Raw genomic sequence first — 56,104 nt, forward strand, 5'->3', positions numbered from 1 at the left:
CGCCTGTTCCGTCCGCGACGTACCGCGACGCCGCGCGCAGGTCGCCGCGCCGTAGCGCCACGGTGGCGAGGACGGCGTTGGCCACCGTGGCGGGCAGCGGGGTGCCCAAGGTGGTGGCCAGGTCCAGGGCTCTCTCCGCCTCGGTGACGGCGTCGGCGAAACGGCCCGCTGCGAGCTCGGCCCGGGCCTCCAGAGCGGAGGCGTCCGCGGTCCAGGTCAGATGGTTGTCGGCGGACATGTCCGCACGAGCCTCCCGGAGGATCGCGCGGGCCTCGTCGAGCCGGTGGATGTTCATGAGCAGCGCGGCGGAGACGAGCAGGGAGTCGTAGCGATGCACGTGCGACTCGTCCGTCCCGGCCAGCCGCCTGGCGTCCTCGGCGAACGCCAGCGCCTCGGAGAGCCGGCCCTCTTCCCACTCGGTGACCGCGAGCACCACCAGGGCAGCGACCTGAGCCGCCGAACCGTAGCGGGCGCCGCCTTCCAGGACCTCGTACGCGTACTCCCGGGCGGACGTGCCCGACTCCCGCAGGCGTGTCAGGGCGTACAGCCGGATCAGGATCGCCCGATCGCGCACGTGGCTGGCCAGGTCGGGTACGGCCAGCACCGTCTCGGCCTGCCGCAGGGCCTCGTCGATCCGGCCGGTCAGATACATGATGTCGGACAGGAGGCAGCGCAGTTCGGCCGCGTCGTCCGCCGGGTCACGATCGGCCAAACCCCCGTTGACCAGCCGCTCAGCCTCCTGCAGCCGCCCCCCGGCGATGGCCGCGTCGATGAGGGCGACCAGGTGGCCGGGGCCGGGGCCGGAGACCTCCGGTGACCGACTCGCCGGTCCGGCGTGGACGTCCGGTGGCCGGCTCGCGAGTTCGGTGTGGGTGCGGACGCCGAGCTGGTCCCGCAGCGCGTGCCGTACCGGCTGCGGGACCCGCGTGGCGACCACGAGCCTGACCAGCTCGTGGCGGAAGGTGAGACCATCGGCGTCGGCGGCCAGGATGCCCGCCGCCATGCACTCCTCGACCAGGGGAAGCAGCGCGGCCGGTGTGGTGCCCAGCAATGAAGCGGCCTGCTCCGGCGAGAACGACCGGCCGAGCACGGCGACGGTCTCCACCAGGTTTCTGGCGCCGGTGCTGAGGGCCTCGATCCAGTGCCGCACGACCAGCCGCAGCCGGTGGGGAATGTGCGCGTTCGGCGGGCAGGCACCGTCGATCACGGTTCCCAGCAGCCCTTCGGCTCGGAGACCGGCGAGGAGTTCGCTGATCAACAGCGGATTGCCGCCGGCGTCGCCCGCCGATGCCAGCGTCGCCGGATCGGGCGGCATCCCGAGCGTCTCCGTCATCAGCCCGATGGCCGCCTCGGGAGAGAGCGGTCCGAGTTCGACCCTGGCGGCCCCTTCCCGCTCCAAGAGGTCGAACAGGAAGGCGGCCTGGCCGTGCTCCCGGGCTGTCGAGCGGCTCAGCAGCCAGCCGATGGGCCGGGGTGCGAGCATGTGGTGGAGGGCGCGCAGCACCATGAGCGTCATCGGGTCCGCCCTGTGCAGATCGTCCAGCACGGCCAGCACCGGCTCGGCGGCCCGCTCCTCGAAGCCCGCCTTCAGGCGTTCGAGGGTACGCGCCCGAGAGGCGCCGGGATCAGCGTAGGCGGCCGGGTCGAATCGCAGATCGAGCGCCTGGAACAGCATGCCGCACGGGAGCAGCTCGCCCAGTTCCTCCGGGTTGCCCCGGAGCACGCTGATGTGGCGCTCGCCCGCGGCTGTTGCGGCTTCGTCGAGCAGCCGGGTCCGGCCCGCCCCGGGTTCACCGTCCACCAGCAGGGTCCCGCCCGCGCCTCCTTCGACCGTGCGCAGCAGGTTGTCGACATAGTGCCATTCCCGGTCACGCTCCCACATCTCATATCACCCAAATCAACCGCTTTCCGGGCAGGGACCTGCAAATCCCACCTCAGGGAAGATCTTTCGGACCGGTGGATGACTGGTGCGACCTGGGAGGGAGCCTTATCGCCGGTCGCCGCGGAAGGCCCCGAGCTCGGCCGGGCGACGGCCGGTGACGATGTAGTCGGCCATCGCCCGGCCGCTCGCCGGGGCGAGTGTGATGCCGAGCATCCCGTGCCCGGTGGCCGCGTAGGCGTTGGGAGTGCCGGGGACCTGGTCGAGCACCGGCAACCCGTCGGGGAGCATGGGCCGCCCACCCACCCAGGGGTCGCGGATGAGCGCCATCAGGTCGTCGGGGGTGTCGTACCACGGGCCGAGGTAGTCGCGGCTGGCACGGGCGATGGCCACCACGCGCCGCCAGTCGAGGCGCCGGTTGTTGCCGCTGAGCTCCATCGTCCCGGCGATGCGGGTGCTGCCCGCGATGGGCGAGACCGCGACGTGCTTGTCCCCGAGGTACATGGGGTGCTCGGGGGCGGGGTCGAGGTCGACCGAGAAGCTGTAGCCCTTGCCCGCCTGGAGCGGCATTCGCATACCGAGGCCGCGCAGCAGATCCGCCGACCAGGACCCGGCGGCCACCACCACGGCGGAGCAGTCGAGATCGCCCTCGGCCATGCGCAGCGCGGCCACCTGACCGCCGCGCGTGCGGAACCCCCGCACGGCCGCGTGCTCGGTGATGCTCACCCCGGCCTTGCGCAGGTGGGCGGCGAGCGACTCGACGAAGGCCGTCGGGTCGAGCACGCCCTCCCCGCGCACGCGGTAGCCCGCGGTGACCTTACCGCCGAGCGCGGGATCGAGGTCCAGCAGGTCCCTGCCGGTGAGGATCTCCTCGGGCACGTCGTACCCCGCCCAGGTCATGGCACGCTGCGTGCGGTGGAAGCGGGTGGCCTCCTCCATCGAGAGGAACGCGTGTACCAGGCCTGGTCTGGTCAGGGTCGTGTCGACCCCGGCCGCCGCCAGCTCTCCGTACCGGTCGAAGGCGGGCTCGGCGAAGCGGGCGACGGCGGCGTAGCCCCGCTCGAACGCCTGCCTGGTGCTGCTGCGCCGGAACTTCAGCAACCAGCGGGCGAACGCCAGCGTCGGCTGTGGCCGCACGTACAGCGGGGAGTCAGGACGACCGATCGAAGCGACAGCGTACCGGACGACGCCGGGCGCGGGCACCGGCGCGGAGTGGCTCAGGCAGACCCAGCCCGCGTTGCCGCGTGAGGAGCCGCCGCCGACGGGACCCCGGTCGACGACGTGCACCTCCGCGCCCTGCCGCCGCAGGTAGAAGGCCGTGCAGAGGCCGACGGCGCCGCCACCGATCACGACCACGGGCAGCGCGCTCACCGTACCGGCCCATAGGAGGCGAGGAAGGCCTTCGTCCGCGCCTCGCGCGGGTCGTCGAGCACCTTCTGCGGCGGCCCTTCCTCCACGACGCGACCCCGGTCGAGGAAGGCCACCCAGTCGGAGATCTCCCTGGCGAAGGGCACCTCGTGGGTGACGATCAGCATGGTCATGCCGTCGTCGGCCAGGGTGCGCATGACACGCAGCACCTCGCCGGTCGACTCGGGGTCGAGGGCCGAGGTGGGTTCGTCGAACAGCAGCACCGCGGGCTTGAGCGCGAGCGCCCTGGCGATGGCGACCCGCTGCTGCTCGCCGCCGGACATCTGCTCGGGGAAGGCGAGCGCGCGGTGCGACAGTCCCACCCTGCGCAGGAGCTGTACGGCCGTCGCCACCGCCTCGTCCTCGCCGATGCCGGCCGCCTTCATCTGCGCGAGCACCACGTTCTCCACCGCGGTCAGGTGAGGGAAGAGATGGAAGCGCTGGAAGACCATGCCGACGCGCTGGCGCAGCCTGGCCAGGTCGCCACCCGCCGGGTGGATCCGTTCGCCGGCCAGCTCGATGATGCCGGCGTCGGGCCGTTCCAGCAGGTTGACGCAGCGCAGCAGGGTGCTCTTGCCCCCGCCGCTCTGGCCCAGGATGCTCACGATGTCGCCCGGCCGTACCTCCAGGCTGACCTCGTCGAGCACCCGGCGGTCGTCGAAGGACTTGATCAGCCCGTCGATCCTCACGAGCGGTGTCATGAACCCTCTCCCAGCAGTGCGCGGGCCTTGCGCAGGCGGCGACGCCTGCCCATGAGCAGCGGCGAGCCCGCCCTGACCCGCCGTTCCAGCCAGAGCAACGCCTGCGACAGCGGATAGCAGAGCGCGAAATAGATCGCCGCGATGACGAGGTAGACCTCCAGCGCCCTGAAGGTGTCCGAGGTGATGAGCTGCGCCTGGGTCATGAGCTCGGCCGCCGAGATCGTCACCAGCAGCGAGGTGGACTTCAGCAGGTCCACCAGCATCGTGTTGGTGCCGGGCAGGGCGAGCCTGAGCGCCTGCGGGAAGATCACGTGGGCGAACGTGCCGAGCGGGCTCATGCCCAGAGCCTGAGCGCTCTCCCGCTGGCCGCCGTCCACCCCGGCGAGGGCGGACCGGAAGATCTCCGACAGGTAGGCGGCGTAGAAGACCACCAGGCTGAGCGCGCCCGCCTCGATCGCGCCCAGCCGGACGCCGATCGAGGTCAGCCCGAAGTAGGTGACGAAGATGATCGCCAGCAGCGGGATGTTCTTGAAGACTTCGGTGTAGATCGACGCGGGCAACCGCACCAGACGCGATCCGCTCAGCCGCATCAGCGCGAGAAGCAGCCCGAGCACGACCGCTCCCGCGAAGCCCAGCACCGCGTACTCCACGGTGCGCAGCAACCCCTGCAGGAGCGCGTCGGTGTAGTCGGACCAGGGAACCTTGAACACGTCGCGCCTCCGTTACAGGCCGGGCGGCTGCCAGTCAGCCGGGCGATCGACGCCGCGCCGCTGCTGGGCCATCCACGGTGCGGGCTTGAGGAACTGCTGGGCGTCGCCGCCGTACTTCTTGATCAGCGCGGCCATCTCGCCGTTGGCGTACATGCCTCTGATCGCCTGCGACACCGCCTGCTCCAGCTTGGGCTCCTCCTTGGGGATGTAGAAGCTGGTCATGTACGGCCGCAGGTACTCATACGCCGCCTGCTTCTTCACCTCCTCGTCGGTCGGGGCGGTGAGGTAGCGGGTGCTGAACCGCATGTCAGGGCGCTTCTGCTGGGTATAGATGATCAGCAGCGGGTCGAGGAAGCCCACCTGGATACGGCCGGCGGACAGGTCGTTGAACACGCCCTGCGCGTCGGGGTAGGCGTGCAGTTCGGCTCCGGGGATGGCCTGGATCGACTTCACCCAGACGTAGCCGGTCACGGTGCCGAGCGGGAGTCCTTTCAGGCTCGCGACCGTGGCGTACTGCTTGTCGCCGTGCACCGCCATCGCCGGCGGCGAGTAGTAGGGCGGGTCGGTGAACAGGCCCTGCGTCTGCCGCTCCTTCGTCCACGCGATACCGCCGATGGAGATGTCGACCCTGCGGGCCTGCACGTTGCCGAGCATCCCGCTGAAGTCGGTGACCTGAGGTTCGAGCCGCAGGTTCAACTTCTTCGCGACGGCCTGGAGGATCTCGCTGTCGATGCCCACGAGGTCCTGGCCGCGGACCGCGGTGTAGGGCATGTACGGCTGGACGGCGACCTTGAGCACGCCCGGTTCGATGGTGTTGTAGGAGTTCGCGACAGTTTTGTCGGATCCACACCCAGCCAGGACGTTAATCGCGATCAGTGCGACTATAACGCCGCTTTTCCGACTCATGGCGACCTCTTTCCGATATGTCCCCCAGAACTCGTATTGCGCCCACGGTAGACGAGCTTCACCTGAGCGTCATTGGACGATAAATTCATAGTTAGCGGGATATTTCGGTTCTTTGTCGTACGATTCGCACGATGGAGGTGGCGCGCATGTCACAACCCTGGCCACCGGTCCTCACGCCCACCCTCGCCCAGGGGATCGCCGGCGACACCAGCGAGATCATCGGCTTCAACGTGCTGATCACCGATCCGGATGGCCTGGTCATCGGCAGCGGCGACACCCGCCGCATCGGCTCCTTCCATGAGGCGTCGGTGGAGGTCATGCGCACCCTGAAGTCCGCCGCGCACTCCGCGGAACAGGCCCGCCGGCTGCAGGGGGTACGGCCCGGCATCACGCTGCCGATCATCATCGACGGCAGGGCGCTGGGCACGGTCGGCATCACCGGCTCCCCGGCCCGGGTCCAGCGCTTCGGGCTGGTGGTCAAGCGGCAGACGGAGATCATGCTGCAGGAGTCGATGCGGCTGCGCTCCAGGTTGCTGCTGGAGCGGACGGTGGAGGACCTGCTCCGCGACATCGCGCGGTTCGACCCGGACGTGGTCAACCCCGAAGACCTCGTCGCGCGGGCCGGTGAGCTCGGCTACGACCTGCGGGCCGAGCGGACCGCGGTGATCGTCGACGTCGGGGAGGGAGCGCCGAGCCACGACGGATCAGGCATCCGCTCGATGCTGCTCCGGGCCATCCGCGAGACGTTCTCCGGCTCCCAGGACCTCGTCGCCGCGATGACCTCCAGCCGCTTCGCCGCGCTCCCCCGCCTGCCCGCCGGCACCGACTTCCGCTCGCTCTGCCTGCCGCTCGCCGGCCACATCCGCCAGCGGATCGGGCTCCGGGTCGGGATCGGCCTCGGCGTCGCGGCCGACTCGGTCCCCGGGCTACACGACTCCTACGAGGACGCGGCCACGGCGCTGCGCCTCGGGCCGCGCGTCCATGCCGACGCCCAGGTCCACTCCATCGGCGACCTGCGCGTCCACCAGCTGCTGGCCGCCGCGCCGCGCAGGGCGCGCTCGCGCTTCGCCGGCGTCTCCACCGCCGGGCTGAGAGCCCGCCCCGACTGGCCGATGCTGCGCCAGACCGTCATCGCGTACTGCGAGAGCGGCTTCAACCTGGTCCGGGCCGCGGCCGCCCTGAACATCCACCGCAACACGCTGCTCTACCGCCTGGACAAGATCTCCCAGCTGTCAGGCCGGCCGGCGGATGATCACCGGGGCCGCCTCGCCCTGTACCTGGCCTGCGTGGCCGACCAGATAGAACCCTGAGGGGGCGGACGGGATCACTTCAAGATGGTGCACTCGGTAGTCCCGCCGCGGCGGGGCAATGGGGCGGTGGTCCAGCTCGGATCGGCCCCTTCGTCCTATGCCCGACACACTCGCATGCCGCGCCGCCGCCCAGGTCACCTCGTCGGCCGGACTCGAGCCCAGGCCGATGCCGCCGTGAACAAGCCGCCGTCCGACCTTTCCTGGCGCGTCCTCGGCAACGCCTGACCCGCTGCTGGGAGGAGCGGGTCACGGGCGAAACCGAAGACGAGCGATCTTGACGTGGGACGAGGCGCGGCGACCGTCGCAGCGTGGAGGAAGAGCCGAACGAGCCGCGGCGATCGTCGCAGCGTCGAGAAGAGCCGAAGGGGTCAGCGGAAGTCGGCCACGTGATCCCGCGCCCATTCTGCGAAGGTCTGGGCAGGGCGTCCGGTGATTCTCTCGACGATGACGGAGGTCTCGGGGGCGGCCTTGGCGCCCGCCGCCCACGCGCCCATGATCGCCTCCACTCCCATCGCGGGCATGGTCCTGCCCAGGTCGGCTCGCGCCTGTTCGGGTGTGACCACCTCGATCGGGATCTTCCTGCCGATGGCCACGCCGATGTGTTCGACCTGCTCGCGCAGGGTGAGCGCCTGCGGCCCGTACACCGTGTACGCCTGCCGCCCGTGTCCGCCCTCGGTCAGCGCCGTCACCGCGAGCGCGGCCATGTCCCGCTCGCTGACGGGAGCTGTCAGAGCGTCCGGGTACGGCAGTCGCACGGCCTCCCCGCCCTTGATCGCCCGTGTCCACCACCATCGGGTGTTGGTCGCGAACATCCCGGGCCGGATGAAGGTCCAGGACAGCCCGGACTCCTCCAGGGCCGACTCCACGATGCGATGCTCGCGCGCGATCGGATTGCGGTCGGCGCCGGGCTGCACGACCGCCCCGGACGAGAGCAGCACCACGCGCCGCACCCCGGCCGAACGGGCAGCCGCCACGAACGCCTCGATGCCTGCGGATTTGGCGTAGAGAAAGACCTGCGAGGCGCCTTCCAGCGCGGCGGGCAACGTTTCCGGCACATCCAGATCCGCCGCTATGTGGGAGGCGTCCGGTGTCCTGCTCGTCAGCCGGACCGGCACGCTCGAAGCGGTCAGACCTGCGGCGACATGGTGGCCGACGCTGCCCCGGGCGCCGAAAACAACCGTAACCATCGTGTAGTTACTCCTCTAATCCTCGGTGAGCAGTTTTATGAGTTGGGTGTGCAGAACCTGCCGGGTCTCAGGTGACAGTGGGTCACCGCCGAGAATGTCCCGGACGAACTGCGGCATCGTGATGGGCGCGAAGATGATCGCGTAGGCGGCCAGAAGCGCGAACGCGGGGTCGAGCCCGCCGCGGATCTCACCGTCCTCCTGGCGTCGGCGGGCCTTGGCCACCGCCGCCGCCATCGCCTCCCGCTGCCGCTCCGCGTGTCGCCTGCCCTCCTCGGGGTCGGTGAACGGGCAGTCGCCCAATGCCTGCCAGACCACGAGCCTGGCCCAGTCGGGCCGGTCGAGCGTCGCATCGAGATGCGCGCCGAGGGACTCGGCGAACGACGCGCCAGGCGGAACGATCTCCGACTGAACCTCCTGCCACCGGCGCCGGAGCTCGTCGAGCAGCCCCTGCTTGCCGCCGAAGTAGTAGGAGATGAGCTGCTGGTTGACGCCGGCCCGCGCGGCGATGCCCGCGGTCCGGGCCCCGGAATAGCCCTTGGCCCCGAACTCGGCGACGGCCGCGGCGAGGACGCGCTCCCGCGCCCCCTGCCCGCGCTCGTCCGGCTGCCGTTCCTCTGGCGACATGCCACTCATACTACTCAATCAATTAATTGAATGAACCATCGGGTGGGTGCGTGCCAAGCAGGCCGTCGGCGTCCGGGGGCCGCCGCCGCACGTGCTCGGCATGGCCATGGACACGGCGCCAAGGCATCAGGTCGGGCCGTCTGGCGACTGGGACCGGGAGCGTAGCCCACATGTACGTGGGCTTCCAGAAAGCGGACGCTACCCTCGCTCGGGGGAGGCCGCGCGAACGGCCGGAAGGGCGGCTAACGTCTCCCTTTTCCGCCCTGCGACGATCAGCCTGATGAAGAGCCGACGTTGTCGGTTCGGCTAGCTACCGCGGGCCTCGCCATTGTCGATCGAGCAGAACAAGGGGTGCGGATGGAGACCGTGCACGAATGGGCGCAGCTGGATGACTTCATCTGTATCACCTGGGTCTCTGGAAGCGCGCTTCAAGATATCGTGCGCGTCTTCGGCGTCCGCGATGATGTGGCGCAGGCCCCGGCCGTGACCGTTCGCGACGAAGCAGAAGACATTCTGGCAAGGCGACCGGTCGGACCACGACTGCTCACCAGAACGGGGCAAACATGGACGACCCTGCTGGAGATGCGCAGTTGCCGAGGCGCCGATGACGGGGTGCTGGCCGCTACGTCGCGCAGCGGCCAGGCACTGAACATCGTCGCCGACGAGCACGGCACCCACATCACGTATGCGATCAATGGACGCATCACCCATGCATTCGACGCCGAGGACGTCGGCAGGGAAGAATTCAGCGAAGATTCCGAGATGCGTGGCATCCAGGAGTGGTCGCGTGGTCTCGGCGTGGATGCACGGGAATGGGCGGTCCATCCGAAGTCCGCGGCCTTCATCTTGGCTGAGGCCATCACGGGAACGACGGTCGATGACTCCTGGGTGGTTGGTGACTGGATCGGTGTGCGACTCGGTGGCCCGCCGGTCATCGACGATTCGGTGGTGTTGCCCTACGAGGACATGAGGGAACTGGCTCGCCTTCGCCCCGACATTCGCGCCTTCGTCGATGCTCCAGGTGTCGACCTGATCCCGGCCATGAAGAATATGCTGGCCCGTTTCGGGGTCGCCAGGGCTGAGCTATCCCATCCCGTGATCATGGCGGCGCTAGAGGCTCTCGATGACCGGCCGTCCCACGAACGGCTCGAATTGTTGCGTGACGATCTTCGTATGCTCGATCAGGAGTTCAGGCAGGACGTCGACGCGGGGGCTGATGTCGAAACGATCGTCCGCTGGATTACCGCCACGCAGGCGCTCGAGGCCGCGCTCGATCCCAGCACTTCCTCACTGTCCTACCTGGCATGCGCAAGCCGTGTTAGGAGCCTGCCTCTCGCTGGTGAGGAACGGCTCATCCTGGAGACGTTCGACGTCATCAACGCACACGTAGACAAGAAGATACGGAGGCAAGATATCTAGCCATTCGGAGCAGGGCTTGATGAGCAGGCTGAAGTACGCCAGTGGCGGCAGTGCCCGCACGAACGTGACCGCCGGCTCCGCCACGACGCGGATCCAGGGCACCGTACCGAGGACGAGCCCGCCCGCCACGCCGATCGCGGAGAGCGTCAGTTGACGGTCACTCTGATCTCCGCGAACTCGTTCGCGGAGCTGGAGATCTTCACCCCCCACGTACCGCTGCTCACCGCCTTGGCCTTGATCAGGTATCTGCCCTTGCCCTTGGTGACGCTCTTGCGGTTGGTGCCGGATCCCTTGAAGAACAGCTCGGCCGTCTCGTTGTTGAGTGTGCTCCAGGGGTCGTTGACGCTGTCGCGCTTCTGCACTGTGCCGGTGTGCCGGACGGTCGTGTTCTTCGGGACCGACTGGCCGCTGACCGTGTGGGACACCTGGTACAGGCCCTTCTTCTCCACCTCCGAGTGCTGCTGGGCGCTGCGCGAGCCGCGCAGCGCCTCGGCGTCGGCGAACAGACCTCTCGCCGTACCGAGCGACCCGGAGCCGGGCGTCCCGGAGTCGGGCCTCCCGGAGTCGGGCCTCCCGGAGTCGGGCGTGCCGGAGCCGGGGAATTCCGCCCGCCAGAAGCCGGAGTTCTGGGCGATGACGACCGCCCTGAACTCCCCGTCCTCCCCCGTCTCCGTACGGGTGACCTCGGTCCACGCGAACTCCTGGTCGCCGCGGAACTCCAGCAGGATCGGCCGGCCGCCGAGTCCCGGAGCATCCGCTCGCAGGACGCCGGTGAAGGTCAGCTCGTCGCCCTCGGGCACCGGATCGGGAGCCAGGCGGAAATCGTCGATCCGCGTCACCGCGCCCGCCTCGGCCTCGGTCGCCACCGTGAAGGTGTCCTCCACGACGTCACCGCGCGCGCCGACCCGCGCCCGCCAGACCCCCACGGCCTTGACCACGGCCTCCGCCCGCCACAGGTCGCCGAACTCGCCGCTCTCGACGTGTTCGAACGCGAGCCGCTCCCGCTCCCCGCCGGGGCCGTACAGGAGGCCGTCGAGGCGGCGTACGCCGGCGGTCGCGACCTCGACGGCCAGCGGCGCTCCGGAGATCACCGGAACCGGCGTGATGTCGACCGACTCGATGACCCCGTCGTCACGCAGCAGCTTCCACAGGATCGTCCGCGGGGTGGTCCTCAGGGTAGCCATGCTCAGCACACCTCTCTGAAGGGGATCTCGGGTATGAACCTGGCCCACTCGGCCGGGGTCAGGTCGGCGCCCGCGCGGGCGCAGATCCGGGCCACGGCCAGGGCGGGGTCGACGGGGATGGCGTGGATCGTGCCGTCCGCCGCGATGCTGTGCAGTTGCCGGCCGTCGGCGGAGAATCCCAGGGCCAGCACGCCACCTGCGTGCGCCTTGAACGGATCGCCCAGAGAGGTACGGGCCGCCACGTCCCACAGCTGGACGCGGCCGCTGCTCCCGCCGGTGGCCAGGATGGCGCCGCCCGGCTGGAAGGCGATCGCCATGACCGTGTCGAACTCGCCTCGCCCCGGCGCCAGCCGCCCCAGCTGACGGCCGCCGAGCCCGTCCCACAGGTCGACGCCGAGCTGGCGGAAGCCGACCGCGATCGTCGCGCCGTCCGGGGCGTAGGCCAGCGACCGCGCCCCGTCGACGCTGCCGCCGAACGGCCGGTCGCGCAGGACGTTCCCGGCGGTGAGGTCGATGAGGGCGGCGTCACTGCCGCCGATCGCCAGGGTCTTCCCGTCGGGCCGGAAGGCCATCGCGTCGAACCCGTCCCTTGGCAGGTCCGCGAGCCGCCGGGCACCGCGGACGTCCCACAGTTCGGCCCGGCCCTCGGCGGGGGCCACGGCCAGGGTCCGGCCGTCGGGGCTGAAGGCCAGGCCGTCGATGTATTGGCGGCCGCCCACCGGCAGCCGCGCGACCTCGGTCCGGCTGGCCACGTCCCACAAGGTCACCGTGGTCGCCCCGGCCGATCCGGCCGCCAGCGTCCGGCCGTCGGGGCTGAACGCCAGGGCGTACGCGCCGTCGGCGTCATCGGCGGCACCGACATCGGCATCTGCGCCTTTGGCAGGGTCAGCGTCATTGGCGGGGTCTTTGACGGCGTCTGGGGAGGGGTCGGTGGCGGGGGCGGTGGCGGTGGCAGGGTCGGTGGCGGCGGCAGGGTCGGTGGCGGCGGGATGGCGGTGGCTGAGCGTGCCCAGTGACCGGCCGGCGGCGACGTCCCACAGCACCAGGCCGCCGCGCGTCTGCAGCGCGGCCAACCGTCCGGCGGGGTCGAACGCCGCCGCTGCGGCCGCGCCCGCCACATGGACGCCCGCAGTGAGGTCGAGCACCGCCACCGCGCCCCTGCCCAGCAGGTAGCTGAGCCGCGTGTGCCCGCCGTCGAGCCGAGCCGAGGGCATGCCGGAGGTGTCGGTCAGCGGGTAGTGCAGCGTCGGCTCGCCGGTCGCGACGTCCCAGACGGCGATGGCCGCGCGGTCGTACGAGATGAGCAGCCGCCCGTCCGCGCTGAACGACAGCCAGGCCGCCGTGATGCCGTCGACGAGCGAGTCCGGACGGAACCGCCGGCCGGCCAGGTCCCACAGCCGGATCTCGCCGCCCGTGGCGATCGCGGCCGTTCCGGGTCCGAAGGCGACCGCGCCGCCCGATCCCCTGACCCGGCGTCCCGAGCCCAGCTCCCACAGCTCATAGCGGGCGTCGGTGAAGGTGGCGGCGGCGTAGCGGCCGTCGTCGGACAGGGTGATCCGGTCGATGCGCTCGTCCCGCGTGCCCATGACCAGCTTGCCGGTACGGGTGTCCCTGACCTCGCCCCTGCCCTCAGCCGTCGCCAGGCCCAGCAGCCGCCCGTCGCGGCTGAGCACCGCGCCGAGCGCGGTCCCGGCGATGCGCGGGCCCGCCCGGCCCGTCGCGACGTCCCAGACGCGTACGCCATCCGGGCCGCACACCGCGACCTTCGTCTGGTCGCCGCTCAGGGCGATCACGCGGACGCCCGTACCCACGCCGTCGACCGTGCGGACAGTCCGGCCGGCCGTGCGCAGGCTCACCCGGCCCGCGTCGGCGACGGCCAGTACGCGGCCGTCGGCGCTGAGGTCGAACCGCGCGTCCGCCCCGGCGGCGGGCGGCGGCAGCACGGTCAGCTCGCGCTGCGCCAGCGCGCTGTACAGCACGGCCCGCGCCTCCTGGACCGGCGCGATCCGCCAGGCCGCCACGCTCAGCAGCATGGCCTTGACGGGGTCGGAGGTCTGGAGCGTCTCGGCGAGCATCGCGGTCTTGCGGGCCACCGCGATGTCCCGTTCCCGTACGGCCGCCGCCCCCTGCTCGACGGCCACGCCCGTGGCGGCCAGCGCGACGACCAGCATGACGGCCAGCGCCGCCATGACCTGCCGCCGGCGACGGGCCCGGACCCGGCTGTAGGCCAGGCCCGCCTCCAGGAAGGCGTTCTCGAGGAGGTTCAGCGTCACGTGCTGACGGCCCGTCGCGGCCCAGCTCAGCGCGGCCTCCAGGGAGCCGCCCTGGTAGAGGTCGCCGGTACGGCGGCCGTGCGCGTCCCACCGCTGGGCGGCCTCGCCGAGCCTGCGGTGGACGCGCAGCCCCGCCCGGTCGGCGTCGATCCACCCGCGCATCCGCGGCCAGGCGCGCAGCAGGGCCGCGTTGGCCAGCGACACGGTGTCGCCGTCGCGTACCACCAGCTCGGCCCGGGTGAACCCGAGCAGCACCCGGTCCAGCATCGGCGGATCGACGACCCCGTCGTCGAGCTCGCCGGCCGGCACCTTGCGCAGCATGTCCTCGGCGCCCTCGCCGGGCGTGACCAGGCGCAGCATGATCTGCGGCACCACCGCCTGGTCGGTGCCGCGCAGCCGCCGGTAGATCTGCTCGGCCACCAGCTCCAAGGGCGGCTGCGCGAGCAGGGCGGGCGGCCGGATCACATCGGCCGCCCGGCTGCCCTCGGCCAGCAGCGCCCGCGTCCCGCCGTCGTCACGCGGGACGACATCCCCGCCGCCTTCACGCCGGACGACATCCCGGCCGCCGACCAGGGCCAGCAGCAGGCTCCGGGAGCTGGGGCGCTCGCCCGGGTCCTTGGCTAAGGCCGCCGTGACCAGGGCGCGCAGCGGCTCGGCCAGCCCGGACACGTCGGGGGCGGCGGCGAGGATCTGGTGCAGCAGCCCCGCCAGGTTCTCGCCGGTGAACGGGTCGCGGCCGGTCGCCGCGTACAGGACGACCGCGCCCCACGCCCAGACGTCGACGGCCGGGCTCGCGCGCTGGCCGATGACGCTCTCCGGGGCCATGAACGCCGGCGTCCCGGCGACCTGGCCGGTCGGGGTGAGCGACATCTCCGACGTCCTGGCGATCCCGAAGTCGATCACCCGCGGGCCGTCGGGGCCGATCAGGACGTTGTCGGGTTTCAGGTCGCGGTGGATCACCCCGGCCTCGTGGATCGCGGTCAGCGCGGTGGCGATGCCGGTGGCCAGCCGGTGCAGGTCGTCCGGCCGGTACGGCCCGGCGGTCGCGACCGCCCGGCGCAGGCTGGGGCCGCCGACGTACTCGCTGACGATGTACGGGCGGGGGTCGCCGAGCTCGACCGACAGCACCCGGGCCGTACAGAAGGCCGACACCTGCCGGGTCGCCGCCGCCTCCTTGGCGAAGCGGTCCCGCAGCTCGGCCCCGGCACCGGGATGCAGCACCTTGATCGCCACCCGCTGCCCGGCGGGGTCGTACGCCTCATAGACCACACCCTGGCCGCCCTCCCCCAGCCGGCCTGCGAGCCAGTATTCACCGAGCTGGCGCGGGTCGCCGGGAACAAGGGCGGGCATGTTCTCGATGGTGCAACGGCTTCACGCCATCGAGAAGGGGTCCGTACGGCTCTCCTAGGTCGCCTCTTCTGAGCGCGCGGCCAGGGAGGTGTAGACGGTCACCTCGTCAGGCCGGACGAGGCCGTCCTGGATGGCGCAGATGAGCAGCTTCTCCTTGGTGGGCGCGGGCCGCCCCGCCGCCGCGTACTTGACGCGGGCCCGGTCGATGTACTGGCGTACGGTCCGCTCCTTGATCCCCATCCGCGCCGCCACCGACGCCTTGGACATCGACTGGAACCAGAACAGCAGCGCGGCCCGCTCCTTGTCCGACAACTGCGGCCGGTGCGGTCCCTCGTCGGTCGCGATCGCCTGCGCCATCGGCGGCGTCATGCTCGGTTTGTCGGCGGCCACCTCCAGGATGGTCTCCAGGCAGGACTCCCGCGTGGCCCGTCCCTTGCCGATGAACGCCGAAGCCCCGGCGTCCAGCACGGCGCGCACGATCTCCGGCTCCTCGTGCTCGGAGAAGACGATGACCCGCTGCCCGCCCCCGCATAACTCGGCGACCCGGTCGACGACCAAGGTGCCGTTGAGGTTGAGATCGAGCATCAGCACGTCGGCGGCCACGCCGCGGACGGACTCGATCGTGGACCCCTGGGCGACCAGGCAGACCGGGCCCGGCGGGCTGAACCACGACCTGACGCCGTCCACCACGACCTGGTGATCCTCCACCAGGGCGACGGTCACGGGCCCTGCCAGATGCTGTTGACCCATAACTCCCCTCCCTGCCGCTGATAGGTGACGACGACGCCGCTCGGCTCGTGTACCGGGGTGGTGCTGATGGGCAGATCATCATTGTCGGCCACGACCGCCACGCTCATCATGGTGGACATCGCGGACACGGTGACCCTGGCCCGCGACCTGGCGCCGTCCAGCGCCCGGATCGGCGCTCTGAGCAGGTCCTCGCGTACGCCCTCCGGCAGGTCTGGCAGGTTCTCGCCGAACGGCGGCGCCGTCACCAGGACCTGGCGCCGCTCGGCCGCGTCGATGCGCTCGCGCAGCGCCGACACCAGCGCGTCGGGCACGTCCTCCCGCTCGGTGATGAGGCGGCGCAGCCGCATGGCGCCGGCCGTGCAGTCGGCGCGGACGCGGGGATCACCGGGATCGGCGCCGTCGGCCAGCTGCTTCAGCAGCGACTCGGCCACGTCACGGATGGCGTCGTACCTGCGCAGCCGGTCGGCGTGGATGCGCCGGGCCGACACCCGCCAGGCGTCGTCCGCGGCGAGCCGGCGGGCCAGCAGCACCGCGTCCTCGGCGCGCACGCGCAGCGTGTGGCAGCCGGCCAGGTATCCGAGTTGGAGGGTGATGCTGCCGACCTCGACCATCAGGTACTTGGCGATGGAGACGCGGTCGAGTGTCCCGGTCGCGGCCATCGCCGCCAGCATGATGCCGGCGTTGGCGGCGAGGAAGACGAACAGCTCGCCCCGCCCGCGCGGCCGGTTCCACAGGAGCATGACGCCGAGCCAGCCCACCGAGCCCCAGCCCCAGTTGATGGGGGCGATCAGGTCCTTCGGGTAGCAGGCCACGATCACCGCGATGTCCAGGGCCAGCACGGGCACGGCGAGCTCGCGTCCCCGGGCCGGGCCGCTGGAGGTACGCAGCAGGGCCACCGCGGCCAGTACGGCGATCGCGGTGTAGAGCAGCCAGGCCGCCGCCGCGACGGCCGGGTAGCGGAAGTCGGACCAGCCGGTGATCGTGACCGTGAGGTCGTAGCCGGTGTGCCAGAGTATGGCGATCATCACGGCACCGATCGCGGTGTAGCGGGCATAGCGCTGCGCGACCTGCTCGATCTCTTCGGTCACGGCCGCCACCACAGGCTCACCCGGGTCCCCTGGCCGCCGGAGGAGATCTCGGCGCCGCCGTTCGGCAGGGACCGCATCGTGTCGATGATCGAGCCGCGTACGCCGAACCGGTCGGGCGGCAGCCGGTCCTGGTCGAACCCGCGGCCCTCGTCGGCGACCTCCACGCGGATCTCGCCGTCGCGCCTGCTGGAGAACAGCTCGGCTTGGTGTACGCCGGAATGCCGGGCGACGTTCGTCAGAGCCTCGGTGACGGCGCGGGCGAAGCCCTCCGCGACCTCTCCCGGCACCGTCTCCGGCATCAGGCTCCGGTGGACCTCCAGGCCCGTCACCCGCTCGGCCACCTCGTCCAGCAGGGCGTCCAGGGCGATGGAACCGGCGGCGGCGCGCGGGGTGTCCCGCAGTTTCTCCAGCGCCGACAGGTCGCTCGCCGCCTGACCGCGCAGGGTGGGCGAGGGCTCGTCATAGGTGCCCAGGCCGACCATCGTCAGCGTGTGCAGTGACGTCTCGTGGATGCTGCCGACCTGCCGCAACTCGTCCTCGCGCCGCAGCCGTTCCACCATGAGCGTGATCTCCCTGCGCGCGCTCTCCCTCAGGAAGGCGTCCGCCGAGGCGGCCGAGCGGCGCAGCAGCATCATCAGCACCACGATCGAGAGGATCTGTACGACGTGCGTCCCCAGAGTGATGCTCACGTCCTGGGGAGGAGAGGCGAGCCGGGCCCCGACCAGGTACGCCCCCGACACGGCCAGGCCGGTGGGGACGGCCACCTTGGGCGGCCAGGCGACCCCGGCGACGATGATGGTCATCGTGACCAGCCCCGCGATCCAGCTCGCTCCGTCCTCGAGCGCCTCCCTGGCCACGAGGTGACGCTGCGAGAGGCACAACGCGATGGTGATGGCCACGTCACCGGCGGCCAGCCAGGTGGGCAGCAGCTCCTTGCGCCACACCAGGCGGGCGAACAGCGCCGTCCACACGACGTCCACCGCCAGCATCGGCACCAGCCACGCGACGGAGACCGGCGGCACCGCGCCGAGCGCCGCGGCGACGACCGCCACCAGGCCCACGGCGACCCGGGCTGCCGCACCTGTACGAGCGATGGCCTGCTCCAACTGCCTGGCCGCCGAGTCGTACCTCGTGGAACCGGGGTGAGCCATGCGCCGTCCGCTCGCGATGGGAGCACAAAACGGGTCTCACGATAACGCACCGAAAGTGAACGGAACGGCTTTCTCCGGTCGTGGCGGCGGATGGGGTCATGGGTCCGCATTGCTGTTTCCTCGGGCCGGCTTCTCCTGCGGGATGCACCGCGTCCTACGCACCCTGAACCCCCGGCGGCCGCGCCGCATGACGGCCGATCGGCCGTCAGTCGTATCACCGCGCGCGAGCGTGTACTGGGGCGCGTGTCGCGATGACCGCGGCTACGGGGGCACATGTCGCGATGACCGCGACGAGAGGGGACCTCATGACCTTCATCGTGATCGCCATCCTGATCTCCTGCCTGTCCGTGATGGCGATCCGTGGTCAGCGAGGGACCTGGCCGCCCGGGATGCCGGTGGCTCGGCCGCGACTGTCGGCGGTCGGCGGTACGTACGAGGGCTCGCACGGCCGGCCGTCCGACGCGTACGTCATCCAGGAGCGGCTGATCGCGACGGCCAGCGGCTCGGTCAGCGGGCCGCTCGGTGAGCAGGGGGGCGGGTGGCTCGGCGGGCCACTCGGTGGTCCGCTCGGTGGGCAGGGGGGCGGGCGGATCGGTGGGCAGGGCGGGGGGCAAGGCGGTGGGCGGCTCGGCGGGCAGGGCCGTGGGCGGCTCGGCGACGCCTCCGTCGCCGCCGTGGCGCTGGGCGCCGTGGTCGCGGCCCGGCCCCGGTACGGCGCGGCGCGGAAGGTGGACATGGACGGCTGGGCCCAGGCGGTACACCGCTCCATACGCACCGCCGCCCAGTGCGACCCCGCCACGTCCGGCCTGGTCAGCACCCTGGACCTGATCATCCTGGACGCGACGGACACCCCGTGCCTGCGCTTCGCCCATGTCGGCGACGGCGCGATCTGGCACTGCCCGAAGAGCGCGCGGCCACAGCCGCTCACCACGTCGTACGCGTTGGACGACGGCTCGCCGTACTCGGTGGAGGACGGCTCGCCGTACTCGGTGGAGGACGGCTCGTGGTACTCCTTGGACGACGACTCGCCGCAGCGCGGGCTCGGCCTGGCGTCCGCCCTGTCTCCGCAGGTCGGCACCGTATCCCTTCGTCCCGGTGACCGCGTCGTCATCATCACGAACGGCGCGATCCGGGCGCTCGGCGCTTCCCGGATGACGGAGCTCTTAGCTGGCGGTCCGTCTCCTGCCGCCTGCCTGGACAGGGTGTTCGACGAGATGGCCGCCGTGGAGCCGAAGGACGACGCGACGGTGGTCATCGCGGACTTCGTCACGACCTGAGGCGTCTCGCGGCGACCGTGGGTGATCCCGCCGGTCCGCTGGCCCGCTGGTCCGCACCCTCCGCCGGTCCGCCCGGTCGACTGTCCGTCCGCCGGATCGACCGACCGGCCGTCCGCCCACCGATCTACCGACCTACCGACCGTCCGACCGTCCGACCACCGACCGTCCGGCCACCGTCCGACCGACCTACCGACCACCGTCCGTCCGTCCGTCCGACCGACCTACCGACCTACCGACCTACCGTCCGCCCACCGACCTACCGACCTACCGTCCGTCCAACCACCGTCCGACCGTTCGCCGGTCACCCGGGGGGAAGTGGCAGGATCTTCCCATGGACTTCCGGGATCGAGTTCGAGGCTGCCTGCTCGGTGGGGCGATCGGTGACGCGCTGGGGGCGCCGATCGAGTTCCAGTCGCTCAGGGAGATCCGCAAGCATCACGGCAAAGACGGCATTTCCGGATATATAACCGATTGGCGTGGCAAAAGTGGACTGATCACCGATGACACGCAGATGACGCTCTTCACCGTGGAGGGGCTCACCCGCGCCGAGACCCCTGCCAACGCCGTGAAGTCCGCCGACGCCCTGGAGTCGGCGGACGCCCTGGAGTCGGCCAACGCCGTGGAGTCCGTACGCCAGGCGTACCAGCGCTGGCTGGACACCCAGGACCATCCCGCGCCTCCGCCACCGGACGGTCCGCATCGTACGGGCCGGTTGCGCGAGGAGGGCTGGCTGTACTCGCGGCGGGCACCCGGAAATGCCTGCCTGTCGGGCCTGCACCGGCACTTCCCCGGCCCGGCGCCGCTCGGCGAGCCCGGCCCGGTGAACCCCGATTCCAAGGGGTGCGGAACGGTCATGCGCTCGGCCCCGTTCGGGCTGGCCGCCAGAGACCCTCGGGCCGCGTTCGAGCTGTCCGCCGCCTGTGCGCAGATCACCCATGGGCATCCGACCGGTTACCTGGCCGCCGGGGCGTTCGCGGCGATCGTCGCACTCCTGGCAGCGGGGCGGCCGCTGGCGCAGGCCGTACAGGATGCCCTGGATCTGACGTCCGCGTACCCGCGGCACGAGGAAACGACCGCCGCGCTCCGCGCCGCGCTCGCACTGGCCCGCAGCGGCGAGCACACGCCGGAGGCGGTCGAGTCGCTCGGCGGAGCGTGGGTGGCCGAGGAGGCGCTGGCCATCGGGGTCTACTGCGCGCTGGCAGAGCCGTCGGTGGAGCGGGCGATGCTGCTGTCGGTCAACCACTCGGGAGACAGCGACTCCACGGGCTCGGTCTGCGGCAACCTCCTGGGCGCCGTACACGGCACCGCCGCGTTCCCGGCCACGTGGTCACGACCGCTGGAGGGCCGGGAGACGATCGAGCGCCTCGCCGACGAACTGTCGACCACGTTCGGCTGACCCGTCAGCCGCAGGCGGCCCTCCCCGAGCCCCGTCGGCTGTACGGCGGCCCTCCCAGGCTCCGTCGGCCGTGCGGCGGTCTTGCTCCCAGGCGTGGAAGCCAGGCGTGGGAGTCGCTGACGGGAGTCGTCAGAGGGCGTAGTTGCGTAGGACGGCGAGTGCTTTGGCGCCGTGCGGGCCCGTCGCCTTCAGCGTCGAGTCGGCGGGGGTCAGGCGGTGGGCGCCGACGCGGCAGAAGTCGGCGGCGGGGCCCGTGATGGTGGAGGCGGCGGCGGGGTCGCCGAAGCGCCAGAGCTCGCCGTCGGGTGCGGTCAGCTCACAGCAGACGGGCCCGCCCTCGACGCCCGCGACGTCGAAGGCGTACGGCAGGGTGCGGTGGCCGAGCCAGGCGATGTGGCGCAGGCGCGAGGTGTCAGGGTAGAGGATGCCGAGGGGCGCGGTGATGTCGTAGGCATGGGCCCAGTGCTCAGCCAGCCGGGTGGTGGCCAGGGTCGCCGGGGACAACGAGGTGGCCACCCAGGACAACCGGGTGCCCTTGGGCTGGGCGCGCAGGGCGTCGGGAATGGCGAAGGCTGCCCTGCGCCAGCGGGCCAGGAGATCGGCCGGGGCGATGTCCCGCTGAGCGGCCACCATCGCGGCCGCCGCCGCGTCCACCCCTCTGCCGGACTCGCCTCTGCCGGACTCCCGGCCAGACGCACCGTTGGTCGCGGGCTCCCGACCCGATAAGCCGTCGCCGGTGGCGGGCTCGTGCCTGATCGTGACGTCCTCGCCCGCGAGCGAGGCGGCAGCGCGTTCCTCAGCCTGGGCAAGGTGGAGGACCACGTCGGAGACGGTCCAACCCTCGGCGGCCGACGGGTGGGACCACTCGGCGGGGGTGAGACCGGCGAGGACGGTGTCCAACTGCTCGTACTCGGCCTTGAGGTCGTCGAATATGTCCGTCATAGGCAACCACAATACCGAATAATGTTCTGCCGTGGGCGAAAGGCGTCGGGGCGGTCGGTGGGTCAGATCAGGCCGAGGTGGCGGGCGCGGTTGACGGCCAGCAGCCGGTCGTGGCAGCCGAGCTTGCCGTAGACGTTCTCCAGGTGCTTGCGGACGGTGCGGACGCTGATCCGGCGCAGGCAGGCGATCTGCTGGGCGCTGAGTCCTCTCGCGACCAGGGTGATCATGTCCAGTTCGCGGCTGGTCAGGCCGGCGCGCAGCCGCATCTCGTCGCGCTGGGCGCTGTCCCCTTCCGGCGTGACTCCCGACGTTCCCGGCATTCCCGCCGACCTCGACACTCCCTGTGACTCCGGCGACCCCGGCGCTCCTAGAGCTCCCGGTGCGTAGATCCGGTCGAGCAGTGTCAGGACCGGCTGCAGTGCCCGCGCCACCTCGACGTGGGTCTGGCTGAAGTCGTGGCCGGAGCGGTTGACGGCCCAGCCGCGGCCGCCCGACGGCAGCCACGTACCGACGACGATGGCGAGCTGGTGCCGGGCCCGCATCGGGACGAACAGCTCGCGGTAGACGCGGTGCGACCGCCAGGCACGTTCGGCGAGGCAGTCGCTGATCCGGCGCGGGGAGACGTCCCCGGGGTGGTCGAGGTAGTGGCGGACGAGAGGGTGCTCGTCCATGACGGCGGCGAGCAGATCGACCGGGACCTCGGCCTCCGGCGGGTCGAACCAGAGCTCCACCGAGCGGCCGGGGAGGTCGAGACCTCTCTGCCCTCTGCCCTCCCTGACGGAGTCTGTGATCTTGACTATCTTGACCGCGGTGATCGTATTCCGAGGTCGGCGTCCGGGTACGAGGGTCAGCATGCCTGGTGACTTCATCCAAGAGGTACGTATCTACAAGTGCGGCACCACCTCGGACGGAGGTGCGATCATGTGCTCGGAAATAGGATGGGCCAAGGTTCCTTTCATGGTCATGGCCGCGGATTCCGACAATGGGACGAACATCGGGTGGCAGGAGGTCGGCCACTCCGATATTCACATTCCGCTGAAGAAACTCGTCTCGGTGATGAGACAACACGGCATAGACGTGCGCTATGACGAAGAGGAATTGGCCCGCCGAATCGGCCCAGCACCCGAGGCTGTCGACTATTAGGGCTCGTCTTTGCGCCAGCGGGCGCGCAGGTGGAACGCGGCCGTCTTGGGGTGGCGGTCGCGCGTGAACACACCCTTCTTGTTGCCGTCGACGCGGAAGACACCCGGTGTGGTGGCGAAGTCGGCGAAGTTCCACACCTGTTCGCCCACCACCGCGTCGACCCGGTCGAAGACCCGGTGATACACATCGAGCAGCTCCGCCTGATACTCCTCGGTCCACGGGTTGGGCACGATGCCGCGCAGGCCGGGGTAGGTGTCGGCACCGTACTCGGTGATGACGATGGGCTTGTCATGCAGCGCCGCCCACTGCCGCAGTTCGGTCTCCAGCGCGCTCTCGGCCGCTTCCAGGTCGCCGGGACCGAAGTACCAGCCGTAGTACCGGTTGAGCAGGACCACGTCGAACAGGTCGGTGACCACGCACTGGTCCGGCGGCGCGAGCAGCGCGTTGACGTAGGCCACGGGCCGGGTCGGGTCGAGGCGGCGGGTTTCCGCGGCGAGTGGGGCGAAGTAGTCGCGCGCTTCGGGTTGGACGTGGTCGGGTTCGTTGGCCACGGACCACAGCACGACGCTGGGACGGTTCTTGTCGCGCGCCACCAACTCCTGGAGCGCCCGCAGGTGGACGCGCTGGGTCTCATCGCTGACCGTGTCCGGGGAGAAGGTGAGCACCCGTTCGCCGGAGCTGAAGACACCTCCGCCGATGTTGCGGTTGAGCCCGACGGCCGCCGTCTCGCTGATGACGACGACACCGTGCCGGTCGGCGTAGTCGAGAACCTCCTCCGCGTACGGATAGTGCGAGGTACGGAAGGAGTTCGCGCCGATCCAGTCCATGAGGGCGAAGTCGTGCACCATCAGCACGTCGTCGTGGCCCTTGCCACGCACCGCCGCGTCCTCGTGCTTGCCGAACCCCTTGAAGTAGAAGGGGGTTCCGTTGATCAGGAACTGCTTCCCGCGTACCTCCACCGTGCGTACGCCCACCGGCTGGCGGTAGCTGTCGGTGACCTCCCCTGATGCGCTGAGCAGCATGGCCTCGAGTTCGTAGAGGTAGCCGTCGCCGGGTGCCCAGGGATGTACGTCGGGCACCCGCAGGGTGCCGACCGCACCTGTGGCGGCGGCCACCTCGGCACCCGAGGCATCGCGCAGCGACACGCGGACCGAGTCGGTCTCGCCGGCACTGTCCGCCCGGTAGCTGATGACGCCGGTGGTGTCGTCGAAGGCCGTGGTGACGGTGATGTCGCTGATGTGCTCCGGTGGTGTGGTGTAGAGCCAGACCGGCCGATGCAGGCCCGCGTAATTGAAGAAGTCGTGGAAGTATCGCTGCACCCGGCGGCCGTCGGGACGTTCCTCGATGATGCCCGGCGGGATCGTCGCCCAGCTCAGCTCGTTGTTGATCACGACGGTGACGCGGTTCTCGGCTCCCGGTCGCACGTGCGCGGTCACGTCCGCCTCGAACGGGGTGTAGCCGCCTTCGTGGGTGACGACCTCGACGTCATTGACCCAGGCGGTCGCGCGATGGGTGGCGGCGTCGAACCGCAGGACGATGCGCTGTCCTGTCCACTGGGCCGGTACCCACACGCTCGTCTGGTACCAGGCGTCGCCGACGTGGTCCCGGACCGTTACGTCGGGATAGATGTCGTTGTAGCTGGCCGGTACCGGAATGTCGACGGCTCCCGCCAGGGGCGAGCGCCACCAGCCTTCGGCGCGGCCTGCTCCCTCGGCGTCCAGCCGGAACCTCCACAAGCCGGCCAGGGAGCGGCGTTCGCGGGTGGGGCCGTCCTGCGGGCGAAGCATGGTCGATGCTCCTTTTCTCCGCGCGGTGATTCACGCGGTGGTCGAGTCATGCGGTGGTCGAGTCATGCGGTGGTCGAGTCACGCGGTGGTCGAGTCACGCGGTGGTCGAGTCACGCGGTGGTCGCGTTATTTGATGCCGGTGTTGGCGATGCCCTGGACGAACTGCCTCTGGAGGAACAGAAAGAGCACCAGGATCGGGGTGACGACGGTGACCGCACCGGCGAGCAGCAGACCGTAGTTGGTGCCATTGGCGCCCACCGAGAACAGGGCGAGCGCCACCGGCAGCGTGTAATGGTCCTCGGTCTGCGCGATCACCAGCGGCCACAGGAAGTTGTTCCACTGGGCCAGGAAGGTCAGGATCGCCAGTGTCGCCAGAGCCGGACGACAGAGCGGGACGATCACCCGGAGAAAGATGCGGGTTTCCCCGGCACCGTCGAGGCGGGCCGCTTCGACGAGAGAATCTGGAATGTCATGGATGAACTGGCGCATGAGAAACACACCGAGCGGTGTCACGAGGAAGGGCAGAATCAACCCGAGATAGGAATTGCTCAGTCCCATGCCGCTGACGAGGACGAAAAGCGGCACGAAGGTGGTGGTGCCAGGAATGATCAGCATCGTGAGGACGAGGCCGAACAGCAGGCGCTTTCCGGCGAACTCCATCTTCGCGAAGGCGTACCCCGCCATGGAGCAGAAGAGCAGATTGCCCATGACACACGTCACGGCGACCAGCGCGCTGTTGAAGAAGTACAGGCCGAAACTCTGCTTCGCCAGCAGCAGTTCGAAGTTGTCCAGTGTCGGAGAACGGGGAAGCCAGGAGCTCGGATAGGCGACGATCTCCCCGGTCGGCTTGACCGATCCCAGGAACATCCACGCGAACGGTGCCAGCGTCGCGATCAGGCCGATGACGAGGGCGCCGTAGAGCATGATGCGGGCAGGCCGGATGCGTACGCCGATGCCGGACGTGGCCGCACCGGTGCTCGCGCTCGCAGTGGTCATGTCACGCCTTCGCTCGGAAGATACGGAATTGCAGGAGGCTGAGCAGCGCGATCGCGGCCACCAGCACGTACGAGGCGGCGGAGGCCGCGCCGTAGTTGCCGAAGCCGAATTGCTCGTAGGCGTAGTAACCGATCGAGGTGGTGCTGTCCAGCGGCCCACCACTCGTCATCACGAACGGTTCCTCGAAGAACTGCAGGTAACCGATGCTCAGCAACACGGCGACCACCAGCGTGACCGGTCGCAGCAGCGGCAGGGTGACGCTGCGGAACGTGCGCCAGCGGGTGGCGCCGTCAATGCGGGCCGCCTCCCGCAGTTCTTCGGGAATGGACTGCAGTCCGGCCAGGAAGATCACCATGGGGATGCCGAAGTGGCGCCAGACCGCCATGAGGATGAGCGCGGGCATGGACCAGTTCGGGTCGTTCAACCAGTCCGGGCCGTGGATTCCCACGACGGCGAGGGCGGAGTTGATCATTCCGTCCTCCTCGTAGAGGTACCTCCACACGACCGCTATCGCCACGATGCTGGTCACCACGGGCGCGAAGTACGCGACCCTGAAGAGTCCCTTCGCCCGCTGGATCCCGGAATTGAGTGCGACGGCGAGTCCCAAGGCGAGGATCATCGTCAGGGGGATTCCCGCGACGACGAAGTAGAGCGTGTTGAGGGCCGCCCGAAGAAAGGTCGGGTCCCCGAACAGGGTGGTGAAGTTCTCAAGGCCCACGAAGTTGACGCTGAAGGGCGCACGTACGTCCCGGTTCGTGATGTCCGTGACGCTCATCGCCAACGAGGAGAGCACCGGCCACAAGCCGAAGGTGGCGAAGAGTGCGATGAAGGGCGCGCAGAAGGCCCACGCGACCAGTGTGCGCCGGGAGTGTCCTGACATGGCCTGCGGTGGCCTGGCAGCCCGGCCCGACGAGGAGCGCATGGTGGCGGAAGAGGCCATCCCTACGCCCCGGTTCCGATCGCCGACGCCTTTTTCTGGATCTCCTGCAAGGCCGCTTGCGGCGAGGAGACGCCCTTGGCCACCTTTTCGAACTCGGCGTCCAGGACCGCGGTGACCTGCCGCCAGGTCGTGGTGTTCGGGCCGGGCTGTGCCGTCGTCAGCTGGGTGCGGAACACGGCCAGCGTCGCATCGGTCGCGAGCTTGCCCTCGTTCCAGGCCGACTCGACGGCGGGCAGGTCTCCGGACAGGTCGTACCAGGTCTTCTGGGCCTCAGCACCGCCCATCCACCGGATGAACTTCCAGGCGCCCTCCCGGTTCTTGGCGTCCTTGAACACCGCCCACTGTCCGCCGCCGATGTAGCTGGCGTTGGACTTCGACCCGGAGGGCAGCGGTGCGATGCCGACCTTGTCATCGACGAAGGACGCGCCTCCGGCGGATTTCAGCAGGCTCTCTTCCCAGGGACCGGCGATGAGCGCGGCGGTGGACCCGGCGACGAACTGTGGCTCGATCTCTCCCAGGCTCACCGGGCCGTTCGGGCTGGCGATCTTCGAGGAGATGAACGACCGGTAGAACTCGAGCCCCTTGAGCGCCTCGGGCGTGTCGAAGGTGAACTTGGTGCCGTCCTCGCTCATGATCTGGGCCCCGGCCTGCCACATGAACGGCACCACGCCCTGCCAGGTCGCCGTGGCACCGGTGGGCAGGGACAGTCCCCACTTGGCGCCCTGCTTCTGAAGGGCCTGGAGGAACGGGCCGTACTCCTCCCAGGTCTTGGGCGCGGAGACGCCGGCGGCCTTGGCCATGTCCTTGCGATAGAAAAGGGAGCGCGTTTCCACGTACCAGGGGACGCCGTACTCGGCGCCCTCGAACAGGGTGCTCTGGACGGCGCCGCGGTAGAAGGAGTTGTAGTCAACGAGCTTGGCCGGGACCTTTTCCAGCCCGCCCGTGGACGCGAACGCCGCGAGGTCCACCGCCCCCACCATGGTGGCGTCCGGAGTGTCTCCCGAGGCGATGGCGGTCTGTACCTTCTTGGCGTAGTCCTGCCAGGGGACCGCTGTCACCTGCACTTTCGCGCCGGGGTTCGCCTTGCTGAACTCGGCGGCGAGCTTGGGCAGGAGTTCGCCCTCCGTTCCCATCGCCCATACGGTGATGGCGCCGTCGGCGGGTTTGGCGTCGATCGGGGCGCCTGCCGCGGGCTGCTCCGCCGGGCGGGCGTCGGACCGGCCGCAGCCGGTCAGGAGCAGTGCGACGGCCAGGCCGCCGACGAGCGACTTCGCAATGGTTGAGCTGCACATTTGTGGTCCCGGTCCTCTCCACCCGAGGGAAGCTCCACCGCTTCCTCCGCAAGTCGTGGTGTGGGTGAGCGAGACGTTATCCCAAAAACCGAACAGTTGCCATAATTTCGTTGGGCGAATTCCCCCTGCGCCGGGCGCCGGGCCCATAGGGTTGATCGCATGACCGAAGAGACGGTGAGCCGACCCGGCACGCGGCGGGGCCCCTACGCCAAGAGCGCGCGCCGCCAGGCCGAGATCGTCGCCTCCGCGACGTCCGTCTTCTCGGCCCGCGGCTACCGAGGCGGGTCGCTGCGGGAGATCGCGAAGCAGCTGGACCTCAGTCTGACCAGCGTCGTCCATCACTTCCCCAGCAAGAGCGCGCTGCTCGTGGCCGTGCTCGAGAACGCCGACTCCGCGCACGCCGGCTCCTTCACCGAAGACTGCCGGGAGCAGGGGGTGGCGTACGCCGTGCTGCAGTACGTCCACCGCAACCTCGAACGCCCCGAGATGCTGAGGCTGCTCGCCCTCATGGCCGCGGAGTCGTCGGCCGCGGACCATCCGGCGCATGAGTGGTTTCGTGCCAGGTACGACAGGCTGATCGAGACGCTGGCGGTCGCCATCCGCCGCGACCAGGACGCGGGCCGCGTCTCCAACGGCAGGGCCCCCGAAGGCATCGCCGAGTCCCTGGTGGCCCTGTGGGACGGACTTCAACTCCAGTGGCTCATCAACCCACAGCGAGACCTGGTCGCGGCGATGAGGTCCTCATTGGCGGACCTACTGGAACCGCAACGGCAGAACTGAAAGTTTCACTCCCAGCAAACGGCCTTGTCATGCTCTGGCCAGCCACGACGCCTTCTCACCGCACGCCGGAGAGCACGTCCGCGTTGACGACTGGAAAGCGCTTTCCTACATTAACGGTCATTCACTCACCTGTCTTTCGTTCACATACGTGTACGGCAGGCGAAGGCACCGCAGGGAGGCAATCGTGAGAAAGACGATCCCGGCCCGGATAGTGGCGATGGTGGCCGCCGCGCTGGCCTTGGCCGGCGGCATCGCCAGCGGGCCGCCGGCGTCCGGCGCGGCCTGGCCGACGCCGAGCGGCCAGCAGCCGGTCGGTGCGACGATCAACGTGTCCGGCACGGTCGACGGCAAGATGATCCGCTACTACGGCACCGGGGACCTGGGCAGCGGCGGACAGGAAGAGGGCCAGAGCCCGATCTTCAAGCTCGCCAACGGCGCGGTGCTGAAGAACGTCATCATCGGCTCCCCCGCGGCCGACGGCATTCACTGCACGGGCACCTGCACCCTCCAGAACGTCTGGTGGGAGGACGTCGGCGAGGATGCCGCCACCTTCAAGGGAACCTCCTCGTCCCAGACGATGACGATCGACGGCGGCGGCGCCAAAGCGGCCAGCGACAAGGTCTTCCAGCACAACGGCCCCGGCACCATGTACATCAGGAACTTCCAGGTGACGAACTTCGGCAAGCTCTACCGCTCCTGCGGAAACTGCTCCAAGCAGTACGCGCGCCACGTCGTGATCTCCAACGTCACCGCCACGTACCCGGGCAAGACGCTGGCCGGCATCAACACCAACTACGGCGACACCGCCAGGTTCTCCGGCATCACGATCGTCGGCGACTCCAGCAAGAAGATCGTGATCTGCGAGAAGTACAAGGGCGTGACCAGCGGCGAACCCACCAAGATCGGCAGCGGCGCCGACGGCGTCAACTGCGTCTACTCCAGCTCGGACATCACCTACCGGTAAGCGAAGGAGGAGCCGGTCGGATCTCCGCCTGACGGCCGAACCCTGAGCGCGGTCCCCCGCCGAGACGGGAGACCGCGCTCAGCTCCCGTAAAACGCCCCGCCGGCACATCACTTTTCACTCCGCGTACTCAAGCGAGCGAATCGCTATATGCGCGACTGGAGAAATGGCGCTAAGGAGATCATCGCCCATGCACTCGAAAGGGCACCTTAGTGAAAAAGTATCTAGCATCGGGCATATCAGGCATGCTGCTGGCCCTTGCTCCGGCGGTCGCCTTCCATCCGGCGCAGGCAACCGACGGCGAAGCCATCGGCCACGCCGTCAACGGCTTCTCCGCCACGTTGACCCCGGAAGAGGTCGCCCTGCTCCGCGCCAACCCGGACGTCATAGCGATCGAGGCGGACAAAGCCCATCAAGCTGGACCCCGCGCCGAGCACCGAGGCCGAACTTCCTTGGTATCAGCAGTTCAGCCCACCGTGGAACCTCGACCGCATCGACCAGCGATTCGGCTTGAATAATCGGTACATCTTCCAATACACCGGTGCGTCGGTTCGCGCCTATGTGATCGACACCGGCATCCAGACCGACCAGGGCGAGTTCGGCGACCGCGCCATCAACGTGTTCGACGCTTTCGGCGGCGACGGAGTCGACTGCCAGGGCCACGGCACGCACGTGTCCGGCACGGTGGGCAGCGCGTCCTGGGGGGTGGCGAAGCTGGTGCGGCTGCGCGGGGTCAAGGTGTTCCCCCAGTGCAGCGCGGACACGTCGACCTCGGCGATCATCGCCGGCATCGACGGGGTGACCGCCCACGCCATCCACCCTGCCGTGGCCAACCTTTCGCTGGGCGGCCCCCAGTCCGTGGCGCTCAATACCGCGGTGACGGCCCTCGCCGACTCCGGCGTCTTCGTCTCGGTCGCCGCCGACAACGAGAACGTCGACGCGTGCACCAGGTCACCGGCCAGCGCCCCGAACACGCTGACCGTGGCCGCCTCGGACATCAGCGACTCCAAGGCCTGGTTCAGCAACTTCGGACCCTGCGTCGACCTCTACGCACCAGGGGTGGGCATCCCGTCGGTCCCGCTGGCCGGGATCTACCCGAGCGTTCTGAGCGGCACGTCGATGGCGGCCCCCACGGCGGCCGGCGTGGCCGCGCTCATCAAGGACCGGTACGGCGAGATGTCGTCCAGCATCGTCAACGCCTTGATCATCAAGTGGGCCACCCAGTTCGCGATCAACGGCAACCCGCTCTACACGCCGAACCGCCTGCTGTTCAAGCCCTGACCCGCACCTCGTGCTCGCCGGCCTGGTAGTCGAACCAGTCGAAGCTCGCGCTGCCGTCCGTGACGTACATGCCGATGACCCGCCCGGTGAAGCCGGTCGCCACCTCCGTGGACAGGTAGCGGCCGTCCAGCTCGGCCAGGAGAACTCCGCCGGCGGAGAAGGCGATGGTGTCCGGGCCACGAGCACCGACGCCAACCGGCTCGCCGACGGACGCGGCCGCCAAAGCGGTCACGGACGGCGGCAGGAGGTCGCGCGTACGGAAGGAGATGGCGAGGGTGACCGGGCCCGGAGGTACGGGCTGGTCCGCCACGCACTGGCGCAGCGGGCCGATCCGCGCGATCAGGCGCGCCCGCCCCTCGCATACTTCCAGGTCGTAGTGGTGGGCCTCGTCCAGGCGCACGGACAGCCCGGCCGTGGCCGATCCCGGTTCCAGGCGAGCGGCGACGCGGCAGTCGTGGTGCTGCTGGCGGCGGCCGACGAAGGCGCATCCCGGGCGGTCCAGCGTGGCGCCGGTGGCGTGCAGGGTGAGCCGGCCGGGGTGCTCGGTCAGCGACCAGGAGCCGTCCGGGCGGCTGCGCGGTGAGATCCAGTACGGCGCCAGCGCGTCGGCGTCGAAGTCGTCGCGCGGCGGCGTTTCCGGGAGGGGATGCCAGGCGGCGGGCGCCGGATGGCGTTCGAGGACCGGGCCGACCACGGGCCAGCCGTCCACCCATTCCACCGGGGTGAGGAACGTCTCCCGCCCGAGGACCTGGAACTCCGGCGTGTAGCCGCGCGGGCGGGTGCCGAGCAGGACCATCCACCAGCTGCCGTCGGCCGCCTCCACCAGGTCGGCGTGGCCGGTGCTCTGGATCGGCCGGTCGGTGCCGCGGTGCGACAGGATCGGGTTGGCCGGGCCCGCCTCGAACGGGCCGCGCGGCGAGCGGGCGCGGGCGATCGAGACGCTGTGGCCGCGCTCGGTGCCGCCCTCGGACATCAGCAGGTACCACCAGTCGCCCACCTGGTAGAGGTGCGGCCCTTCCGGATATTTCATGCCGACTCCTGACCAGGCGTGATACGGGCCTTCCAGGATCTTGCCCGCCGCCGGGTCGATGCGCGCGATCTGCGTACCGGAGAAGGCGCACCAGCAGGCGCCGTCCTCGTCCCAGGCCAGGTCGGGGTCGATGCCCGGCAGGTCGATCCAGACGGGGTCCGACCACGGGCCTTCGGGGCGCTCGGCGGTGACGATGAAGTTGCCCCGGCCGCTCACGTTCGTCGTGATCAAATAGAACCGGCCGTCGTGGTGGCGGATCGTCGGCGCGTAGATCCCGCCCGAGGCGGGCACCTCTGGGGGCAGCTCCAGCTGTGACGGCCGGTCGAGCACGTTCCCCAGTTGCCGCCAGTGCACCAGGTCGCGGCTGTGGAAGATCGGGACGCCGGGGACGTACTCGAAGCTGGAGCAGACGAGGTAGTAGTCCTCGCCGACCCGGCACACGCTGGGATCCGGGTGGAACCCGCCGATCACCGGGTTGTCGTACATCCGCACGTTGAGCGGTTCCTTTCGGTGAGAGGGTCAGCCCTTGAAGGCGCCGTCCATGATCCCGGCCACCATGCGCCGGCCCACGAAGACGAACAGCACCAGCAGCGGGAGGGTGGCCAGGAACGAGCCCGACATGGCGAGCCCGAGGTCGACGTCGAGGCTGTTCTGCAGGGCCTTGATGGCGATCTGCGCGGTGTACATCTCCGGCGACTTCAGCACGATGAACGGCCACAGGAAGTCGTTCCAGGCGGTGACGAACCCGAGCAGCCCGAGCACGAACGCGGCCGGCCGCACCAGCGGGAACGCGATGCGCCAGAAGATCTGCCAGCTGGTCGCGCCGTCGATGCGGGCCGCCTGGAGGATCTCGTCGCTGATCGTGGTGGACAGGTGCTGGCGCATCCAGAAGATCCCGAACGCGCTGGCCAGGCCCGGCACGATGAGCGCCTGGAGGGTGTCCACCCAGCCCAGCGCAGAGATGATCATGTACTGCGGGATGACGGCCAGCTGTGTCGGCACCGTCATGGTGAGCACGACGATCAGGAACAGCGCGTTGCGGCCGGGAAAGCGCAGCTTGGCGAAGGCGAACCCGGCCAGCGAGCAGAGCAGGGCGTGCCCGACACCGATCGTCCCGGCCACGATGAGGCTGTTGACGATCGACTGGACGAAGGGCACCGTCGTGAACACCAGGCCGGCCAGGTGGAAGAAGTTGCCACCGGGCGCGATCTCGGGCGGCAGCTGCGTGGCCGTCGCCGTGTCGGTCGTGGCCACCACGAACATCCAGTACAGCGGGAACAGGCAGCCGAACACGGCCAGTCCCAGCAGGACATAGGACCACCAGCGGACGCGCTCGCCCGAGCGCCGGATCGTCTTGGTCATCATCGCTCCGGCCGGATACGGGTGGACAGGACGTAGTTGAGCGTCGCGACCGCGACCACCAGCACGAACAGGGCCACGCCGATGGCCGCGCCGTAGCCGAACTGGAACTGGCCGAAGCCCTGCTCGTACAGGAACAGCGTCAGCGTCTGGCACTGCCGGATCGGTCCGCAGGTCAGCGGCGCGCTGCGGGAGACCAGCAGCGGCTCGGTGAAGATCTGCAGGCCTCCGATCGTCGAGGTGACGATCGTGAACACGATGACCGGCCGCAGCGACGGGATCGAGATGTGCCGGAACTGCTTCCACCCGCCCGCGCCGTCCACGGCCGCCGCCTCGTAGATCGCGCGCGGGATCGCCTGCAGGGAGGCCAGGTAGAGCAGCGTGGTGTAGCCGAACCAGCGCCAGGTCACCATGACCGCGATGAGCACGTGGCTGCCCCACACCGACTGCTTGAAGTCGATCGGCTCGACGCCGGCGAACCCCAGCAGCCAGTTCAGCAGGCCGTAGTCGCGGTCGAACATCTGGGCGAAGACGATCGTGGTGGCCGCCACCGAGGTGATGTACGGCACCAGCATCGACATCCGGAAGAACACCGCCAGCCGGAGCCGGGCATGGTTGAGCAGGTGGGCCAGGCCCAGCGCCAGCACCAGCTGCGGCACGGTGGACAGCAGCCAGATGCTGATCGTGTTCCCGGCCGCGTTCCAGAACCGGGCGTCGTCGAACAGGCGGCTGAAGTTGCCGAAGCCGATGAAGACGTGCTCGCCGATGGGGTTCCAGTCGAACAGCGCCACGTAGAAGGTGAACAGCAGCGGGAACAGCCCGAAGACCGCGAAGATCAGGAAGAACGGGGCGATGTAGGCATAGGGGGCGATGCGCTCGCCGATGCCCTGCCGTACCCGGGTCGTGAGCGCGGGCGGCGTCTGGGCCGCCCGCGCCGTGTTGAGGCTTGTCGTCACGCTCGTCCTACTTGCCGATGGCCGTCTTGACGTTGGCCAGTGCCGTGTCCCACGCCTTGGCGGGGTCGCCCTTGCCCTGCTCGACGTTCGTGATCGCGTTCTGCAGCTCCTGGCCGATGGCCGAGCTGTCCGGGCCGATGAGGAACGGCTTGAGGCCGAGCAGCGAGTCGGTGTAGATCGTCCCGATCGGCGCGCCGGAGAAGAACTCGTCCTTCAGCCCGGTGAGCTTGGGGTCCTTGTAGACCGACGGGGTGGTGGGCAGCGAGCCGGAGTCCACGAAATGCGTCAGCTGGCCCTGCGGTGACTGGGTCGCGGTGATGTACGCCCAGGCCGCCTTGGGGTTCTTGGCGCCCTTGGGGATCGCCAGGTAGCTGCCGCCCCAGTTGCCCGCCCCGCCGGGGATCGTGGCGACGTCCCACTTGCCCTTGGTGTCCGGGGCGTTTCGCCGGATCGCGCCCAGCATCCACGACGGCGCGGAGATCACCGCGAACTGGTCCTTGCCCATGCCCGCGCTCCAGCCCTCGGAGAACGAGCTCTGCTTGGCCGTGATCCCGGCCTGCGCGGTCTTGATCGCCAGATCGAAGGCCGTCTTGACCTGCGGGCTGGTGCTGTAGACGACGTTGCCCGAGGGGTCGTAGTACTTCTGCGGCCCCTGGTTGACCGCCTGGTAGAACACGCTGGTCGCCGCGTTGTCCACGAACGCCTTGCCGGTCTTGGCGGTGTACTTCTTGCCGGTCTCGATGAAGGCGTCCCAGGTGGGCCAGAGCTTGCCGACCTCCTCGCGGTCGGTCGGCAGCCCGGCCTTCTTGAACAGGTCCGTCCGGTAGGCGACGGCCATGCCGCCCACGTCCGTCGGGATGCCGATGATCTCACCGCCCTTGGCGGTGCTCTGGCTCATCACCCAGTCGAGATAGTCGCCCTTGATCTTGTCGGCGCCCATCGGCCGCAGGTCGGTGAAGTTCTGCGGCTGCTGGACGAACTTGGGCAGGTCGTCGCCCTGGATGAGGACGAGGTCGGGCACCTTGCCGCCGGCCAGCGCCGTCGTCAGCGCCTGCGCCGTCTCCACGGAGCTGCCGACCTCGGTCAGCTTCACCTGCGCGCCGGGGTTCTTCTTCTGGTAGTCCTCGACGGCGGCCTTCTGGTTGATCCCGCTGAACGACCAGAAGTCGAACGACTTACCGCCGCTCTCTGTCGCCTGAGTGGAGGTTCCGCCGCCGCAGGCGGCCGTGGTCAGGGCGAGGGCCGCGGCGAGCGCGGCCGGGATTGCGTTGCGGAGCTTCACGGCGATCTCTTCCCCTGGGGGTCGGTGCTGAAGAGCTGGTACGGACTGACGGCGGCGCGCCCATGGAGGTGGAGTTCGTCGCGGCGCCTAAAATTTTCGGAACTAGGGCCGATCGTTAATCGGGGACTTTAGGCACTTCCCGCCAACCTGGTCAATAATCTGGTCGTAAGATTGCCGAAACAGTCGGGCAACAGGCCGAAAGCCTGGCGTTAGACTGCGCCCATGACCGCGACCCAGGAGCCGCCCGCGCCCGGCACCGCCGCCGACGCAGGACCCGGCACCGCAGCCGGCACCGGACCTCGCGCCGCGCCCAACCAGCCGCTGACCATCGCGCAGCTCGCCGAGCTGGCCGGAGTGTCCACGGCCACGGTCTCCAAAGTGGTGAACGGCCGTTCCGAGGTCGCGCCGGAGACCCGGGCCCTGGTCGAGGGGCTCATCCGCGAGCACGGCTACCGGCGTCAGCGGCGGCGCGACAGTCCCGCCGCCCTGGTGGAGCTGGTCTTCCACGCGCTGGAGGGCGACTACCCGATAGAGATCATCAAGGGCGTCGAGCGGGTGGCGCAGGAACACGACCTGGCGCTGGTGCTCTCCCAGCTGCAGCACCACCACGTCCCCGGCCGGAGCTGGATCGAGGGCGTGATGAGACGCCGGCCCACCGGTGTCATCGCGGTGTTCAGCAGCCTGACCGACGCCCAGTGCCACCAGCTCGCCAGCCGCGACATCCCGCTCGTCCTGCTGGACCCGAGCGGCGAGCCCGGCCACCAGGTGCCCTCGGTGGGCGCCGGCAACTGGAACGGCGGCCTCTCGGCGACCCGCCACCTGCTGCAGCTCGGCCACCGGCGGATCGGCATCATCACCGGCCCCGACTACGCGCTGTCCAGCCGGGCCCGCCTCGACGGCTACCGCGCCGCGCTGGACATGGCCGGCGTGCCCATCGATCCGGATCTGATCCGCGCGGGCGACTTCCTGGTCGAGGGCGGCCTGGCCCAGGCCCATCGGCTGCTGCGGCTGCCCGATCCGCCCACCGCGATCTTCGCCTGCAACGACGGGCAGGCCACGGGGGTCTACGGGGCGGCGTACGAGCGGGGACTACGCATCCCCGACGACCTGAGCGTGATCGGCTTCGACGACCTCCCGCCGATGCGCTGGGCCATCCCGCCGCTGACCACGATCCGCCAGCCGCTCACCGAGATGGCCGCCGCGGCCACCAGGATGCTGGTGGCGCTCACGCACGGCGAGCCGGTGCCGCAGAACCGCATCGAGCTCGCCACCGAACTCGTGGTGCGAGGGAGCACCGCCCCCTACGGCCGCTGAGAAGTTCCGAAAGTTTCTGGATTCTTTCCGTATGTATCAAGGGCGACTCGTGCTCTGGCGGCCATGGCCTCGTCCACCATCTCCCCCTCGAAGGTGATCGCCCCGGCGCCGCGTCCCTGCGCCGCCGCCACGGCGGCGATCATCCGCGCGTAGCGGGCGAGCTCCTCCGGGGTGGGCGAGAAGACCTCGTTGATCACGGGGACGTGGGAGGGGTGGATCGCCATCATGCCCTCGTAGCCCAGGGAGCGGTTCTGCTCGGCGAACGCCCGCAGCCCTTCGAGGTCGGCGATGGTCGTCCAGAGGCCCGCGATCGGGCAGGGCGCGCCGGCCGCCCGCACGTCCAGCAGGACACGGGACCGCAGGGCCAGCGTCTCGGTGCCCTCAGGGCTCCAGCGGTAGCCGACCGCCCGCTCGACGTCGCCCCCCTTGCCGGTGACCGCACCCAGGTAGGCGACGCGGGGCGCGGCCCGGCCGATGTCGTACGCGGCACGCAGCGCGGCGGCGCTCTCCAGCAGCGGCACGAGGGCGATCTGGCCCTCGGGCAGGCCGTGTTCGCGCTCGCACCAGCTCAGCAGCCGGTCGGCCAGGCGTACGTCCGCTTCGCCCGCGACCTTCGGCAGGACCACCCCGGCCAGGCGGGCGTGCGTGATGGCCCGCAGATCCTCGGCGGCCGCCCAGCCGTCGAGGGGGTTGATCCGGACGAACAGCGCCATGTCGCCCGTCGCGCCGGCGACGGCGTCGGCCACGCGCGCGCGGGCGGTGGCCTTGCCGGCCTGCGGGACGGCGTCCTCCAGGTCGAGGATGGCCGCGTCGGCTCCCGTGGCCGCCGCCTTGGCCAGCCATTCGGTACGGGTGCCGGGGACGAAGAGCAGGGAGCGCAGCGGCGGCCGGTCAGATGACACCGCGCTTCTCCAGATCCGCGAGCTGGTCGGCGCCGAGCCCGAGCCAGTGCCGGTAGACGAGGGCGTTGTCCTGCCCGAGCGCGGGTCCGGTTCGCCAGACGTGTCCGGGTTTCTGGTGGAAGTGCGGGAGGGCGGCCTGCATGCGGACCGGCCCGAGGTCGGGGTCGTCGACGGTGATGATGTCGCCGCGTTCGGCGTACACGGGGTCGCCGGCGATGTCCTCGGCGGTGAAGACGCGGGAGGCGACCACCTCGGCGTCCGCGAACGCCTCCAGGCACTCGGCGGTGCCGCGCGCGGCCACCCATGCGCGCAGTCCCTGGTCCAGCCGTTCCCGGCCGGCGAGTTGCCGCTGCGTCGTGGCGTACTCCTCCTCGGGCAGGCCCAGGAGACGAACGACGTTCAGGACCGAGCGGAGGGTCGCGGAGGTCACGGTGATCCAGTCGCCGTCGCCGGACAGGTAGGTGTTGATGACCGCGGCCGGTGCGACGGCCAGCTGGTTGCCGGACCTGCCGGGGACGACGCCGAGCTGGTCGTGCGTGATGACCTGCCACTCGACCAGCCGGAACAGCGGCTCGAACAGGGCCAGGTCGATCCACTCGCCGTCGAAGGCGGGGTCGTTGGCCCGCCGGTGCAGGGCGGCGAGCACGGCGTAGGCGCCCATCAGCCCGGTCACGGCGTCGCCGTGGGAGAACCCGGTGTGCACGGGCGGCCCGTCGGGGAAGCCGGTCAGGTGCACCACGCCGCTCCTGGCCTCGCCGACCTTGCCGAAGCCGGGCGCGTCGGCCCGCGAGGACGTCGCGCCGAACCCGGAGATCTGCAGCAGGACGGCCTTGGGGTTGATCCGGTGCACAGCCTCCCAGTCCAGCTCCCAGGCCCGCAGCCGGCCGGGGCGCAGCGTGACGATGACGACGTCGGCCCAGGCCACGAGCCGGTGGGCCACCTGCCGGCCGTCGGGGTCGTGCAGGTCCAGAGTGACGGAGCGCTTGTTCCGGCCGGCGACCTTGAACCACAGCGGTACGCCGTCGCGCGTGGGGCCCATGGCGCGGGCCGCGTCACCGACGCCGGGGGGTTCGACGTGGATCACGTCGGCGCCCTGGTCGGCGAGCATGGACCCGGCCAGTGGCCCGGCGACCACATGGGCGAACTCCACTACTTTCAGACCACGCAACTGCCCCTGGCCGTGCCGCTGTTCGGTCGCCTGTCCGCTCGCCTGTCCGCTCGCCTGTCCGCTCGCCTGTCCGCTCGCCTGTTCGGTCGCCTCTTCGGTCGCCACGCATGAGCTCCTTCGCACTGTCCGGTGCTGTCATCCTGCCCAAGGCGAGAAATGCGGGTCCAGCACAAGAAGTCGATAAATTCATGCTATTTACGCATTAACCCATCCAGGAGACACCCGGCGGCAGCTCCGTACGGAACTCTTCGAGCACGTCCAGGAACGCCGCCGCCGCGAGCGGCAGGGTTCGCCGCGCCCGGACCACGACGTCCAGACGCCGCTCCACCACGGGCCCGGTCAACCGGCGGTGCACCACATGCCCCGGACCCAGGAGGGGCAGCACCAGAGCGGGCATCGCCGACACGCCGAGACCGGCGGCGACCAGGCCGCCCACCGTCGCCACGTTGCTCGCCTCCGCCGCGGGCGTCACGGCGGCGCCCGCCTGGGCGAACGCCGCGTCGGCGAGCCTGCGGACACTGGACTGCGGCCCGACGGCCAGGAACGGCTCGGCGGCCAGGTCCTCCCAGGTGACCTCGTCACGATCGGCGAGCGGGTGCCCCTCGGGCAGTACGGCGTGGAACTGGTCGCGGATCAGCGGACGATGCTCGAGCCGATCCGGCGACGCGCCCACCGTGGTGATCGCGAAGTCGGCGTCACCCGACAGCACCCTGCCGAGCACGGCCCGTTCGAGCCCGTCCATGATGCGGACCGCCACCTGCGGCCGCTGCCGCCGGAAGGCGGAGATCATCCGTGGCAGCAGCACCGCCGCGACCGAGGGCAGCGTGGCCACGGCCACCACGCCCGACTCGCCGAGCAGGTAGCGCCGCAGCTCCTTCATTCCCGACTCGTGGGCGCCGACGATCTGCTCGGCCACCCGCAGGGTCTCCAGGCCCGCCGCGGTGAGCTGGACGTTGCGGGTGTCGCGCTCCAGCAGGCGGGCGTCGAGCACCCGCTCCAGGTCGGCGACCGCGCGGCTCAACGTGGACTGCGAGACGTGCAGGTGCGCCGCCGCGGCGGTGAAGCTCGCCGCCCTGGCCACGGCGACATAGGCGGCGAGTTGCCGGAGAGTAGCGTCCATGAGGCCAACCTATGCACATACCGCATGGATAAATCCACTTTTGATGGTGGACGTGAAAGGTCAGCGCTCGGAAACTTCTCCGTAACCCTCCGAAAGGACCTCGATGATCGCGCTCCTCGGCTTTCTCACCATCGGCCTGTTCCTGGTGCTCACCATGACCAGGCGCGTCTCGGTCCTCACCGCGTTGGTGCTGGTCCCGGTGTTGACTGCGCTTGCCGGCGGTTTCGGCGCCGAGATGGGCCCGATGATCCTCGCCGGTCTGGGCAAGGTGGCGCCCACCGGCATCATGATCGCTTTCGCGGTCCTGTACTTCAGCCTGATGATCGACACAGGGCTCTTCGACCCGCTGATCCGCGGCATTCTGCGCCTGGCCAAGGACGACCCGCTGCGGATCGCCGTCGGCACGGCCGTCATCACGATGTGCGTGGCCCTGGACGGCGACGGCGCCTCGACCTTCCTCATCACCGTCTCGGCCCTGCTGCCCGTCTACAAGCGGCTGCGGATGAGCCCGCTGGTGCTCACCGGCGTCGTCTGCCTGGGCGCCGGTGTGATGAACATGATCCCCTGGGGCGGGCCCACCGCGCGGGCGATGGCGGTGCTGAAGCTGGACAGCTCGCAGGTGTTCACCCCGGTTCTGCCCGCGATGGTCATCGGCATCGTCTGGGTGCTGGTGGCGTCGTACCTGATCGGCCTGCGCGAACGCCGTCGCCTCGGCACGGTCTCCCTGCCCGAGCCCGCGCCGGAGCCTGCGGCCGAGTTCGTCGCCGGAGACGGGCCGGGGACGCCGCTCGCCCCGGCGCGCAGGCACCCGGCCCTGACCATCTTCAACCTGGCGCTGACCGTCGCCCTGCTCGTCGGGCTGATCCTGCAGGTCATGCCGCTGCCGGTGCTGTTCGTGGTCGGGTTCGCGATCGCCGCGCTGGTCAATCACCCCTCCTGGGAGAAGCAGCAGGCGCTGCTCGACAGGCACGCCAAGAGCGTCGTCCTGGTCACCACGATGATCTTCGCCGCGGGGGTCTTCACCGGAATCCTCACCGGGACCAAGATGATCAACGAGATGGCGACCGCGTTCGTCAACGTCATCCCCGACTCGTTCGGCGGCCACCTGCCGGTGCTGGTCGCGATCACGGGCATGCCGCTCAGCCTGGTCTTCACCCCTGACGCCTACTACTTCGGCGTACTGCCCGTGCTCGCCCAGACCGCCGGCGGCTTCGGCATCGAGTCCGCCGAGGTCGCCAGGGCCGCCATCCTCGGCCAGATGACCACCGGCTTCCCGCTCAGCCCGCTCACCGCCGCGACGTTCATCCTCGTCGGCATGAGCGGCGTACAACTCGGCCAGCACCAGCGCTTCATCTTCGGCTGGGCGTTCGCCACCACCCTGGTCATGACCGTGGCCGCGCTCCTGACCGGCGCCATCTCCCTCTGACCGCGCGAGGACCCCCCATGAAGTACGGCAGGATCGCCGCCGCTCTGTCCCCCTATCTACCCTCTCGGCGGTGCCCGCCCCCGCACACGCTGACAGCCTGTTGCCCACGTGCAGTGATCGGAACTGCTTGCGACGTATCAATCACGTACGGTAAGGTTTCCGTGATCGAACGGGCAAGCGATAACCAAGCTGGCCGTGAGATCACTTCCTGGATTCATCGGTATAACGAGGCCGCCGGACGGGCGGTGACAGGACGTGGAGACTTGCCGGTAGGCGGGTCGGTGAAGCGTCAAGCATCCCGTTCCACAGCTCGTGCTGCTTACGGCATGGACTGCTGCGTAAGCAGCACGGGAATCTTCACCTCTTCAGGGCGAGGAGCACGTCAAGACTACAACGCCTACGATCAACTGCAGGCCCAGGGCCAGGCGACGGCCTTCTTCGTCACCCGCGGCTACACCACCGCCGTGTGCAACACCCGCGGCACGGGCGCCTCACCCAGGCGCCCGAGCCCGTTCAGCGCGCAGGAACAACGCGACAACTACGACCTCATCGAGTGGCTGGCGAGCCAGCCCTGGTCCACCGGCAAGATCGGGCAGACCGGCGTCAGCTACGGCGGCCACTCCTCCCTCCTGGTCGCGGTGAACAAGCCGCCCCACCTGGCCGCGATCATCCCCGTCGACGGAATCAGCGACTGGTACGAGAACACCATCTACCGAGGCGGCATCTACTCGGCCAGGATCCGGGACTGGCAGCGCGCCGTCGCGCCCGACACCCTGGTGACCTACGCCGAGCACCCGCTCTACGACGACTACTGGCGAGAGCGCAGCGTCAAGGCCCGCTGGAAGAACCTGGACGTCCCCGTCCTGGAGATCGCCGGATGGTACGACCGATACCGGGCCGCCATGGTGGCGAACTTCCAGGCCCGCCCGAAGAACGTCTGGCTGGTCGCCGGCCCCTGGCAGCACGGCTGGCCGTCGGGCCAGCCCGCCGACATCGGCAACGGCGCCTACCTCGCCTGGTGGGACCACTGGCTCGCCGGCCGGACCGACGCCCCGCTGCCCGCCACCAAGGTGACCTCGTATCAGGTGCCGGGCACCGGCTGGCAGCAGCTCGCCAGCTGGCCCCCTCCCGGAACCCGGCAGACCCGGCTCGGCCTGAGCGCCGACGGCACGCTGACGACCGGATGGAGCAAGCCGGCCGCCCTCGCCTTCACCGTCAACACCGAGACGACCCCCGCGACCCCGGACGAGCGGCTCACCTTCCAGACGCGGCCCTATCAGCGGGACACCGTCCTGGCCGGCGACGTCAACGCCAAGGTGCGCGCCGCCTTCAGCGCCACCGACGGCAACATCGCGGTCGTGGTCGAGGACGTCGCCCCCGACGGTACGGCCGTCCGCATCACCCAGGGCTGGCTCAAGGCGAGCCACCGGTTCGGCCACGATCGCGCCGTCCCCGTCCGGCCGGGCAAGACCTATGACCTGGAGATCCGTACCTGGCCGACCCACTACCGGCTGAGCGCCGGCCACAGCCTCCGCGTGACCGTGTCCAGCGACGACCATCCCGAGATCGACTCCGACGCTCCGGCGGGCCGGGTCCACCTGCGCGTGGGATCCGGCGGCACCGAAATCCGGCTCGGCACGCTCTCGGGGAAGGACGTCCAATGATCCGGCTCAGGACAGAGGACGCACGCTTGGGCCGCCTCAGGGCGCCCGCCGGGAAGCACCCCCGCCTCGGGAGGCTCTTGGCCGCGACCGCCGCCGTGCTGTCGATGGCGATCTCCCTGAACGCGCAGCCATCCGCCGCAGCCACGGGGGCGGCTGAGGGCGGCACGTGCGAGAGCCTGACCGCCATGACGCTGCCCGACGCGACCGTCACCCTGGCCGAATCGGTCCCGGCGGGCAGGTACACCGCTCCCGACGGCCGGGTCCTGCCGTCCGTGCCCGCCTTCTGCCGCGTCCACGGCGTCGCCAAGCCGGTGCCGAACTCCAGCATCGGCTTCGAGGTGTGGATCCCTCAGCAGGGGTGGAACCAGCGCCTGCTGATGTTCGGCAACGGCGGATACAGCTCGGCCATCGACTTCCCGTCCATGGGCGGCTCCGCGCTGTCGGCCGGGTACGCCACCGTCGGCACCGACACCGGGCACACCGGCGACGACCCTGACGTGTTCGTTCAGGGCGCCGCCAATCCGGAGATCATCGTCGACTGGGGTCACCGCGCGGTCCACGAGACGATCGTCAACGCCAAGCCGATCGTCGAGGCGTACACCGGTGCCAAGCCGCGCTACTCCTATTTCATCGGCTGCTCCACCGGCGGCCACCAGGCGCTGATGGAGGCCCAGCGCTACCCGGACGACTTCGACGGCATCGTGGCCGGCGCCCCGGGGAACAACCGCGTCGCGCTCAACGCCGGCTTCCTCTGGCAGTTCCTCCGCAATCACTCTCCCGGAGGCGTCCCTGACCCGATCGTCCCGGCGGCCAAGCTGCTGCTGCTGACGAACGCGGCCGTCAAGCGGTGCCGGGGCGGAGACGGCGGCCTGGCGACCGACGACTTCCTCACCGACCCGCGACGCTGCTCCTTCGACCCCGCCTCACTCCGCTGTCCCGCCGGCGACGCTCCCACCTGTCTGACGAAGCGCCAGATACAGGCGTTGCGGGAGATGTACGCAGGCGCCCGCGACCCGAATACCGGCGCGCGGATCTACCCCGGCTGGCCGGTGGGCAGCGAAGCACCCGTGGTGGACGCGGCGGGCACCGTGCGGGTGGGCTGGAGCGCGTACTGGGGCACCACCGCGCCGGCGCGGGCGAACTTCTGGCGCTACTGGGTCTTCAACGATCCGAACTGGAACTGGTGGACCTTCGACTTCCACCGCGACCTGCGCCTGGCCCAGAAGAAGCTCGGCCCGATCATCGACGCCACCGACCCGGACCTGAGGCCGTTCCGGCGCAGCGGCGGCAAGCTCATCATGTACACGGGCTGGGCCGACCCGGTCGTCTCCGCCCACGACACCATCGACTACTACCGCCAGGTGGTTCGCGCCACCTCCGGCGAGCGTCAGCCGGGCAGCGCGGCCGTCGCGCGGACGCGGGAGTTCGCCCGGCTGTTCACGGTTCCCGGCATGGCCCACTGCGGCGGCGGCCCCGGCCCGAACGTCTTCGACACGCTGACCCCGATCGTGAGCTGGGTCGAGCGCGGAGCGGCGCCCGCCGAGATCGTCGCGACGAAGTACGTACACGACAACCCGGCGGACGGCGTCGCGATGACCCGTCCCCTCAGGCCCTTCACGTGTTAGCGGTCCGGTAGGCCGTACCGGACGGAGGTCAACCGACGCGCATGGGCCAGCCGATGCGCGTCGGTCAGCCGACGCGGATCGGGAGGGTGCGCGGCCCGCGGACCTGACCGGCGGCCCAGGTCACCGCGGCCGGGTCGGCCAGGCTGAACTCCGGGAAGCGCGCCAGCCACACCTCGAGCGCGACCCGCAGCTCCATGCGCGCCAGGTGCGAGCCCACACAGCGGTGAATGCCCAGGCCGAACGCGACGTGCCGATTGACCTCACGGTCGATGACCACTTCGCCCGCCCGGTCGAACTGCGCCGGATCGCGGTTGGCCGCCGGGAAGGACAGCAGGACCCAGTCGTCGGCCTTCATGTCGCCGCCGCGCCAGTGCATGTCCTGCTTGACCAGCCGGGCCATCGTGACCGGCGCGTACGCCCGCAGGAACTCCTCCATCGCGGTCGGCAGCAGCGCCGGCTCGGCGACCAGGCGCTCACGGTCGGCGGGCGTCTTCGCCAGGTGCCACAGCGACGCGCCGATCGCGCTCCAGGTCGTGTCGATGCCGGCGATGAGCAGCAGCGCCATCGTGCCCGCCACGTGGGACGGGTCGAGCTTGTTACCGTCGAGCTCGGCGTCGATCAGGTAGCTGGTGAGGTCGTCGCGCGGGTGCTCGACGTGGTCGCGGATCTGCACGAGCAGGTAGTCGAACAGCTCTCGCGAACGGGCGAAGCGTTCCTCCGGCGGCAGGTTGATGCCTTCGAGCGCGTTCTCGACGAACGCCCGGAACTGCGGGCCGTCCTCGGGCGCAAAGCCGAGCATCTCGGCGATGACCCGGATCGGGATGTACTGGGCGTAGTCGGCGGCGGCGTCGACGACGTCCTGCCCCTCCATCGCGTCGATGAGCGCGTGGCAGTACGCTCTGGTCCCCGCCTCCCGCTTGGCGACCGCGGACTTGGTGAACGCCGGCAGCAGCAGCTTGCGCGCGTGGTGGTGGAAGGGCGGGTCGGAGGAGATCGGCGGCGCGGTGCCCACGGGGGCCAGCTCCACGGGCGGCCGGAAGTTGCTCATGATGATCGCCCGGGACGAGAAGTGCTCGGTGTCGTAGGCGATGGCCGCGACGTCCTCGTAGCGGGTCGGCAGCCACCCGCCGCCGAACCGCTCGGTGTGCGCGATCGGGCAGCGCTGCCGCAACTCGTCCTGGATGGGGTACGGGTCGGCCGCCCACTCCGGCTCAGCGTGGGAGAAATCGGTCGCCCAGTCCGAGACGGGCCCGGTGATGACCTCGTTACGAGAACCCAGGGGCGGCTCTTCCAGCGTCCCCCGGTAATCCTGGTTGAAGCGGTCGTCCACGGTCATGTCAATGCTCCTAGAGGATCTCGATCGCTCGTTCGGGACAGTTGGACACCGCCAGGCGCGCCGCGCGCTCGTTGTCCGGCGGCACGATCCCCTCTCCGATCACCTGCCCGTAGCCCTCGTCGTCCTCGCCGAACAGGTCGGGGGCGAGGTCGTAGCAGCGACCATGCCCCTGACAGCGCTCGGAGTCGATCCGCACTTTCACTGTGGTGCTCCCCTCTGAGCCGTGGTCTCGATGGTCTTTGCCGTGGTGCCGACGGCTTGTGCCGCGTTGTCGATGGCTTGTGCCGGGGTGCCGCCGGCTTGTGCCGGGGTGTCGGTGGGGGCCAGGGCGGCGACGACGCGGGTGAGCAACGCCGTCCACTCCTCGTCGTCCACCGCGTGCAGGTCCGGGGTGATGAGCGCGCTGCCCATCGCGAGCGCGAGGCAGAAGTGGGCGAGCGCGTTCGCCGACAGCGCGGGGTCGAGCTCGCCGGCACTCTCGGCGACGCCGGCGAGCCCGGCCAGCCAGTCCGCGCGTTCGCCGACGTAGTCGCGCATCGGCTGCGCGACCTCCTCATCGCGACGGGCCGCGACCATGGCCTCGACGATGAGATAACCGCCGGCATCACGCTGACGCGGCAGCCGGCGACCCACCACGACGAGCAGCTCCGCGATCGACCGGTCCGGATCGGCCGCCAGAAGATCGGCCAGCAACCGCGGCCCGTGCGCGCGCAGCGCGGCCACGAGCAGGCCGGCCTTCGACCCGAAGTGCGCGTACAACGCGCCGTTGCTCACCCCGGCGGCCGTGGCGATGTCCGCCACGCGCGTACCTTCGTACCCGCGCTCGGCGAACACCTCGGCGGCCGCGCGCAGCAACCGTTCACGCGTCTCGGCGGCGGTGACGCCCGCGATACGCCCCATGGTCAAATTAAAAGACTGTTCATTTGATTCGTCAAGAGCTGCTTCACACGACCCTGGTGTCTGGCGGCCTTGAAGACGACAGTCCGTCACGGCAACTGGAAGCGGACATGGAAGCGCGCAATCGAAGTTGGCAGTAGCGGCGTGTACGGCAGTAGGTTTGGCCCGAAATGAGCGTGTGAGCAGTAGATGGCCAGTGTGAGCAGTAGTTGGCCACCCTGAGCTTAAGCTAACGCCCTGTTCCGCTCATGGGCACGGTGATCCCGCTGATCGGCGGTGCGGTCCCGGGCATCCGCCGCCCGGTCCCGTGCGTCGGCGTCGTCCTCACGCTCGGTCAGCTTCAGCTCCGACTCGCGGACCAGGCGCACGCGCTCCACGAGGGCGCGGTCTCGCGGACGGTGCTGTCGCTCGTCCTGGTCGGCCACCGTTCCTCGTGTCGGTGTCGGTGTCTGCGTCCACTCTGCCCCAGGTGCGCACGGCGCCGCCAGCCGTACGGCCCGATCACACCGTCCGCTGCGTCGAGACGACGCCGCCCACGCATCCCCGGCTGCCTTTCCTGAGCGGGAAACGGGTCCCGGCGCCGCCGCCGGCTGAGGTCGCGGGACGCCCGGGCGGCTTGACAGCTGCGGCGCAAGGTTGCATGGTTAGTTACAAATGTAGCTAACCAGTTGGGCGGACAAGCCAACGATGGACGACGACCGACCGATCTTCCTTCAGATCGCCGAGCTGATCGAGAACTCGATCATCGACGGGTCGCTGGTGGAGGAGGCCCAGGTCCCGTCTACCAACGAGCTTGCCGCCTTTCACCGGATCAACCCGGCCACCGCGGCCAAGGGCGTCAACCAGCTCGTGTCGGAGGGAACGCTCTACAAGCGACGCGGCATCGGCATGTTCGTCGCCGGTGGCGCCCAGGCCAAGCTGCGCGAGCGGCGACGGGAACGGTTCACCGAACAGTACGTGGAACCCCTGCTCGCCGAGGCACGCAAGCTCGGCATCGGCCACGACGAGCTGATGAAGATGATCGATTCATTCGGTGCGGTTATCGGGAGGGACCTGGGATGACGGCGGTGGTAACCGCACACGGGGTGACCAAGCGCTTTGGTGACGTCACGGCGCTCGACGACGTGAGCTTCGCGCTGGCCGAGCACACGATCTACGGCCTGCTCGGGCGCAACGGGGCGGGCAAGACCACCCTGATGCAGATCCTCACCGGGCAGGCGTTCGCGTCGTCGGGGAACGTGACGGTCTTCGACGCGCCACCGGTGGAGAACCCGGCCGTCCTGTCGAAGGTCTGTTTCGTCCGGGAGAGCCAGCGCTACCCCCACTTCTACACCGTGCGCCACGTCTTTCGCACCGCACGCGGGCTGTTTGCGAACTGGGACGACACGTTCGCGCACGGCCTCGCCGCGGACTTCCAGCTACCGGCCGGGCGGCTGGTCCGCAGGCTCTCGCGGGGCATGCTGTCGGCCCTCGGCGTGACCGTCGGGCTGGCCGCGCGGGCGCCCCTGACGTTCTTCGACGAGCCGTACCTCGGGCTCGACGCGGCCGCCCGGCAGCTTTTCTACGACCGCCTGCTCGCCGACTACGCCGGGCATCCCCGCACCGTGGTGCTGTCCACCCACCTCATCGACGAGGTGAGCGATCTGGTCGAGCGGGTGCTGCTCATCGACCGTGGCCGGCTGCTGCTCGATGAGGACGCCGACGACATGCGCGGGCAGGCGGTGGCGGCCACCGGTCAGGCGGAGGCCGTGGACGGGTTCGCGGCCGGACGCACCGAGTTGCACCGCGAGCGGTTGAGCGGCCTGGTCCGGTCGACCATCCTCGGTGGGCTCGGACCGCACGCGAAGGCGCTCGCGCAGACGCTGAACGTCGAGCTGGAGCCGCTGTCGTTGCAGCAACTCGTGGTCCGCCTGACCGCACCGCCGACGACAACGGCGCCGGCGGACCGGGAGGCCGTCCAATGAACCGCATCCGTCAGGTAGCCCGTCTCCAGATGCCGGCCTGGCCGCACATCCTGGGCTGGACGTGGAGCATGATGGCCGTCGCGTTCGGCATCAACCTGTTGCTCTTCATGGCGAACTACGACCCGGGCGACGGCGTGACGACCACCGGCGGCCTGGTCAGCCTATACGGCATCGTGATCGCGATGGCCACCGTCTCGGTCACCCAGATCTTCCCGTACGCGCTGGGCATGAGCGTGACCCGCCGGGAGTTCTACCTGGCCTGGTCGCTGCTCGCGGTCGTCCAGTCGATGGTCTACGCGCTGGTGCTCTGCCTGCTGCGCGCCGTGGAACAGGCCACCGGCTACTGGGGGATGGGGATGCGCTACTTCGGTCTGCCGTTCATGGATGACGCCAACCCGGTGCTGCTCCTGCTCGGGTACGCGGTACCCATGCTGGTCGTGACCCACCTCGGGATCCTGCTCGGCACGTTGCACCTGCGCTGGGGCACCACCGGCGTCCTCGCCAGCCTCACCCTGGCCTTCACAGCGCTCGGGCTGGCCGCCGCGCTGATCACGTGGACCCGGCAATGGCACGCGATCGGCCGCTGGTTGCTCGACCAGTCCCCCACGGCGCTGCTCGCCGGCTGGCCGGTCCTGGTGGCCGCCGCGTTCGCCGTCGGCGGGTACACGCTCATCCGCCGTGCCACGGCGTAGGCGCGGCGGGCACACGGCCGCTCCGCACCACCGGATAACGCGAACACCAACATCCGCCGTGATGGGCTGCCGGATTGTCAGCCCTGTCCGCCCGCGTCCTTAGGAGAGCTGCAATGACGAGCAACAACACGCCCCCGCCCGCAGGTCTCGGGATTTGGGCAAATCTCGGGATCTGGATCGCATTTGGCGCTGCCTTCGGCCTTCTCTTCGACGTCGTCGGGGGTCTTTTTGACAACGTCACTTTCGGTGTCGGGTTAGGTTTGTCCCTAGGTCCGGCCCTGGGTGTGGCCGCCTGGGCCGTCTTCATCGCGCCGCGAAGGAATCGCCGCGACTCCTGAACGTCGAGCCCGAGTATCGGCTACGAGGTCGTAGGCGCCACCGGGGAGTCCAGGAAGCAACGCAACGGCGCTGGCGATGGTGGCCACGTCAGGCGTTGGTCAGATCCAGCACCCCGACCGTCTGCCCCCTCGCTCTTCTCACCGGTGAACTGAAACCCGAGTTTCCAGTAGAAACCCTCGGGACCGTCTTCTCCGGGCTCCCGCGTGAGGTACATCCGGGTACCATCGCGGCGCCTGATTTCGGCGGCCACCGATTCGACGGCGAAGCGGCCGACTCCGCGCCCCTGGGCATCGGGTATCACGTTGACGCGCCACGTGCCGGATCGGAAGTCGTCGCACGTGCGGTGCGCAGCACGCGCTGCATCGCCTGCGGACTGGCATGCCCGGCCAGGTTCCAGCAGTTTGCACTCGATTGGGCTTCCCCTCATAACGTAGAGACCGAACCGGGAGAGGTCTCTACGTTATGAGGGGAAGCCCACTACCGTCCTCGACGGGCATTTGCCAACGACCAGGCAGGCCCAAGCCTTCCGCGCCCTCCACAACGAAGGGGGCACAGCTGAGGACCTAGCGAAGCACCTTAACCACGTCCTGGGCGACGGCCACACCTAACACAGCCAATCTGGCAAGCAGTTGATCTTCGGCTCCGTACTGTCAACTTCGATGATGCAAACGCTAGTACTTCGATATCCGTCGAATTGACAGTGCCCAGGTCCGGAGCGGGTCTCACTGTCATCTTCGATGCTTCCAGACATTCGCCTCTGAGTCGCTGGCAGATGTCAGTGCTGCGCAGGAGATGTCAGTGGATTTGGCAGCAGGCCGTCGGATATGTCATTAGGCGCGTGTACTGTCCGTTCTCACTGGTCCTTTCAGCGTCTCATTGTGTTGCGCGCCGATCTGGCGAATTCTCAGGCGGCGGCCTAACTGACGACCTGGTTCGCCTGGTTTGCACCAGTCTGGGCTGATGTGAGCGTCATCGGAGTTGGCGTTTCTCATCAATGTCTGCCGAGGCGAGGCGATCATGACCATGCCCGTCGCACGTACATGCCGAGTTCAGGGTGTTTGCGGGAGCATGGACGCGATCTCGGTCGTACCGATGAGTTTTGTGCGGATCCGTGGTCGATACGGCTGGACACACCGACAGCGGTGGGCCTGTGCTGGGAACGTCCAGCGCGGGAGGAAGCACATGGAGGCAGTGATGAGCGTCGACGACTCCAAGCAGGAGCACACCATCCGGACTGGCGAGCAGGGGACGCGGGTGAGCGGTCCCAGGGTGTTGGTGGCGGGGGCGAGCGTCGCGGGACCCGCGCTGGCCCACTGGCTGCGCCGGCGGGGGGCCGAGGTGACCGTGGTGGAGCGGGCTCCTGAGCTGCGTCCCGGCGGGCAGGCGGTGGACGCGCGCGGGGTCGCCAAGGAGGTCATCGGGCGCATGGGGCTGGACGCGGCGGTGCGCGCGGCGTGCACCGACACCGCCGGCGCGCACACCGTGGACGCGGACGGGCAAGTGCTGGAGACCTTCCGTGCCGACGACGACGGTGGCGACGGGTTCATCGCGGACATCGAGATCTTGCGCGGGGACCTGTCCCAGGTGCTCTACGACGACACCCGCGACGGCGTCGAGTACATCTTCGGCGACCGAATCGTGGGGCTCGTCCAGGACACGGACGGGGTCGACGTGGTCTTCGCGGGCGGCAACCGGCGGCGTTTCGACCTGGTGGTCGGGGCCGACGGGTTGCACTCGGAGCTGCGGGCGATGGTCTTCGGGCCGCATGAGCGGTTCCTCCGCCACCTCGGGCACGTGCTCGCCTTCTACAGTGTGCCCAACGAGTTCGGGCTGGACCGCTGGCTGCTCGAGTACCAGGACCAGGAGTCCGGGCGCTCTGCCCTCCTGCGGCCCATCCAGGACGCCACCCGGGCGATGGCCATGTTCTACCTCGCCTCGGCCGACTTCGACGTCGACTACCGTGACGTCGCGGCCCAGAAGGTCCTGCTGCGTGAGCGGATGGCGGGCCTGGGCTGGTTGACCCCGGACATCCTCGCCCACCTGGACGACACCCCGGACTTCTACCTCGACCAGGTCGCCCAGGTGGTGATGGACCGCTGGTCGAGTGGACGGGTGGGGCTGCTCGGGGACGCGGCGTTCAGCTCCTCGCCGATGTCGGGGCAGGGCACCGGGCTGGCGCTGGTCGGCGCCTACCTGCTGGCCGGAGAGCTGGCCGCCGCCGGATGGGACCCCGACGCCGGGTTCGCCCGCTACGAGGCGCGGATGCGCTCGTTCGTCGAGGCCAACCAGGAGATCGGCCGGTTGAACGCCCGCAGCCGCGACGTCCCCGGGCCAGACGCCGAGCCGCTCCCCGATTTCGCCGGCGAATGGTTCACCGAGCTGGTCGGGCGCGCGATCAACGGCGTCGAACTGCCCGACTACGCGGGGGTGCCGGACTACGCGGGGGTGCCGGACTACGCAGCCCCGGCCGGATCGCCGATCACCTCGTCGGCCAAGCCGTAGGTGTCGCATAACGTGTCGAGAGGGACCACGCTTCGGTGTGGGACATCGCCGGACGACCTCCGCTCATGCCGCGTAGTGCGCGTTGGAGCGCCCGTTCGGCGGCCACGCCACGTTCCGATGAGGCGGTGTTGACCCGGCCGGATTGCTCGCCCGTCTTGTCTCAAGGCGGTTGTCGGTGCACAGCTCGCCGACATGCCTCCCTGACCCGATGGATGAGAACGGACACGACGGGTGTCCCGGGCTTGTGGAGGAGGGCATGGGAGCCTGGCCTCGGCGGCTGGGGTTGGTAGTCACTCCCGCGAGCCGGCGGACTCGGCGCTGCACCTGCCGCCGGAGGGACCGAGCGGCAGGCCGCGCTGGACGGGGTGACAGCGGAGGCGAAGCCGGCGCTCGGCGTGATCGTTCCCCGTGAGCCCGCAACAGGCCTCTACCGCAGGGCGGGCCGGCGGGCGCGGGACGGTCACGGTGGCGGCGTCGTGCCATCCCGTGCCTGGCCGGGGCTATCCGGTACGAGTGGCAGGAGGATCTCATAGAGGTCGCGAAGCCGGTCAGCGTCGACCGGGGGAAAGACGACAGTTGCTCCGACCGCAAGCAGGTAGGGCAGTAGGGCCGCCGTCCGGGCCTCCTCGTCACTGGCGACGGCTGATCGCCACACCCGCTGAAGTGCGGACAGTCTGGCCTCGTCCAGGCGAGTCTGCACGGCACGCACGTCCGCATCCCATGTCGCCCACGCCCGCACTGCGATATCGAGTTCTGGACGATAGAGACCTGTGCCGCCAGGGCGGACGAGTTTCGTCAGCCGTGCGAGAATCACCCGGGCACCAGCCAATTCACCGGCCTTGGAAATTGCATTCTCGAACATGTCGATCGACAGGTGCTCGAAATGAGCGAGAAGCGCTTTCTTGTATCCCTCGGCGCCATCGAAGTGATGGTGGAACGACCCTTTCGACAAGTTAAGCCGAGCGGCGATCCGGTCGATTCGAATCCCTGCCGCACCTTCTTCGGCGAGGACCTTCAAGCCTTCGTTCAGCCACCGCTCACGTGCCGTGCTCATCCGCCAAACATACCATCGGGTATGGAGCCCTCCGCGCCCGCCGAGGCGCGTTCGAGCTTCATGAGATGAAGCTGTAGAAGCCGACCGCGATGCAGATCAGCAGCATGACGGTGGCGTTGAGGAAGAGGTTGCGGCCGAAGTCTCGGGCCGCGATGTGCATCGCGATGGCGACCATGAAGTAGAGGATGAGCGCGGCACAGGTCGCGGCGCCGAGATACGGCAGCCAGATGCCCAGGATCAGACCGGCCGCGGCGGCGAACTTCAGTGGCGGCATGATCCACCAGTGACGTCGCGGCCAGTTCACGTCTTCGAAGCACTGGGCGATGAACGGTACGGGCTTGATGCACATGACGGCGTCACCGATCTGGATGATCGCTAGGACGATAACCGGCCAAACCGGATCGGGTAATGCTGACATGTCTCTCCTCTGCCAATGAACTGCTCATTAGCAGCATACCATACCGTATGGTACGGCCAGCAGATGGGACAGCCTCGTCGGAGACGGCGTAGGCGATCTTGTCCTCAGCGGCTATCTCGTGGCTGACCAGGCAACGCGCCGGTCCTGATGCCTATGAGGAGGAAGAGGTGTGCGTGGCACGATCGACTGTGCGCGTTCGGGAGAGGCAGAGTGCGCTGCGCAGAGTGGCGCGGTCAGCCACAACGCTGATGCCGCAAGAACAGGTTGTGAACGGTCGTCGATCGCTGGGGCTCGACGTGCGAGCGGTGGTCGGGACGGAGTTCACCCCGAACAGGACGGCTGCCACAGCCGGATCAGCGGCGGCCTATCTGGGCACCCGGAAATGCTACCCACCGCCGCCGACGTCCACCTGTGGTGGACCTTGCGGCTGTGACATCGGGCAAATTCGGGAGCCGACGCCTGGCCCGGCACCGACGACTGTGACCTGGCCAGGGCGTTCCGGCGCCATGGCGGCGGCCGTACAGATGATCTGCTCGATGGCCAGTGCGGACAGTTCGCCGGCCGGAGTGGACAGGGTCACCATCAAGTCGCCGGGTCCGCGGCCCGGCGCGGCGGTTACCGAGAACGGGCCGACTTCGGGCGGGACGTCGGTGGTGAGTCCGTGCGCCTGTTCGCTCGCGGTGGGTCCCGCTGCCAGCAGCGCGAGCGTGTTCGCCTGGGACTTTGGCGGACCGGGCCGCGTTACCGCGCTGAGCCGGCCGTTCTTCACCAGGTAGAGGGTGATCTTCGAGGGTGGAGCGACGGCTCCGCTCGGCGGGTAGCCGACGGAGATGACCTCGCTGGGCCGTACGCCGCAGCCGGCCACGGCGACGAGCGATACGAGGCCCGCGGCGAGCAGGCGGCGGGCGAGTCCGGTCCTCATTCGGGGCCTCCGTCCGGATCGGGTGCCCGGCGTGGCAGGCGCAGCGTGAAGATGGCGCCGCCGTCCGGGGCGTTGGTGACGGTGATGTCGCCTTGGTGCAGGCGCGCGTTCTCCCGCGCGATGGCGAGGCCGAGGCCGCTGCCCTCGGACCTGGTCCTGGCCGCGTTGGCCTTGTAGAACCGGTCGAACACGTGCGGCAGCACCACCTCGTCCAGCCCGGGTCCATGGTCGCGGACCTCGAGAGTGATCCAGTGCGGGTCGGCGGACAGCCGTACCGACACCGGTGGCTCGCCGTGCCGCAGGGCGTTGCCGACCAGGTTCGCGAGGATGACGTCCACCCGGCGCGGGTCCAGCCGTGCCGTCACCGCGGGTGGCAGCTCGGTGTCCACCTTTTCCGGCCAGCCTCTGGTACGCAGGCTCGCGCGTACCAGCTCGGCCACGTCGACCTCGTTCAGCGCGAGGGCCGCGACGCCGGAGTCGAACCTGCTGATCTCGATGAGGTCGTTCACCAGCCCGGTGAGGTTGAGCGTCTCCTGGCTGACCAGCCTGGCGGCCCGGCCGGCCGGCTCGGGAAGCTCGGCCGCCTCCCCGTCGAGGACGTCGGCGACCGCGGTGAGCGCGGCCAGCGGGGTGCGCAGCTCGTGGGACACGTCGGCCACGAACCGGCGGGCGTCGGCCTCCATCTCGCGCAGCTGCTTGACGTGCCGTTCCAGCTCCGCGGCGGTGTGGTTGAACGTGCGTGCCACCTCGGCCAGCTCATCGGAGCCGCGGACCGCGATCCTGGTCCGCATCTCGCCCTCACCCAGCAGGCGCGCCGCCCGGCCGAGCTCGCGCACCGGGCGCAGCACGCCCCGGGTGGCCAGCAACGCCAGGACGACCGCGAACGCCAGGGCCACCCCGCCGATGAGCCAGGCGGACGTGGCGAGCCCGTCGATGCTGCGCTGTTCGGCGAGCAGGCTGCGCGCGGCGTAGACCTCGATGCCGGACACCCGCGTCGTCCGATCCGGCTCGGTGACCAGCAACGGCGCGCCGATGATCAGCCAGGGCACGTCGTCCTGCCGCACCACGCGTTGCCACGCGATCTCGCCGCCGGCCACCGCCTGCCGCAACTCTGGGGAGATCACCCCGAGATCCAAGGCCAGCACCGTCCCGCCCGGCCTCCAGCGTCCCGGCGGAGCGACCGGCGAGTGCATCTCGCGGTAGATGGCGACCGCATACTCCACGCTGTTGTGGTCGGGCACGGCGGCGGCGATGTCGTCGAGCTCGTCCTGGCCCGGCGCCGGACTCCGCAACGGGTAGAGCGACTCCAGGCGGCTTCTCATCGTCTGCACCGTGGCATCCTGGGCGCGCTGCAGGATTTCGTTGCGGGCCTGGACGTAGATCCCGCCGGCCACCGCCG

The 56,104-nt window shown here is 69.7% G+C and carries 52 protein-coding genes (2 of these 52 only partly in view); 19 read left to right on the top strand and 33 right to left on the bottom strand.

From position 1 onward, the window contains the following. From AB0B61_RS45250 to AB0B61_RS45270, 5 genes are all read right to left on the bottom strand, one after another. On the bottom strand, positions 1-1,882 hold the 5' portion of the coding sequence (locus AB0B61_RS45250; protein WP_358446357.1) for an AAA family ATPase. It extends 830 nt beyond the left edge of the window; 1,882 of the gene's 2,712 nt are visible here — the first part of the coding sequence; it begins with the start codon at positions 1,880-1,882; the stop codon falls past the left edge of the window. 105 nt (positions 1,883-1,987) lie between these two features. Then, a complete protein-coding gene (locus tag AB0B61_RS45255) occupies positions 1,988-3,250 on the bottom strand; it encodes an FAD-dependent oxidoreductase (RefSeq protein WP_358446360.1) in 1,263 nt (420 codons plus the stop codon). Continuing rightward, positions 3,247-3,987 carry an amino acid ABC transporter ATP-binding protein gene (locus tag AB0B61_RS45260; protein WP_358446363.1) on the bottom strand — a complete coding sequence of 247 codons (741 nt, stop codon included), beginning with the start codon at positions 3,985-3,987 and terminating at the stop codon, positions 3,247-3,249. Before AB0B61_RS45260 ends, AB0B61_RS45255 begins: the two co-directional genes overlap by 4 nt. Then, positions 3,984-4,697 carry an amino acid ABC transporter permease gene (locus AB0B61_RS45265; RefSeq protein ID WP_358446366.1) on the bottom strand — a complete coding sequence of 238 codons (714 nt, stop codon included), beginning with the start codon at positions 4,695-4,697 and terminating at the stop codon, positions 3,984-3,986. The genes AB0B61_RS45260 and AB0B61_RS45265 overlap by 4 nt, the downstream gene beginning before the upstream one ends. 12 nt (positions 4,698-4,709) lie before the next feature. Next, positions 4,710-5,495, bottom strand: a complete 786-nt coding sequence (locus tag AB0B61_RS45270; RefSeq protein WP_358446369.1) for a transporter substrate-binding domain-containing protein — start codon at positions 5,493-5,495, stop codon at positions 4,710-4,712. A gap of 254 nt (positions 5,496-5,749) precedes the next feature. On the opposite strand from AB0B61_RS45270, the gene AB0B61_RS45275 reads away from it, so the two are divergent. Next, on the top strand, positions 5,750-6,913 hold the full coding sequence (locus tag AB0B61_RS45275; RefSeq protein WP_358446372.1) for a sugar diacid recognition domain-containing protein: 1,164 nt from the start codon (positions 5,750-5,752) through the stop codon (positions 6,911-6,913). Between the two features lie 368 nt (positions 6,914-7,281). On the opposite strand, the gene AB0B61_RS45280 is transcribed toward AB0B61_RS45275, so the two are convergent. Together AB0B61_RS45280 and AB0B61_RS45285 are read right to left on the bottom strand one after the other, a co-directional pair. Further along, positions 7,282-8,100: an NAD(P)H-binding protein gene (locus tag AB0B61_RS45280; protein WP_358446375.1), complete on the bottom strand. Its 819-nt coding sequence runs from the start codon at positions 8,098-8,100 to the stop codon at positions 7,282-7,284. 15 nt (positions 8,101-8,115) lie between these two features. Further along, positions 8,116-8,724, bottom strand: coding sequence for a TetR family transcriptional regulator (locus tag AB0B61_RS45285; RefSeq protein WP_358446378.1), 609 nt, complete (start codon positions 8,722-8,724; stop codon positions 8,116-8,118). 357 nt (positions 8,725-9,081) lie between these two features. Here AB0B61_RS45285 and AB0B61_RS45290 point away from each other — a divergent pair, with 357 nt between their 5' ends. Both AB0B61_RS45290 and AB0B61_RS45295 read left to right on the top strand, forming a co-directional pair. Continuing rightward, complete coding sequence (locus AB0B61_RS45290) at positions 9,082-10,143, top strand: hypothetical protein (RefSeq protein WP_358446381.1); 1,062 nt, start codon at positions 9,082-9,084, stop codon at positions 10,141-10,143. A gap of 19 nt (positions 10,144-10,162) precedes the next feature. Beyond that, a complete protein-coding gene (locus tag AB0B61_RS45295; RefSeq protein ID WP_358446383.1) occupies positions 10,163-10,297 on the top strand; it encodes a hypothetical protein in 135 nt (44 codons plus the stop codon). Here the strand turns inward: AB0B61_RS45295 and AB0B61_RS45300 are convergent. The 5 genes from AB0B61_RS45300 to AB0B61_RS45320 are packed head-to-tail and all read right to left on the bottom strand — an operon-like array spanning position 10,290 to position 17,939. Next, the gene (locus AB0B61_RS45300) at positions 10,290-11,327 is read right to left on the bottom strand and encodes a hypothetical protein (protein WP_358446386.1); all 1,038 of its coding nucleotides are present in this window, start codon (positions 11,325-11,327) and stop codon (positions 10,290-10,292) included. The genes AB0B61_RS45295 and AB0B61_RS45300 overlap by 8 nt on opposite strands. A 2-nt stretch (positions 11,328-11,329) precedes the next feature. After that, positions 11,330-14,950, bottom strand: coding sequence for a serine/threonine-protein kinase (locus tag AB0B61_RS45305; protein WP_358446389.1), 3,621 nt, complete (start codon positions 14,948-14,950; stop codon positions 11,330-11,332). Between the two features lie 54 nt (positions 14,951-15,004). Next, the gene (locus AB0B61_RS45310; protein WP_358446392.1) at positions 15,005-15,700 is read right to left on the bottom strand and encodes a response regulator; all 696 of its coding nucleotides are present in this window, start codon (positions 15,698-15,700) and stop codon (positions 15,005-15,007) included. After that, positions 15,670-16,788, bottom strand: a complete 1,119-nt coding sequence (locus AB0B61_RS45315) for a hypothetical protein (protein WP_358446394.1) — start codon at positions 16,786-16,788, stop codon at positions 15,670-15,672. Before AB0B61_RS45315 ends, AB0B61_RS45310 begins: the two co-directional genes overlap by 31 nt. Next, positions 16,785-17,939 carry an ATP-binding protein gene (locus AB0B61_RS45320; RefSeq protein WP_358446397.1) on the bottom strand — a complete coding sequence of 385 codons (1,155 nt, stop codon included), beginning with the start codon at positions 17,937-17,939 and terminating at the stop codon, positions 16,785-16,787. Before AB0B61_RS45320 ends, AB0B61_RS45315 begins: the two co-directional genes overlap by 4 nt. A 305-nt stretch (positions 17,940-18,244) precedes the next feature. On the opposite strand from AB0B61_RS45320, the gene AB0B61_RS45325 reads away from it, so the two are divergent. After that, on the top strand, positions 18,245-19,216 hold the full coding sequence (locus AB0B61_RS45325) for a SpoIIE family protein phosphatase (protein WP_358446400.1): 972 nt from the start codon (positions 18,245-18,247) through the stop codon (positions 19,214-19,216). Between the two features lie 331 nt (positions 19,217-19,547). Beyond that, positions 19,548-20,612, top strand: coding sequence for an ADP-ribosylglycohydrolase family protein (locus AB0B61_RS45330; RefSeq protein ID WP_358446402.1), 1,065 nt, complete (start codon positions 19,548-19,550; stop codon positions 20,610-20,612). Positions 20,613-20,741: 129 nt separating this feature from the next. Here AB0B61_RS45330 and AB0B61_RS45335 read toward each other — a convergent pair whose 3' ends face one another. Beyond that, positions 20,742-21,554: a maleylpyruvate isomerase family mycothiol-dependent enzyme gene (locus AB0B61_RS45335; protein WP_358446405.1), complete on the bottom strand. Its 813-nt coding sequence runs from the start codon at positions 21,552-21,554 to the stop codon at positions 20,742-20,744. 62 nt (positions 21,555-21,616) lie between these two features. Beyond that, positions 21,617-22,408, bottom strand: coding sequence for a helix-turn-helix transcriptional regulator (locus AB0B61_RS45340; protein ID WP_358446408.1), 792 nt, complete (start codon positions 22,406-22,408; stop codon positions 21,617-21,619). Between AB0B61_RS45340 and AB0B61_RS45345 the strand changes: the two genes are divergently transcribed. Next, a complete protein-coding gene (locus tag AB0B61_RS45345; protein ID WP_358446410.1) occupies positions 22,407-22,697 on the top strand; it encodes a hypothetical protein in 291 nt (96 codons plus the stop codon). The genes AB0B61_RS45340 and AB0B61_RS45345 overlap by 2 nt on opposite strands. Here the strand turns inward: AB0B61_RS45345 and uidA are convergent. The 4 genes from uidA to AB0B61_RS45365 all read right to left on the bottom strand — a co-directional run bounded on the left by uidA (position 22,694) and on the right by AB0B61_RS45365 (position 27,712). After that, positions 22,694-24,484, bottom strand: a complete 1,791-nt coding sequence (gene uidA, locus AB0B61_RS45350; RefSeq protein WP_358446412.1) for a beta-glucuronidase — start codon at positions 24,482-24,484, stop codon at positions 22,694-22,696. The two genes, AB0B61_RS45345 and uidA, sit on opposite strands and share 4 nt — an antisense overlap. Positions 24,485-24,610: 126 nt before the next feature. Then, entirely contained in the window at positions 24,611-25,480 is an 870-nt protein-coding gene (locus tag AB0B61_RS45355; protein WP_358446415.1) for a carbohydrate ABC transporter permease, read from the bottom strand. Between the two features lies 1 nt (position 25,481). Further along, positions 25,482-26,420 (bottom strand): sugar ABC transporter permease, encoded by a 939-nt coding sequence (locus tag AB0B61_RS45360; protein ID WP_358446418.1) that lies wholly within the window; start codon positions 26,418-26,420, stop codon positions 25,482-25,484. A gap of 2 nt (positions 26,421-26,422) precedes the next feature. Further along, positions 26,423-27,712, bottom strand: coding sequence for a sugar ABC transporter substrate-binding protein (locus AB0B61_RS45365; RefSeq protein WP_358446421.1), 1,290 nt, complete (start codon positions 27,710-27,712; stop codon positions 26,423-26,425). 159 nt (positions 27,713-27,871) lie between these two features. Here AB0B61_RS45365 and AB0B61_RS45370 point away from each other — a divergent pair, with 159 nt between their 5' ends. The 4 genes from AB0B61_RS45370 to AB0B61_RS45385 all read left to right on the top strand — a co-directional run bounded on the left by AB0B61_RS45370 (position 27,872) and on the right by AB0B61_RS45385 (position 30,735). Further along, positions 27,872-28,492 carry a TetR/AcrR family transcriptional regulator gene (locus tag AB0B61_RS45370; RefSeq protein WP_358446424.1) on the top strand — a complete coding sequence of 207 codons (621 nt, stop codon included), beginning with the start codon at positions 27,872-27,874 and terminating at the stop codon, positions 28,490-28,492. Positions 28,493-28,676: 184 nt separating this feature from the next. Next, positions 28,677-29,456, top strand: coding sequence for a pectate lyase (locus AB0B61_RS45375; protein ID WP_358446427.1), 780 nt, complete (start codon positions 28,677-28,679; stop codon positions 29,454-29,456). A 243-nt stretch (positions 29,457-29,699) separates the two neighbouring features. After that, the gene (locus tag AB0B61_RS45380) at positions 29,700-29,972 is read left to right on the top strand and encodes a protease inhibitor I9 family protein (protein WP_358446430.1); all 273 of its coding nucleotides are present in this window, start codon (positions 29,700-29,702) and stop codon (positions 29,970-29,972) included. Further along, positions 29,965-30,735 carry a S8 family peptidase gene (locus tag AB0B61_RS45385; RefSeq protein WP_358446433.1) on the top strand — a complete coding sequence of 257 codons (771 nt, stop codon included), beginning with the start codon at positions 29,965-29,967 and terminating at the stop codon, positions 30,733-30,735. The genes AB0B61_RS45380 and AB0B61_RS45385 overlap by 8 nt, the downstream gene beginning before the upstream one ends. On the opposite strand, the gene AB0B61_RS45390 is transcribed toward AB0B61_RS45385, so the two are convergent. Genes AB0B61_RS45390 through AB0B61_RS45405 form a run of 4 tightly spaced genes read right to left on the bottom strand, consistent with a single transcriptional unit; the run spans position 30,725 to position 35,362 of the window. Then, on the bottom strand, positions 30,725-32,251 hold the full coding sequence (locus tag AB0B61_RS45390) for a glycoside hydrolase family 43 protein (protein WP_358446502.1): 1,527 nt from the start codon (positions 32,249-32,251) through the stop codon (positions 30,725-30,727). The two genes, AB0B61_RS45385 and AB0B61_RS45390, sit on opposite strands and share 11 nt — an antisense overlap. A gap of 33 nt (positions 32,252-32,284) precedes the next feature. Next, a complete protein-coding gene (locus tag AB0B61_RS45395; protein WP_358446436.1) occupies positions 32,285-33,127 on the bottom strand; it encodes a carbohydrate ABC transporter permease in 843 nt (280 codons plus the stop codon). Then, positions 33,127-34,080, bottom strand: a complete 954-nt coding sequence (locus tag AB0B61_RS45400; protein ID WP_358446439.1) for a sugar ABC transporter permease — start codon at positions 34,078-34,080, stop codon at positions 33,127-33,129. The genes AB0B61_RS45395 and AB0B61_RS45400 overlap by 1 nt, the downstream gene beginning before the upstream one ends. A 7-nt stretch (positions 34,081-34,087) precedes the next feature. After that, positions 34,088-35,362, bottom strand: a complete 1,275-nt coding sequence (locus AB0B61_RS45405) for an extracellular solute-binding protein (RefSeq protein WP_358446441.1) — start codon at positions 35,360-35,362, stop codon at positions 34,088-34,090. 222 nt (positions 35,363-35,584) lie between these two features. Here AB0B61_RS45405 and AB0B61_RS45410 point away from each other — a divergent pair, with 222 nt between their 5' ends. After that, positions 35,585-36,676, top strand: coding sequence for a LacI family DNA-binding transcriptional regulator (locus tag AB0B61_RS45410; RefSeq protein ID WP_358446443.1), 1,092 nt, complete (start codon positions 35,585-35,587; stop codon positions 36,674-36,676). On the opposite strand, the gene AB0B61_RS45415 is transcribed toward AB0B61_RS45410, so the two are convergent. The 3 genes from AB0B61_RS45415 to AB0B61_RS45425 form a co-directional block, all read right to left on the bottom strand. Continuing rightward, on the bottom strand, positions 36,664-37,578 hold the full coding sequence (locus tag AB0B61_RS45415) for a CoA ester lyase (protein WP_358446446.1): 915 nt from the start codon (positions 37,576-37,578) through the stop codon (positions 36,664-36,666). The genes AB0B61_RS45410 and AB0B61_RS45415 overlap by 13 nt on opposite strands. Further along, positions 37,568-38,851, bottom strand: a complete 1,284-nt coding sequence (locus tag AB0B61_RS45420; protein WP_358446449.1) for a CoA transferase — start codon at positions 38,849-38,851, stop codon at positions 37,568-37,570. The genes AB0B61_RS45415 and AB0B61_RS45420 overlap by 11 nt, the downstream gene beginning before the upstream one ends. A gap of 97 nt (positions 38,852-38,948) precedes the next feature. Next, positions 38,949-39,866, bottom strand: a complete 918-nt coding sequence (locus AB0B61_RS45425) for a LysR substrate-binding domain-containing protein (RefSeq protein ID WP_358446451.1) — start codon at positions 39,864-39,866, stop codon at positions 38,949-38,951. A 103-nt stretch (positions 39,867-39,969) separates the two neighbouring features. Here AB0B61_RS45425 and AB0B61_RS45430 point away from each other — a divergent pair, with 103 nt between their 5' ends. The 3 genes from AB0B61_RS45430 (at position 39,970) to AB0B61_RS45440 (ending at position 44,581) form a co-directional block, all read left to right on the top strand. Then, entirely contained in the window at positions 39,970-41,292 is a 1,323-nt protein-coding gene (locus AB0B61_RS45430) for a citrate:proton symporter (protein WP_358446454.1), read from the top strand. A 326-nt stretch (positions 41,293-41,618) separates the two neighbouring features. Next, positions 41,619-42,956, top strand: coding sequence for a CocE/NonD family hydrolase (locus AB0B61_RS45435; protein WP_358446457.1), 1,338 nt, complete (start codon positions 41,619-41,621; stop codon positions 42,954-42,956). A 77-nt stretch (positions 42,957-43,033) separates the two neighbouring features. Next, complete coding sequence (locus AB0B61_RS45440; protein ID WP_358446460.1) at positions 43,034-44,581, top strand: tannase/feruloyl esterase family alpha/beta hydrolase; 1,548 nt, start codon at positions 43,034-43,036, stop codon at positions 44,579-44,581. Positions 44,582-44,645: 64 nt separating this feature from the next. Here AB0B61_RS45440 and AB0B61_RS45445 read toward each other — a convergent pair whose 3' ends face one another. From AB0B61_RS45445 to AB0B61_RS45455, 3 genes are read right to left on the bottom strand one after another with little or no spacing between them, the layout of a single operon-like run. After that, entirely contained in the window at positions 44,646-45,917 is a 1,272-nt protein-coding gene (locus AB0B61_RS45445) for a cytochrome P450 (protein ID WP_358446463.1), read from the bottom strand. Positions 45,918-45,927: 10 nt separating this feature from the next. Next, positions 45,928-46,119: a ferredoxin gene (locus AB0B61_RS45450; RefSeq protein ID WP_358446466.1), complete on the bottom strand. Its 192-nt coding sequence runs from the start codon at positions 46,117-46,119 to the stop codon at positions 45,928-45,930. Further along, on the bottom strand, positions 46,116-46,817 hold the full coding sequence (locus AB0B61_RS45455; protein ID WP_358446469.1) for a helix-turn-helix domain-containing protein: 702 nt from the start codon (positions 46,815-46,817) through the stop codon (positions 46,116-46,118). Before AB0B61_RS45455 ends, AB0B61_RS45450 begins: the two co-directional genes overlap by 4 nt. 684 nt (positions 46,818-47,501) lie before the next feature. On the opposite strand from AB0B61_RS45455, the gene AB0B61_RS45460 reads away from it, so the two are divergent. The 4 genes from AB0B61_RS45460 to AB0B61_RS45475 all read left to right on the top strand — a co-directional run bounded on the left by AB0B61_RS45460 (position 47,502) and on the right by AB0B61_RS45475 (position 49,808). Continuing rightward, positions 47,502-47,876 carry a GntR family transcriptional regulator gene (locus tag AB0B61_RS45460; protein WP_358446472.1) on the top strand — a complete coding sequence of 125 codons (375 nt, stop codon included), beginning with the start codon at positions 47,502-47,504 and terminating at the stop codon, positions 47,874-47,876. Then, the gene (locus AB0B61_RS45465) at positions 47,873-48,778 is read left to right on the top strand and encodes an ABC transporter ATP-binding protein (protein WP_358446475.1); all 906 of its coding nucleotides are present in this window, start codon (positions 47,873-47,875) and stop codon (positions 48,776-48,778) included. Before AB0B61_RS45460 ends, AB0B61_RS45465 begins: the two co-directional genes overlap by 4 nt. Beyond that, on the top strand, positions 48,775-49,470 hold the full coding sequence (locus AB0B61_RS45470) for a hypothetical protein (protein WP_358446477.1): 696 nt from the start codon (positions 48,775-48,777) through the stop codon (positions 49,468-49,470). Before AB0B61_RS45465 ends, AB0B61_RS45470 begins: the two co-directional genes overlap by 4 nt. Before the next feature lie 113 nt (positions 49,471-49,583). Then, positions 49,584-49,808: a hypothetical protein gene (locus tag AB0B61_RS45475; protein ID WP_358094116.1), complete on the top strand. Its 225-nt coding sequence runs from the start codon at positions 49,584-49,586 to the stop codon at positions 49,806-49,808. Between the two features lie 20 nt (positions 49,809-49,828). Here the strand turns inward: AB0B61_RS45475 and AB0B61_RS45480 are convergent, their stop codons facing one another. After that, positions 49,829-50,236, bottom strand: a complete 408-nt coding sequence (locus AB0B61_RS45480; RefSeq protein WP_358446480.1) for a GNAT family N-acetyltransferase — start codon at positions 50,234-50,236, stop codon at positions 49,829-49,831. 767 nt (positions 50,237-51,003) lie between these two features. Between AB0B61_RS45480 and AB0B61_RS45485 the strand changes: the two genes are divergently transcribed. Then, entirely contained in the window at positions 51,004-52,311 is a 1,308-nt protein-coding gene (locus AB0B61_RS45485; protein WP_358446483.1) for an FAD-dependent monooxygenase, read from the top strand. A 460-nt stretch (positions 52,312-52,771) separates the two neighbouring features. On the opposite strand, the gene AB0B61_RS45490 is transcribed toward AB0B61_RS45485, so the two are convergent. From AB0B61_RS45490 to AB0B61_RS45505, 4 genes are all read right to left on the bottom strand, one after another. Beyond that, complete coding sequence (locus AB0B61_RS45490; protein ID WP_358446486.1) at positions 52,772-53,365, bottom strand: TetR/AcrR family transcriptional regulator; 594 nt, start codon at positions 53,363-53,365, stop codon at positions 52,772-52,774. Positions 53,366-53,423: 58 nt separating this feature from the next. Beyond that, the gene (locus AB0B61_RS45495) at positions 53,424-53,783 is read right to left on the bottom strand and encodes a DoxX family protein (protein WP_358446489.1); all 360 of its coding nucleotides are present in this window, start codon (positions 53,781-53,783) and stop codon (positions 53,424-53,426) included. Between the two features lie 385 nt (positions 53,784-54,168). Then, positions 54,169-54,705, bottom strand: a complete 537-nt coding sequence (locus AB0B61_RS45500; protein ID WP_358446492.1) for a hypothetical protein — start codon at positions 54,703-54,705, stop codon at positions 54,169-54,171. Next, a protein-coding gene (locus AB0B61_RS45505; RefSeq protein ID WP_358446494.1) for an ATP-binding protein crosses the window boundary here: on the bottom strand, positions 54,702-56,104 show its 3' portion. Its footprint extends 76 nt past the window's final position; 1,403 of the gene's 1,479 nt are visible here — the last part of the coding sequence; its start codon lies beyond the right edge, outside the window; it ends in the stop codon at positions 54,702-54,704. The genes AB0B61_RS45500 and AB0B61_RS45505 overlap by 4 nt, the downstream gene beginning before the upstream one ends.

It is taken from the genome of Nonomuraea sp. NPDC049158 (assembly GCF_040648335.1).
Classification (GTDB): Bacteria; Actinomycetota; Actinomycetes; order Streptosporangiales; family Streptosporangiaceae; genus Nonomuraea.

What these genes read in the sequence shown, in the direction of transcription:
- uidA (WP_358446412.1), bottom strand. Translation starts at nt 24,484, where the DNA reads ATGCTTCGCCCGCAGGACGGCCCCACCCGCGAACGCCGCTCCCTGGCC.
- AB0B61_RS45465 (WP_358446475.1), top strand. Translation starts at nt 47,873, where the DNA reads ATGACGGCGGTGGTAACCGCACACGGGGTGACCAAGCGCTTTGGTGAC.
- AB0B61_RS45275 (WP_358446372.1), top strand. Translation starts at nt 5,750, where the DNA reads ATGTCACAACCCTGGCCACCGGTCCTCACGCCCACCCTCGCCCAGGGG.
- AB0B61_RS45325 (WP_358446400.1), top strand. Translation starts at nt 18,245, where the DNA reads ATGACCTTCATCGTGATCGCCATCCTGATCTCCTGCCTGTCCGTGATG.
- AB0B61_RS45475 (WP_358094116.1), top strand. Translation starts at nt 49,584, where the DNA reads ATGACGAGCAACAACACGCCCCCGCCCGCAGGTCTCGGGATTTGGGCA.
- AB0B61_RS45310 (WP_358446392.1), bottom strand. Translation starts at nt 15,700, where the DNA reads ATGGGTCAACAGCATCTGGCAGGGCCCGTGACCGTCGCCCTGGTGGAG.
- AB0B61_RS45390 (WP_358446502.1), bottom strand. Translation starts at nt 32,251, where the DNA reads ATGTACGACAACCCGGTGATCGGCGGGTTCCACCCGGATCCCAGCGTG.
- AB0B61_RS45280 (WP_358446375.1), bottom strand. Translation starts at nt 8,100, where the DNA reads ATGGTTACGGTTGTTTTCGGCGCCCGGGGCAGCGTCGGCCACCATGTC.
- AB0B61_RS45335 (WP_358446405.1), bottom strand. Translation starts at nt 21,554, where the DNA reads ATGACGGACATATTCGACGACCTCAAGGCCGAGTACGAGCAGTTGGAC.
- AB0B61_RS45380 (WP_358446430.1), top strand. Translation starts at nt 29,700, where the DNA reads ATGCTGCTGGCCCTTGCTCCGGCGGTCGCCTTCCATCCGGCGCAGGCA.
- AB0B61_RS45490 (WP_358446486.1), bottom strand. Translation starts at nt 53,365, where the DNA reads ATGAGCACGGCACGTGAGCGGTGGCTGAACGAAGGCTTGAAGGTCCTC.
- AB0B61_RS45340 (WP_358446408.1), bottom strand. Translation starts at nt 22,408, where the DNA reads ATGCTGACCCTCGTACCCGGACGCCGACCTCGGAATACGATCACCGCG.
- AB0B61_RS45395 (WP_358446436.1), bottom strand. Translation starts at nt 33,127, where the DNA reads ATGACCAAGACGATCCGGCGCTCGGGCGAGCGCGTCCGCTGGTGGTCC.
- AB0B61_RS45370 (WP_358446424.1), top strand. Translation starts at nt 27,872, where the DNA reads ATGACCGAAGAGACGGTGAGCCGACCCGGCACGCGGCGGGGCCCCTAC.
- AB0B61_RS45330 (WP_358446402.1), top strand. Translation starts at nt 19,548, where the DNA reads ATGGACTTCCGGGATCGAGTTCGAGGCTGCCTGCTCGGTGGGGCGATC.
- AB0B61_RS45320 (WP_358446397.1), bottom strand. Translation starts at nt 17,939, where the DNA reads ATGGCTCACCCCGGTTCCACGAGGTACGACTCGGCGGCCAGGCAGTTG.
- AB0B61_RS45345 (WP_358446410.1), top strand. Translation starts at nt 22,407, where the DNA reads ATGCCTGGTGACTTCATCCAAGAGGTACGTATCTACAAGTGCGGCACC.
- AB0B61_RS45295 (WP_358446383.1), top strand. Translation starts at nt 10,163, where the DNA reads ATGAGCAGGCTGAAGTACGCCAGTGGCGGCAGTGCCCGCACGAACGTG.
- AB0B61_RS45300 (WP_358446386.1), bottom strand. Translation starts at nt 11,327, where the DNA reads ATGGCTACCCTGAGGACCACCCCGCGGACGATCCTGTGGAAGCTGCTG.
- AB0B61_RS45425 (WP_358446451.1), bottom strand. Translation starts at nt 39,866, where the DNA reads ATGGACGCTACTCTCCGGCAACTCGCCGCCTATGTCGCCGTGGCCAGG.
- AB0B61_RS45455 (WP_358446469.1), bottom strand. Translation starts at nt 46,817, where the DNA reads ATGGGGCGTATCGCGGGCGTCACCGCCGCCGAGACGCGTGAACGGTTG.
- AB0B61_RS45480 (WP_358446480.1), bottom strand. Translation starts at nt 50,236, where the DNA reads ATGAGGGGAAGCCCAATCGAGTGCAAACTGCTGGAACCTGGCCGGGCA.
- AB0B61_RS45260 (WP_358446363.1), bottom strand. Translation starts at nt 3,987, where the DNA reads ATGACACCGCTCGTGAGGATCGACGGGCTGATCAAGTCCTTCGACGAC.
- AB0B61_RS45500 (WP_358446492.1), bottom strand. Translation starts at nt 54,705, where the DNA reads ATGAGGACCGGACTCGCCCGCCGCCTGCTCGCCGCGGGCCTCGTATCG.
- AB0B61_RS45495 (WP_358446489.1), bottom strand. Translation starts at nt 53,783, where the DNA reads ATGTCAGCATTACCCGATCCGGTTTGGCCGGTTATCGTCCTAGCGATC.
- AB0B61_RS45430 (WP_358446454.1), top strand. Translation starts at nt 39,970, where the DNA reads ATGATCGCGCTCCTCGGCTTTCTCACCATCGGCCTGTTCCTGGTGCTC.
- AB0B61_RS45365 (WP_358446421.1), bottom strand. Translation starts at nt 27,712, where the DNA reads ATGTGCAGCTCAACCATTGCGAAGTCGCTCGTCGGCGGCCTGGCCGTC.
- AB0B61_RS45460 (WP_358446472.1), top strand. Translation starts at nt 47,502, where the DNA reads ATGGACGACGACCGACCGATCTTCCTTCAGATCGCCGAGCTGATCGAG.
- AB0B61_RS45305 (WP_358446389.1), bottom strand. Translation starts at nt 14,950, where the DNA reads ATGCCCGCCCTTGTTCCCGGCGACCCGCGCCAGCTCGGTGAATACTGG.
- AB0B61_RS45290 (WP_358446381.1), top strand. Translation starts at nt 9,082, where the DNA reads ATGGAGACCGTGCACGAATGGGCGCAGCTGGATGACTTCATCTGTATC.
- AB0B61_RS45360 (WP_358446418.1), bottom strand. Translation starts at nt 26,420, where the DNA reads ATGGCCTCTTCCGCCACCATGCGCTCCTCGTCGGGCCGGGCTGCCAGG.
- AB0B61_RS45470 (WP_358446477.1), top strand. Translation starts at nt 48,775, where the DNA reads ATGAACCGCATCCGTCAGGTAGCCCGTCTCCAGATGCCGGCCTGGCCG.
- AB0B61_RS45355 (WP_358446415.1), bottom strand. Translation starts at nt 25,480, where the DNA reads ATGACCACTGCGAGCGCGAGCACCGGTGCGGCCACGTCCGGCATCGGC.
- AB0B61_RS45285 (WP_358446378.1), bottom strand. Translation starts at nt 8,724, where the DNA reads ATGTCGCCAGAGGAACGGCAGCCGGACGAGCGCGGGCAGGGGGCGCGG.
- AB0B61_RS45410 (WP_358446443.1), top strand. Translation starts at nt 35,585, where the DNA reads ATGACCGCGACCCAGGAGCCGCCCGCGCCCGGCACCGCCGCCGACGCA.
- AB0B61_RS45485 (WP_358446483.1), top strand. Translation starts at nt 51,004, where the DNA reads ATGAGCGTCGACGACTCCAAGCAGGAGCACACCATCCGGACTGGCGAG.
- AB0B61_RS45445 (WP_358446463.1), bottom strand. Translation starts at nt 45,917, where the DNA reads ATGACCGTGGACGACCGCTTCAACCAGGATTACCGGGGGACGCTGGAA.
- AB0B61_RS45435 (WP_358446457.1), top strand. Translation starts at nt 41,619, where the DNA reads ATGGACTGCTGCGTAAGCAGCACGGGAATCTTCACCTCTTCAGGGCGA.